49 protein-coding genes, 4 tRNA genes and 1 pseudogene are annotated in these 55,780 nt (G+C 64.5%); 15 read left to right on the plus strand and 39 right to left on the minus strand.

Annotated features, from left to right (window positions below; translation table 11 throughout):
- Positions 1-183: 183 nt before the first annotated feature.
- The gene (locus AC1DT6_RS32965) at positions 184-1,569 is read right to left on the minus strand and encodes an 8-oxoguanine deaminase (protein ID WP_441635211.1); all 1,386 of its coding nucleotides are present in this window, start codon (positions 1,567-1,569) and stop codon (positions 184-186) included.
- A gap of 184 nt (positions 1,570-1,753) precedes the next feature.
- Positions 1,754-2,662 carry a LysR substrate-binding domain-containing protein gene (locus tag AC1DT6_RS32970; protein ID WP_477103724.1) on the minus strand — a complete coding sequence of 303 codons (909 nt, stop codon included), beginning with the start codon at positions 2,660-2,662 and terminating at the stop codon, positions 1,754-1,756.
- 371 nt (positions 2,663-3,033) lie between these two features.
- Between AC1DT6_RS32970 and AC1DT6_RS32975 the strand changes: the two are divergent.
- The 5 genes and pseudogenes from AC1DT6_RS32975 to AC1DT6_RS32995 all read left to right on the plus strand — a co-directional run bounded on the left by AC1DT6_RS32975 (position 3,034) and on the right by AC1DT6_RS32995 (position 6,289).
- Positions 3,034-3,904: pseudogene (locus AC1DT6_RS32975) on the plus strand (DUF2252 family protein).
- A gap of 61 nt (positions 3,905-3,965) precedes the next feature.
- A tRNA-Lys gene (locus AC1DT6_RS32980) sits at positions 3,966-4,041 on the plus strand.
- A gap of 382 nt (positions 4,042-4,423) precedes the next feature.
- Complete coding sequence (locus tag AC1DT6_RS32985) at positions 4,424-5,398, plus strand: tripartite tricarboxylate transporter substrate binding protein BugE (protein WP_045240072.1); 975 nt, start codon at positions 4,424-4,426, stop codon at positions 5,396-5,398.
- 285 nt (positions 5,399-5,683) lie between these two features.
- Entirely contained in the window at positions 5,684-6,067 is a 384-nt protein-coding gene (locus AC1DT6_RS32990; protein WP_441627270.1) for a hypothetical protein, read from the plus strand.
- 99 nt (positions 6,068-6,166) lie between these two features.
- Positions 6,167-6,289 (plus strand): hypothetical protein, encoded by a 123-nt coding sequence (locus AC1DT6_RS32995; RefSeq protein ID WP_441627272.1) that lies wholly within the window; start codon positions 6,167-6,169, stop codon positions 6,287-6,289.
- A gap of 52 nt (positions 6,290-6,341) precedes the next feature.
- Here the strand turns inward: AC1DT6_RS32995 and AC1DT6_RS33000 are convergent, their stop codons facing one another.
- On the minus strand, positions 6,342-7,856 hold the full coding sequence (locus AC1DT6_RS33000) for an acetyl-CoA hydrolase/transferase family protein (protein WP_441627274.1): 1,515 nt from the start codon (positions 7,854-7,856) through the stop codon (positions 6,342-6,344).
- Positions 7,857-8,235: 379 nt separating this feature from the next.
- On the opposite strand from AC1DT6_RS33000, the gene AC1DT6_RS33005 reads away from it, so the two are divergent.
- Together AC1DT6_RS33005 and AC1DT6_RS33010 are read left to right on the plus strand one after the other, a co-directional pair.
- Positions 8,236-13,116 (plus strand): NAD-glutamate dehydrogenase, encoded by a 4,881-nt coding sequence (locus AC1DT6_RS33005; protein WP_477115258.1) that lies wholly within the window; start codon positions 8,236-8,238, stop codon positions 13,114-13,116.
- 94 nt (positions 13,117-13,210) lie between these two features.
- A complete protein-coding gene (locus AC1DT6_RS33010) occupies positions 13,211-13,792 on the plus strand; it encodes a DUF2939 domain-containing protein (RefSeq protein WP_441627278.1) in 582 nt (193 codons plus the stop codon).
- Positions 13,793-13,794: 2 nt separating this feature from the next.
- Here AC1DT6_RS33010 and AC1DT6_RS33015 read toward each other — a convergent pair whose 3' ends face one another.
- From AC1DT6_RS33015 to AC1DT6_RS33100, 18 genes are all read right to left on the minus strand, one after another.
- Positions 13,795-14,049, minus strand: a complete 255-nt coding sequence (locus AC1DT6_RS33015) for a hypothetical protein (RefSeq protein WP_441627280.1) — start codon at positions 14,047-14,049, stop codon at positions 13,795-13,797.
- A 288-nt stretch (positions 14,050-14,337) separates the two neighbouring features.
- Positions 14,338-14,706, minus strand: coding sequence for a hypothetical protein (locus AC1DT6_RS33020; RefSeq protein WP_441627282.1), 369 nt, complete (start codon positions 14,704-14,706; stop codon positions 14,338-14,340).
- A 143-nt stretch (positions 14,707-14,849) separates the two neighbouring features.
- A complete protein-coding gene (locus AC1DT6_RS33025; RefSeq protein ID WP_276288260.1) occupies positions 14,850-15,101 on the minus strand; it encodes a hypothetical protein in 252 nt (83 codons plus the stop codon).
- Positions 15,102-15,452: 351 nt separating this feature from the next.
- Positions 15,453-15,743, minus strand: coding sequence for a hypothetical protein (locus AC1DT6_RS33030; protein WP_441627411.1), 291 nt, complete (start codon positions 15,741-15,743; stop codon positions 15,453-15,455).
- A 329-nt stretch (positions 15,744-16,072) separates the two neighbouring features.
- Positions 16,073-16,149, minus strand: a tRNA-Pro gene (locus AC1DT6_RS33035).
- A gap of 56 nt (positions 16,150-16,205) precedes the next feature.
- The gene (locus AC1DT6_RS33040; RefSeq protein ID WP_276288261.1) at positions 16,206-16,637 is read right to left on the minus strand and encodes a MerR family transcriptional regulator; all 432 of its coding nucleotides are present in this window, start codon (positions 16,635-16,637) and stop codon (positions 16,206-16,208) included.
- Between the two features lie 115 nt (positions 16,638-16,752).
- Positions 16,753-17,169, minus strand: coding sequence for an integration host factor subunit alpha (locus tag AC1DT6_RS33045; RefSeq protein WP_441627285.1), 417 nt, complete (start codon positions 17,167-17,169; stop codon positions 16,753-16,755).
- A 69-nt stretch (positions 17,170-17,238) separates the two neighbouring features.
- Positions 17,239-19,686: a phenylalanine--tRNA ligase subunit beta gene (gene pheT / locus AC1DT6_RS33050; protein ID WP_441627287.1), complete on the minus strand. Its 2,448-nt coding sequence runs from the start codon at positions 19,684-19,686 to the stop codon at positions 17,239-17,241.
- Positions 19,687-19,756: 70 nt separating this feature from the next.
- On the minus strand, positions 19,757-20,788 hold the full coding sequence (gene pheS, locus AC1DT6_RS33055) for a phenylalanine--tRNA ligase subunit alpha (RefSeq protein WP_045240059.1): 1,032 nt from the start codon (positions 20,786-20,788) through the stop codon (positions 19,757-19,759).
- 337 nt (positions 20,789-21,125) lie between these two features.
- Positions 21,126-21,482: a 50S ribosomal protein L20 gene (rplT, locus tag AC1DT6_RS33060; protein ID WP_006163216.1), complete on the minus strand. Its 357-nt coding sequence runs from the start codon at positions 21,480-21,482 to the stop codon at positions 21,126-21,128.
- 27 nt (positions 21,483-21,509) lie between these two features.
- Positions 21,510-21,707 carry a 50S ribosomal protein L35 gene (gene rpmI / locus AC1DT6_RS33065; RefSeq protein ID WP_006575466.1) on the minus strand — a complete coding sequence of 66 codons (198 nt, stop codon included), beginning with the start codon at positions 21,705-21,707 and terminating at the stop codon, positions 21,510-21,512.
- 168 nt (positions 21,708-21,875) lie between these two features.
- The gene (gene infC / locus AC1DT6_RS33070) at positions 21,876-22,397 is read right to left on the minus strand and encodes a translation initiation factor IF-3 (protein ID WP_081488948.1); all 522 of its coding nucleotides are present in this window, start codon (positions 22,395-22,397) and stop codon (positions 21,876-21,878) included.
- Positions 22,398-22,442: 45 nt separating this feature from the next.
- Positions 22,443-24,350 (minus strand): threonine--tRNA ligase, encoded by a 1,908-nt coding sequence (gene thrS, locus AC1DT6_RS33075; protein ID WP_441627290.1) that lies wholly within the window; start codon positions 24,348-24,350, stop codon positions 22,443-22,445.
- Positions 24,351-24,718: 368 nt separating this feature from the next.
- Positions 24,719-24,795 (minus strand) — tRNA-Val (locus AC1DT6_RS33080).
- A gap of 46 nt (positions 24,796-24,841) precedes the next feature.
- Positions 24,842-24,918, minus strand: a tRNA-Val gene (locus AC1DT6_RS33085).
- A 21-nt stretch (positions 24,919-24,939) separates the two neighbouring features.
- On the minus strand, positions 24,940-27,162 hold the full coding sequence (locus tag AC1DT6_RS33090) for a RelA/SpoT family protein (RefSeq protein ID WP_441627292.1): 2,223 nt from the start codon (positions 27,160-27,162) through the stop codon (positions 24,940-24,942).
- Between the two features lie 15 nt (positions 27,163-27,177).
- Positions 27,178-27,540 (minus strand): RidA family protein, encoded by a 363-nt coding sequence (locus AC1DT6_RS33095; protein WP_441627294.1) that lies wholly within the window; start codon positions 27,538-27,540, stop codon positions 27,178-27,180.
- 57 nt (positions 27,541-27,597) lie between these two features.
- A complete protein-coding gene (locus AC1DT6_RS33100) occupies positions 27,598-28,482 on the minus strand; it encodes an alpha/beta fold hydrolase (RefSeq protein ID WP_441627296.1) in 885 nt (294 codons plus the stop codon).
- Between the two features lie 200 nt (positions 28,483-28,682).
- On the opposite strand from AC1DT6_RS33100, the gene AC1DT6_RS33105 reads away from it, so the two are divergent.
- Both AC1DT6_RS33105 and AC1DT6_RS33110 read left to right on the plus strand, forming a co-directional pair.
- Entirely contained in the window at positions 28,683-29,459 is a 777-nt protein-coding gene (locus AC1DT6_RS33105; RefSeq protein ID WP_441627298.1) for a 3-hydroxybutyrate dehydrogenase, read from the plus strand.
- 17 nt (positions 29,460-29,476) lie between these two features.
- A complete protein-coding gene (locus AC1DT6_RS33110; RefSeq protein WP_441627300.1) occupies positions 29,477-29,950 on the plus strand; it encodes a DUF411 domain-containing protein in 474 nt (157 codons plus the stop codon).
- Between the two features lie 103 nt (positions 29,951-30,053).
- Here AC1DT6_RS33110 and AC1DT6_RS33115 read toward each other — a convergent pair whose 3' ends face one another.
- A complete protein-coding gene (locus AC1DT6_RS33115; RefSeq protein WP_428178738.1) occupies positions 30,054-30,692 on the minus strand; it encodes a CoA transferase subunit B in 639 nt (212 codons plus the stop codon).
- Positions 30,693-30,703: 11 nt separating this feature from the next.
- Positions 30,704-31,405 carry a CoA transferase subunit A gene (locus AC1DT6_RS33120; RefSeq protein WP_045240052.1) on the minus strand — a complete coding sequence of 234 codons (702 nt, stop codon included), beginning with the start codon at positions 31,403-31,405 and terminating at the stop codon, positions 30,704-30,706.
- 173 nt (positions 31,406-31,578) lie between these two features.
- Here AC1DT6_RS33120 and AC1DT6_RS33125 point away from each other — a divergent pair, with 173 nt between their 5' ends.
- Positions 31,579-32,124, plus strand: coding sequence for a PAS domain-containing protein (locus tag AC1DT6_RS33125; protein ID WP_441627303.1), 546 nt, complete (start codon positions 31,579-31,581; stop codon positions 32,122-32,124).
- A 13-nt stretch (positions 32,125-32,137) separates the two neighbouring features.
- Here the strand turns inward: AC1DT6_RS33125 and AC1DT6_RS33130 are convergent, their stop codons facing one another.
- From AC1DT6_RS33130 to AC1DT6_RS33160, 7 genes are all read right to left on the minus strand, one after another.
- The gene (locus AC1DT6_RS33130; protein ID WP_441627305.1) at positions 32,138-32,536 is read right to left on the minus strand and encodes an acyl-CoA thioesterase; all 399 of its coding nucleotides are present in this window, start codon (positions 32,534-32,536) and stop codon (positions 32,138-32,140) included.
- 72 nt (positions 32,537-32,608) lie between these two features.
- The gene (locus AC1DT6_RS33135; protein WP_441627307.1) at positions 32,609-33,232 is read right to left on the minus strand and encodes a hypothetical protein; all 624 of its coding nucleotides are present in this window, start codon (positions 33,230-33,232) and stop codon (positions 32,609-32,611) included.
- Between the two features lie 245 nt (positions 33,233-33,477).
- On the minus strand, positions 33,478-34,173 hold the full coding sequence (locus AC1DT6_RS33140; protein WP_441627309.1) for a DUF2968 domain-containing protein: 696 nt from the start codon (positions 34,171-34,173) through the stop codon (positions 33,478-33,480).
- Between the two features lie 251 nt (positions 34,174-34,424).
- On the minus strand, positions 34,425-35,453 hold the full coding sequence (locus AC1DT6_RS33145; RefSeq protein ID WP_477115259.1) for a DctP family TRAP transporter solute-binding subunit: 1,029 nt from the start codon (positions 35,451-35,453) through the stop codon (positions 34,425-34,427).
- 120 nt (positions 35,454-35,573) lie between these two features.
- The gene (locus tag AC1DT6_RS33150) at positions 35,574-36,878 is read right to left on the minus strand and encodes a TRAP transporter large permease (RefSeq protein WP_441627313.1); all 1,305 of its coding nucleotides are present in this window, start codon (positions 36,876-36,878) and stop codon (positions 35,574-35,576) included.
- The gene (locus tag AC1DT6_RS33155; protein ID WP_441627315.1) at positions 36,875-37,483 is read right to left on the minus strand and encodes a TRAP transporter small permease; all 609 of its coding nucleotides are present in this window, start codon (positions 37,481-37,483) and stop codon (positions 36,875-36,877) included. The genes AC1DT6_RS33150 and AC1DT6_RS33155 overlap by 4 nt, the downstream gene beginning before the upstream one ends.
- 356 nt (positions 37,484-37,839) lie before the next feature.
- Positions 37,840-38,625, minus strand: a complete 786-nt coding sequence (locus tag AC1DT6_RS33160) for an SDR family oxidoreductase (RefSeq protein ID WP_045240045.1) — start codon at positions 38,623-38,625, stop codon at positions 37,840-37,842.
- Between the two features lie 346 nt (positions 38,626-38,971).
- On the opposite strand from AC1DT6_RS33160, the gene AC1DT6_RS33165 reads away from it, so the two are divergent.
- Positions 38,972-40,657, plus strand: coding sequence for an electron transfer flavoprotein-ubiquinone oxidoreductase (locus tag AC1DT6_RS33165; RefSeq protein ID WP_441627317.1), 1,686 nt, complete (start codon positions 38,972-38,974; stop codon positions 40,655-40,657).
- 58 nt (positions 40,658-40,715) lie between these two features.
- Here AC1DT6_RS33165 and AC1DT6_RS33170 read toward each other — a convergent pair whose 3' ends face one another.
- Positions 40,716-41,198 (minus strand): hypothetical protein, encoded by a 483-nt coding sequence (locus tag AC1DT6_RS33170; RefSeq protein ID WP_441627319.1) that lies wholly within the window; start codon positions 41,196-41,198, stop codon positions 40,716-40,718.
- Between the two features lie 199 nt (positions 41,199-41,397).
- The gene (locus tag AC1DT6_RS33175; protein ID WP_477115260.1) at positions 41,398-42,309 is read right to left on the minus strand and encodes a flagellar brake protein; all 912 of its coding nucleotides are present in this window, start codon (positions 42,307-42,309) and stop codon (positions 41,398-41,400) included.
- Positions 42,310-42,651: 342 nt separating this feature from the next.
- Here AC1DT6_RS33175 and AC1DT6_RS33180 point away from each other — a divergent pair, with 342 nt between their 5' ends.
- Both AC1DT6_RS33180 and AC1DT6_RS33185 read left to right on the plus strand, forming a co-directional pair.
- On the plus strand, positions 42,652-43,350 hold the full coding sequence (locus tag AC1DT6_RS33180) for a FadR/GntR family transcriptional regulator (RefSeq protein ID WP_441627323.1): 699 nt from the start codon (positions 42,652-42,654) through the stop codon (positions 43,348-43,350).
- A 101-nt stretch (positions 43,351-43,451) separates the two neighbouring features.
- On the plus strand, positions 43,452-44,558 hold the full coding sequence (locus AC1DT6_RS33185; protein WP_441627325.1) for an NAD(P)/FAD-dependent oxidoreductase: 1,107 nt from the start codon (positions 43,452-43,454) through the stop codon (positions 44,556-44,558).
- Positions 44,559-44,586: 28 nt separating this feature from the next.
- On the opposite strand, the gene AC1DT6_RS33190 is transcribed toward AC1DT6_RS33185, so the two are convergent.
- The 5 genes from AC1DT6_RS33190 to AC1DT6_RS33210 all read right to left on the minus strand — a co-directional run bounded on the left by AC1DT6_RS33190 (position 44,587) and on the right by AC1DT6_RS33210 (position 50,403).
- Positions 44,587-45,795, minus strand: coding sequence for an MFS transporter (locus AC1DT6_RS33190; protein ID WP_477115261.1), 1,209 nt, complete (start codon positions 45,793-45,795; stop codon positions 44,587-44,589).
- Position 45,796: 1 nt separating this feature from the next.
- Positions 45,797-46,915, minus strand: a complete 1,119-nt coding sequence (gene aroC / locus AC1DT6_RS33195; RefSeq protein ID WP_441627329.1) for a chorismate synthase — start codon at positions 46,913-46,915, stop codon at positions 45,797-45,799.
- A 129-nt stretch (positions 46,916-47,044) separates the two neighbouring features.
- A complete protein-coding gene (locus tag AC1DT6_RS33200) occupies positions 47,045-47,764 on the minus strand; it encodes a glutathione S-transferase C-terminal domain-containing protein (RefSeq protein ID WP_441627331.1) in 720 nt (239 codons plus the stop codon).
- A 66-nt stretch (positions 47,765-47,830) separates the two neighbouring features.
- Positions 47,831-49,729 carry an MFS transporter gene (locus AC1DT6_RS33205; RefSeq protein ID WP_441627333.1) on the minus strand — a complete coding sequence of 633 codons (1,899 nt, stop codon included), beginning with the start codon at positions 49,727-49,729 and terminating at the stop codon, positions 47,831-47,833.
- Between the two features lie 227 nt (positions 49,730-49,956).
- Entirely contained in the window at positions 49,957-50,403 is a 447-nt protein-coding gene (locus tag AC1DT6_RS33210) for a CBS domain-containing protein (RefSeq protein WP_045240037.1), read from the minus strand.
- Between the two features lie 202 nt (positions 50,404-50,605).
- Between AC1DT6_RS33210 and AC1DT6_RS33215 the strand changes: the two genes are divergently transcribed.
- Entirely contained in the window at positions 50,606-51,916 is a 1,311-nt protein-coding gene (locus tag AC1DT6_RS33215; RefSeq protein ID WP_276290389.1) for an O-acetylhomoserine aminocarboxypropyltransferase, read from the plus strand.
- Positions 51,916-52,740: an alpha/beta fold hydrolase gene (locus AC1DT6_RS33220; protein WP_441627336.1), complete on the plus strand. Its 825-nt coding sequence runs from the start codon at positions 51,916-51,918 to the stop codon at positions 52,738-52,740. Before AC1DT6_RS33215 ends, AC1DT6_RS33220 begins: the two co-directional genes overlap by 1 nt.
- A 448-nt stretch (positions 52,741-53,188) precedes the next feature.
- On the opposite strand, the gene AC1DT6_RS33225 is transcribed toward AC1DT6_RS33220, so the two are convergent.
- Both AC1DT6_RS33225 and AC1DT6_RS33230 read right to left on the minus strand, forming a co-directional pair.
- The gene (locus AC1DT6_RS33225) at positions 53,189-54,796 is read right to left on the minus strand and encodes a peptidase domain-containing ABC transporter (protein ID WP_441627338.1); all 1,608 of its coding nucleotides are present in this window, start codon (positions 54,794-54,796) and stop codon (positions 53,189-53,191) included.
- 6 nt (positions 54,797-54,802) lie between these two features.
- The gene (locus AC1DT6_RS33230; RefSeq protein ID WP_441627340.1) at positions 54,803-55,303 is read right to left on the minus strand and encodes a cysteine peptidase family C39 domain-containing protein; all 501 of its coding nucleotides are present in this window, start codon (positions 55,301-55,303) and stop codon (positions 54,803-54,805) included.
- Positions 55,304-55,780: the final 477 nt, after the last annotated feature.

Consider the following 55,780-nt stretch of genomic DNA (forward strand, 5'->3'; position numbering starts at 1 on the left):
CGCCCCCCCCCCCCAAAAAATCTCATCAAAAAGACATACGAAAAAAAGCCCGCGACAATTGTGGCGGGCTGAGAAGGGTCAGGGGCGTTCGGAGAACGTCCCGTCGCCTAGTTTGAATACATTGGAGACATGACGCAGCCCCACTCGAGTGGGGTCATGCGCGCGCCGCATCCGGGACTCGCATCAACCTGCGCTCGCGCGCTCGAACAATTCGCGCGCGAGCCCGCGGTGCCGCGCCAGCACGCGCGGCAATTCCACCGTGCGCAGCTCGCCGTCGCGCACCACCACCTTGCCGTTGATCACACTGGTGGCGACATTGCCCGGCGTGCAGAACACCAGCGCCGCCACCGGATCGTGGCCCGCGCCGGCATAAGCCACCTGCCCCATGTCGAAGGCCACGAAGTCAGCCGACATGCCCGGCGCCAGGGCACCGATATCGTCGCGGCCCAGTACGCGCGCGCCGCCCAGGGTGGCAATCTCCAGTGCCTCGCGCGCGCTCATGGCGGCGGGCCCGTATCCTACCCGCTGCAACAGCATCGCCTGGCGCACCTCGCCCAGCATATGAGCACCATCGTTCGAAGCGCTGCCGTCCACCCCCAGGCCGACCGGCACGCCGGCATCGCGCATCGCGCGCACCGGCGCAATGCCTGAAGCCAGCCGCATATTGGAGCAAGGGCAATGGGCCACGCCCGTGCCGGTGCGGGCGAACAGCGCGATGCCTTCGTCGTCCAGCTTGACGCAGTGCGCGTGCCACACATCGGGTCCGACCCAGCCGAGTTCCTCGGCGTACTGCGCGGGCGTCAGGCCGAACTTCTCGCGCGAGTAGGCGATGTCGTTATCGTTCTCGGCAAGGTGGGTGTGCAGCGACACGCCATAGTTGCGCGCCAGCAGCGCCGACTCCCGCATCAGGTCGCGCGACACGGAAAACGGCGAGCATGGCGCCACCACCACGCGCAGCATGGCATGGCGCGAAGCGTCGTGGTATTGCTCGATCAGCCGCTGGCTGTCGCTCAGGATCGCCTGCTCCTCCTCCACCACCGAGTCGGGTGGCAGGCCGCCCTTGCTGCGGCCCACGCTCATCGATCCGCGCGCGGCATGGAAACGCATGCCCATTTGCGCCGCCGCCGCAATCGAATCGTCCAGGCGCGAGCCGTTGGGGTAAAGATAAAGATGGTCACTGGTGGTGGTGCAGCCGGATAGCATCAATTCCGCCATCGCGGTCCGGGTCGACACATCGATCATCTCCGGCGTCAGGTGCGACCACAACATATAGAGATTGCTCAGCCAGGAGAACAGCTCCGCGTCCTGCGCGGCCGGCACGGCGCGGGTCAGGCTCTGGTACATGTGGTGGTGCGTATTGACCAGACCCGGAATCACCACCTGGCCACTCATGTCGAGCACCTCAGCGCGGCCTTCGTCGATCAGCCGGCGGTATTCCTGCGGCAACTCGGCGCTGGCGCCCACCCATTCGATCGACGGGCCTTGGGCCACCAGCGCGCCGCCCGGAATCTCGCGGCGCTGCGCATCCATGGTGACCAGAATGTCTGCATTGATAAGGATGAGGGTCATGACGGGATCTTCGGATCAGGGGTGGATAGCGATGCTGCGCCGGGGCTGGCCAGCCGGCGTCGTATTGACCGGCCCAGACAGTCTAAGACGGCGGCGGCCAGCCGCAAAGCATCGAATTCCACCGACGGTGTACGCAAAAACAGCACAGCCACCGTGTTGTGCCAGGGCCAGGTCCAGCGGGCCGCTAGCGCAGGCTCCCAAACAGTTCCGCCAGGCCTGCGCCGATCCGCTCCGCCATCAGACTCGCCGCCGGGCTCAGCGGGTTGCGCGCGCGCACCACCAGCCGCAACGTCTGGCACGGCAGCTTGCCGTCGCGCAAGGGCACCCATGCGAGCGCGCCGCGCGCGCGCTCCTCCAGCACATCGAGGGGGTTCAGGAAAGCGACGCCGGACCCAAGCATGACCAGGCGCCGCATCAATGCCGTCGAAGTGGTCTCGGTCACCGGCGACACCTCCATGGCCGCGCGCGCGAAGGCCTCGTCCAGGATGGCACGGATCGACAGCGACGGCGCGGGGAGGATCACTGGGTAAGCCAGGCATTCACCTAGCAGCGCCGAAGGCTGCGCAGCCAACGCGTGCGAGGGCGAGACCACCGCGCCGATATGCCAGTCACTGCTGGCCAGGATGCGAAAGGCCGCGATGTCGGGCAGTTCGTAGGCGAGGCCGAGGTCGGCATCGCCGCGCTCGACGGTGCTGACGATGTCCACCACGGGCAGATCCAGCAGGCGCACCAGGATGCCCGGATATTGCTGGCGGAAGCCGTGCACCAGCGAAGGCATCAGCGACCCGGCCAGCCCCGCGGTCGTGGCGATTGTCACTTCGCCCTGGCGCACACCTTTGACGGCCGCGATACGGCTGCGCAAGAGCTCGTGCTCGCGCAGCGTCTGCCGCACGTGCGCCAGCACCATCTCGCCCAGCGGAGTCAGCCGGAGGCGTTTGTTGATGCGCTCGAACAGCGGTGCGCCCAGTTCAGTCTCCAGGTCCAGTATCTGCCGGTTGATCGCGCTCGGCGCCACGTGCAGATGCAGCGCGGCCTGGCGGATCGAACTGCGGTTCACCACCTCATCGAGGTAGCGCAGGACTCTGGCATGCATGACGGGCTCCGGATTCTGGCTCGACGCGGCAGCGGCGGCCGCGGACATGGAAGACGAGCGCATTGTAGCCGCTGGCCATGCGCGCCGGCCGCCCGCGGGCGAGTGACAATGGCAGCGAGCCGGCATGGCATGGAGTACGCTGACATCAGTTCGCCGGACGGCCGACGCTGCCAGCCCGGCCCTTTCCTCTTGCCAGCGCGCGACGCCCCCGACACCATGACATCCAAGACAAGCAACAAGAAGCCCGTTGCGAAGTCCGACAGGAAGACGCACCCGAAAGCCTCAGGCGGGGCCGCCGGCAAAGCCACCGGCAAGCGCAGCGGCAAACCTGGCCTGCCCGGCCCGGCCCGGCAAAGCGCGAGGATGAACTGATGCGGTGCCGGAACCTGAAGATGGCGCGCTCCGCCCACGCCTACGTGCGCGGCAATACGCGCAAGTTCTACGAGTGGCTGGCGGCCAGGCAGCCGCACGCGCTGCCCGAGGACCCGGAGATCTGGATCTGCGGCGACTGCCATGTGGGCAATCTCGGGCCGATCACGGATATCCCGTGAACGCCTGCGGGATACCACGCCTTCCATCCCGCTCGGCAAACGGTTCTGGCGGCTGGCCCCCACCGAGCGGCGCGAGATCGCCCACCTTGCCACGCTGCTGACCTCTCGCGACGAAGGCGCGCGCGTGGAGGTGATAGATGCCGCTTACTGGGTCAAGGGTTGCAGCTCCCTGGGCCGCCTGCGCTTCGCCGTGCTGCTGTCCGTTGACAGCAATGACAGCCCCGGCCCAGAAATCTGCCTGATCGACATCAAGGAGGCGGCGAAGGCAGCCGCACCGAGCTACCCCAAGGCCAGCATGCCGCACGACAACGGCGCGCGCGTGGCCGAAGGCGCCCGCCATCTCTCGCCGGCGCTGGGCGATCGCATTCTTTCCGCGCAATTGCTCGACAAGGCGGTCTTCATCCGTGAACTGCTGCCGCAGGACCTGAAGCTGGAGATCGATACGCTGCCCCAGGAGGAGGCCAGCCGCGTCGCGATGTACCTCGGCGAGGTGGTCGGCAACGCCCACGCGCGCCAGATGGATCTCGCCACCCAACGCGGCTGGCTAGCCGAACTGGCCCGCAACCGGTCAAAGCAACTCGATGCCCCGTCCTGGCTCTGGTCGAGCGTGCTGGGCCTGATAGCCAGCCACGAGGTCGGCTATCTCGAACACTGCCGCAAGTTCGCACTGGGCCAGACAGGGGGTCTTTGAAAAAACAGCAAAATAGGTATTGCGCAGTCACAATCGCCTAGCTATAATCTTGGACTTCGTTGGGGCGTTAGCTCAGTTGGTAGAGCAGCGGACTCTTAATCCGTAGGTCGAGTGTTCGAGTCACTCACGCCCCACCAGCGAATTCCAAAAAGCCGGAAGCAGCAATGCTTCCGGCTTTTTTCATTTCCATTTGGCTCATCGGCGCCCAAGCCGCGCAATGCAAGTTTCCGCGGCTGCCGATACGTTCGCCCTACCCGCTCCGCGCTGCGATCCATACGCGGGTTGATACCAATTCCGCCGGCCAAGCTTTCACGGTTGAATTGCGCCTGGAGCACATTGCGGAACATGGTTCCGCATCACGGAACCAGCCAAAAAACTCCAGCGTTCCGCGGCAGCCCTTGCCGCGGCAACGTTGCGGCGCGTCGGCGGGATAAACAAGGGCAACGTCGACGCAGATCGCCGCATCCCGCGCCTGGCCGAGCAGTCCGCTCACATACTTAGAACCCTCGGGAGCCTCTCTTGAAAGCAGTACTGAATGTTGGCAGCGCAGCCTGCCTGGCCCTCCTTGGCCTGTGCCACAGCGCCATGGCGCAAACCTATCCGAACAAGCCGATCCGCCTGATCGTGCCGTTCGCCGCTGGCGGCACCACGGATATCGTTGCCCGCGCGGTCTCCGACGGCATTGGCCGCGAACTTGGCCAGGTGGTGGTGGTGGAAAACCGCGGCGGCGGCGGCGGTGCGATCGGCGCCGATGCCCTCGCCAAGTCCGCGCCCGATGGCTACACGCTGGGTATCGCCACGGTGAGCACCATGGCGACCAACCCGGCTACCAACGCCCGCAACCCCTACGACCCGATCAAGGATTTCGCGCCCATTACCAACCTGGTCAATGTGCCGAACGTGCTGACGATCAACCCCAAGGTACCGGCCAAGAACCTGCAAGAGTTCATCGCGCTGGTCAAGGCCAACCCCGGCAAGTACAGCTACGCGTCGGCCGGCAAGGGCAGCATCTCCCATCTCGACGGCGAACTGTTCAAGTTCCTGACCAAGACGGATATGGTCCACATCCCCTATCGGGGATCGGGTCCGGCCCTGAACGACACGCTGGCGGGCCAGGTCAGCGGCCAGTTCGACAACCTGCCGTCGTCCATGCCGCATATCCAGGCTGGCAAGTTGCGCGCCCTCGCCGTGGCGGCGCCGAAGCGCGTGGAGGGCTTGCCTGACGTGCCGACGTTCGCCGAGGCCGGCATGAAGGACATGAACAACATGGCCTGGTATGGCCTGGTGGCGCCTGCCGGCACGCCTGCCGCGATCATCACCAAGGTCCATGACGCTGCCGTGAAGACGTTGCAGGATCCGAACGTGAAACGCCGCCTGGCCGAGAGCGGCGCCTATCCCGACGGCAACACGCCGCAGCAATACGCCGCGCAGATCAAGCGCGAACTGGACCTGCGCAAGAAGATCGCGCACGACCAGAACATTACGCTGGAATAAGGACCGGAGGGCCCGGCCGCCTGCGGCCGGGCCTTGCCGGGGCCAGTGCCTGCGGCTGTACTGTCACCCAGCCCCCCGTTCTCCCCTCCACGACTTTCCCCAGGAAGATGCCGCCGGACTTGATCTGGCTCAGAAGCCGCGCGGGCGCAAAGTGGTTCAATACAGTGGGAAGAAAGATTAACTTCGCAGGGTCATCCCAAGTCGGTAAAGTCTTCCGGTCAAACGACCATTTATGCGGCCATGCCCCCTGCCCGTGGCCACTACTCATTACTCACGAGGATGAATATGCGCAACAAGACCGTAGCCGCCCTGACGATCGCCGCCCTGACAGCCCTTGGCGGCGCGCAGCTGGCGCACGCCCAGAAGAACTACACGGAAGGCGGCGACCTTTACGGCGGCGCCCATGCGAACAAGACGGACCCCAATAAAAGCGCCGCAAAGTCCGGCAAGTTCGATCCGTACACCGATGGCGCGAAGAAATCGACCAAGTCGAACCTGAACGCTTCCGGCACCAAGAAGAAGGCCGATCCCTATACGGAAGGCGCCAAGGCCGGCAAGTTCGACCCGTACACCGACGGAGCAAAGGCCGGCAAACCCGACCCGTACACCGACGGCGCCAAGGCCGGCTCGTTCGATCCCTATACCGACGGCGCCAAGACCAAGCAGTAAGCCGCGGGCACAGGCAGCAGGCCGTCCCGCCGGACGGTGCGCCAGCGCACTGTCCGGCCTGCGGGAGGCAGGCAGGATCAGGCCAGCATCGCTTGCCGCATGCACTGGTTTCCCCGCTGCGTGGCGTGGCAGGCCTTCTCCTTTTCGGAGACCATCATGCTAGACGTGCTGATCCTCATGGCTTCCTCCCTGGTGCTGGCAGTGCTTATCTTCAAGGGATAGGGAGAACCAGGGATACCCGGGGAGGACGAGGCGCCGGAAAATCGCGCGCCGCTTACGCAGCCGCCAGCGCTGCCTGGGGACCGCCCATGGTGCCCTCCTCGCGGTAGCGCGCGTGCCAGGCCAGCGCTTCCTCGATAAGGTGCGGCGTATGTCCGCCGCGGCGCGCGGCGCGCGTCACGTAATCACGCAGCAGATCCCGATACAGCGGATCGGCGCAATTGGCAATGACCTGCTGCGCGCGCTCGCGCGGCGCCAGACCGCGCAGATCGGCCAGGCCATGCTCGGTCACGATGACATCGACATCATGCTCGGTGTGGTCCACATGCGAAACCATCGGCACGATGCTGGAAATGGCGCCGGCCTTGGCCACCGACTTCGTGACGAATACGGAAATGTGCGCATTGCGGGCAAAGTCGCCAGAGCCGCCGATGCCGTTCATCATGTGCGTACCGCCCACATGGGTGGAATTCACATTGCCATAGAGATCGCACTCGAGCGCCGTGTTGATGGTGATCAGGCCGAGCCGGCGCAATATCTCCGGGTGGTTGCTGATCTCCTGCGGGCGCAGGATCACGCGTGACTTGTAGCGCTCCAGGTCTGCCAGGAAGCGCGCGTAGACGGCGCTGGTCAAGGTGACGGATGAAGCCGAGGCAAAGGTCAGCCGCCCGGCATCGAGCAGTTCGATCGTGCTGTCCTGCAAGACTTCCGAATACATCGTGAGATCGCGGAACGGCGAATCAATCAGGCCATGCAGCACGGCGTTGGCGATCGTCCCGATGCCGGCCTGCAGGGGTTGCAGTGACGGCGCCAGCCGGCCTGCCCGGACCTCATGCAGGAGGAAATCGTTCAGGTGCCCCGCGATCTGCCGCGTTTCCCGGTCGGGCGGCTGCGCGGTGGATGGACTGTCATCCTTCTGCGTGATCACGATGGCCGCAATCTTCGCGGGATCGACCGGAATATAGGGCAAGCCGATGCGCTGATCCACCGAAACCAACGGGATCGGCTCGCGGTGGGGGCGCTGCGCAGGCAGGTAGATATCGTGCAGGCCCTCGAGGCCGCCCGGCATATTGAGGTTGATCTCGACAATCACCTTGCTGGCCAGCATCGCAAAGCTCGCGGAATTGCCCACCGAGGTGGTTGGCACAATGCCGCCTTCCTCGGTGATCGCCACGGCTTCCACCACCGCCACGTCCACCGGCGCGATCTGCCGCCCGCGCAGTTGCTCCACGGTCTCCGACAAATGCTGGTCGATGAACATCACCTCGCCCGCATTGATCTTGCGCCGCAAGGTCGTGTCGACCTGGAACGGCAAGCGCCGCGCCAGCACATTGGCTTCGGCCAGGAGCTTGTCGGTGTCGTTGCCCAGCGAAGCGCCGGTCATCAGCGTAATGCGCAGCGGTTCGGTCGCCGCGCGCTGCGCCAGCGCCTCAGGCACCGCCTTGCAGTCGCCGGCGCGGGTGAACCCGCTCATGCCCACGGTCATGCCGTCCCGGATCATCGCCGCCGCGGCCTGGGCCGGCATCACCTTGTCGAGCAGACTGGCCAGCCGGATACGTTCCTTGTACATCTTTATGTCTCCATGATGCCTGTCCCGGCGGCTGGGGCTGTACCGCGCGCAGTGGCAGGACCCGGTGCCCCGCTCGGCTCGCGCGTCCTACCGGCCGGTAAGGCGCAGGTAAGCAGTGTAGCCACGGGAAAAGCATTCCTGCGAAGATATAAAATCATAAAAACCAGTCGTAAATTTCATAGCCACCCTTTCGCATGCCAGCGCCTCGCCATGCGGCAGCTCCCCACAGGCGTGCAGCGCACTTTGTGCGCGGCGCCCCCCTTTATGCTCTACAGTAGTTAGCACGGTCATGCTGCCACCGCGAGGACACCGCGCATCGGTGCCACGCCGGGTTATCCCAGCATGAAACTGCCGAAACAAGCCGTCTGGGGGAGACACCATGCTGGCGGAAAGCGAAGCGCGACTGGCCCAGTTGCTGGCCGACCTCATCCAGTTTGCACAGGGCCGCCTGCCCGGCGACACGTTCGTCAAGGTCGAGCCTTTCCTGCGCCACTACTACGACCTGGCCGATGCCGAAGACCTGCTCAAGCGGGAGGTAGCGGATCTCTACGGCGCGGTCATGGCGCACTGGCAGACCGCCCAGCGCTTCGTCCCTGGCAACGCGCGGCTGCGTGTCTACAACCCCAATCTTGAACAGCACGGCTGGCACTCCGATCACTCGGTGGTGGAGATCGTCAACGATGACATGCCGTTCCTGGTCGACTCCGTCACCATGGAGGTCAACCGGCTTGGCCTGGCCTTGCACTCGGCGATTCACCCGGTCTTCCAGGTCTGGCGCAACGCGGACGGCACCATTGCGAAAGTGGGGCTAGGCAGTGAGGGCGACGCGGCCACGAACGAACCCGCCGGCGGCCCGCGCCTCGAATCCTTTATCCATTTCGAAGTGGATCGCTGCGGCGATGCTGCCACGCAAGAAGCCTTGCGCAGCGGCATTGCGCGCGTGCTGGGCGATGTGCGCGCCGCAGTGGAAGACTGGCCGCAGATGACGGCCATCACGCGCACCACCATCGAGAAGCTGGCACAGGGTCCGGAGGGCGGCCAGCCCGATACGCAGGAAGCCTGCGCCTTCCTGGAATGGATGCTGGACGATCATTTCTGCTTCCTGGGCCAGCGCGACTACGAACTCGTGAACCAGGACGGCCGCTTCTACCTGCGTGGCGTGGCTGGCTCCGGTGCCGGCATCCTGCGCGAAAGCCTGCGCACGCCCGACGCGGACACGCTCACCGAGTTGCCCGCGGCGGCCACCACCGTCATCGAGGGCAGTTCGCCGATTTTCCTGACCAAGGCCAACTCGCGGGCCACCGTGCACCGGCCCGGCTACCTGGACTACATCGGCGTCAAGCTCATCGGCGCCGACGGCAAACTGTTCGGCGAGCGCCGCTTCGTGGGGCTCTACACTTCCACCGCCTACATGATGTCCAGCGCGGACATCCCTCTGGTACGCCGCAAGTTCGAGAATATCCTGACCCGCGCCGGGTTCCTGACCAAGGGCCATCTCTACAAGTCGCTGGTCACCATCCTCGAGCAATACCCGCGCGACGAACTGTTCCAGGCCGATGAAGATGAGTTGTTCGGCATTTCTCTGGGCATCCTGCGCCTGCAGGAGCACCAGCGCATTCGCCTGTTCGTGCGGCGCGACCGCTTCGACCGCTTCGTCTCCTGCCTGGTGTTCGTGCCGCGCGACAAGTACAACACCGACTTGCGCCAGCGCATCCAGAAGCTGATGATGACCGCCTTCCACGGCAATAGCTGCGAGTTCACGCCGCAACTCTCCGAGTCGCCGCTGGCGCGCATCCAGCTGATCGTGCGCGGCGATCCCGGCACCATGCCCGATGTCAACGCCGCTGAGCTGGAAGAGCGCATCGTGCAGGCCGCCCGCCGCTGGCAGGACGACCTTGCCGCCGCCCTGCTGGACAGCACCGGCGAAGAGCAAGGCAACCGCCTGCTGCGCCGCTACGGCGACGCCTTCCCCGCCGGCTATCGCGAGGACTACCCGGCTCGCACCGCGGTGCGGGATATCGAACTGATGGAAGCGGCGCAGGCCAGCGGCGGCATCGCCATGAACCTGTACCGGCCGATCGAAGCCGCGCCGGGTGCGTTCCGCTTCAAGGTCTACCGGGCACGCGAGCCGATCGCGCTGTCGCTCAGCCTGCCGATGCTCGAGCATCTCGGCGTGCGCGTGGACGAGGAGCGCCCCTACCTGGTCGAGCCCAACGGCGCGGCGCCGGTATGGGTCCACGATTTCGGGCTGGAAATGGCCGATGGCGTGGCTACCGGCATCGACCTCGGCGCCGATATCGCACGCATCAAGGCGCTGTTCGAGGATGCCTTCGCGCGCGCCTGGAACGGCGAGATCGAGAACGACGACTTCAACCGGCTGGTGCTGCGCGCCGAACTGGCCGCGCGCGACGTGACCATCCTGCGCGCCTATGCCCGCTATCTGCGCCAGGTCGGATCGACCTTCAGCGATGCTTATATCGAACGGGCCCTGACCGGCAACCCGGCCATCGCCTCGCGGCTGGTGGAACTGTTCGTGGCACGCTTCGATCCCGTCGCGGAAAGCGCCCGCGCGGCGCGCTGCGAGCGCCTGCTGCAAGCCATCGGCACCGCCCTGGACCAGGTGCCCAACCTGGACGAGGACCGCATCCTGCGCCTGTTCCTGGGCGTGATCAATGCCACGGTACGCACCAACTATTTCCGCCAAGGCCCCGATGGCGGGCCACGCCCTTACCTCTCGTTCAAGTTCAATCCCGCGCTGGTTTCGGGCCTGCCCGAGCCGCGGCCAATGTTCGAGATCTGGGTCTATTCCCCGCGCGTGGAAGGCGTGCACCTGCGCGGCGGCCCGGTAGCGCGCGGCGGCCTGCGCTGGTCCGACCGGCGCGAGGACTTCCGCACCGAAGTGCTGGGGCTGATGAAGGCCCAGATGGTGAAGAACACGGTGATCGTGCCGGTGGGCAGCAAGGGGGGCTTCGTGGTCAAGCGGCCGCCGGCGGCAACCGACCGCGACGCCTTCCTGCAGGAAGGCATTGCCTGCTACCAGACCTTCCTGCGCGGCCTGCTGGACGTGACCGACAACCGTGTCGCCGGCACCCTGGTGCCGCCCCCGGAAGTGGTGCGCGAGGACGGCGACGACCCCTATCTGGTGGTCGCCGCGGACAAGGGCACGGCGAGCTTTTCGGATTACGCCAACGCGATCTCAGCCGAGTACGGCTTCTGGCTCGGCGACGCCTTCGCGTCAGGCGGCTCGGTAGGCTACGACCACAAGAAAATGGCCATCACGGCGCGTGGCGCGTGGGAATCGGTCAAGCGCCATTTCCGCGAGATGGGCATCGATATCCAGTCTACCGATTTCACCGTCGCCGGCGTTGGCGACATGTCCGGCGATGTCTTCGGCAACGGCATGCTGCTGTCGCCCCACATCCGCCTGGTGGCCGCGTTCGACCATCGCCACATCTTTCTCGACCCCAGCCCCGACCCGGCTTCCAGCCTGCGCGAACRCCAGCGCATCTTCGAGCTGCCGCGTTCCAGCTGGGCCGACTACGACATGAGCCTGGTCTCGGCCGGCGGCGGCGTGTTTCCACGCACCGCCAAGACCATCGCCATCACACCCGAGGTGCAAGCCTGCCTTGGCATCACAGCCACTACGGTGTCGCCCGCCGAACTGGTCCACGCCATCCTGCTGGCTCCGGTCGACCTGCTCTATAACGGCGGCATCGGCACGTACGTCAAATCCAGCCACGAGAGCCACCTGCAAGTGGGCGACCGCAGCAACGACGCGGTCCGCGTCAACGGCGCCGAGCTGCGCTGCAAGGTAGTCGGCGAAGGCGGCAACCTTGGCTTCACGCAACTTGGCCGCATCGAATTCGCGCTCAATGGCGGACGCATCAATACCGATGCCATCGACAATTCCGCCGGCGTGGATTGCTCGGATCACGAGGTCAATATCAAGATCCTGCTCGGGCTGGCGGTGGCGGATGGCGAGATGACCGAAAAGCAGCGCAACAAGCTGCTGGCGGAAATGACGGACGAGGTCGGCCTGCTGGTGTTGGAAGACAACTACTACCAGACCCAGGCGCTGTCCGTGGCGGGCCGCAACGCCGCCTCGCTGATCGATGCGGAAGGCAGGCTGATCCGCTGGCTGGAGCGCGCAGGCCGCCTCAAGCGCGCGCTGGAATTCCTGCCAACGGAGGACGAACTGGTGGAACGCAAGGCCGCCGGACTGGGACTGACCTCGCCCGAGCGGGCGGTGCTGCTGGCCTACAGCAAGATGTGGCTGTATGACGAATTGCTTGCCTCGAACTTGCCCGAGGACCCGCTGGTGGCCGGCCTGTTGCCCGCCTACTTCCCGCAGCCGCTGCGCGAGCGGCATGCCGACACCATGCTGCGCCACCCGCTGCGCCGCGAGATCCTTTCCACGCACCTGACCAATACACTGGTCAACCGTGTCGGTGCCACCTTTGTCCATCGCATGCTGGAAGAGACCGATGCGCGTCCCGCCGACATCGTGCGCGCCTGTCTGATCGCGCGCGACGTGTTCCGCCTGGAGCCACTCTGGGCGGACATCGACGCGCTGGACAACCGTGTCGACGACGCGGTACAGGCGCAAATGTTCGTCGCTGTGGGGCGGCTGCTGGAGCACGCCAGCCTCTGGTTCCTGCGGCATCCTCAGGCAGGCGGACCGGCAGACAGCCACAGCGCACGCTACGCGGAGGCCGCGGCATGGCTCACGCCGCAATTGCCCGCGCTCCTGGCCGGCCCCGAGGCCACGGCGCTGGCCGAGCGGCGGCAGGCGCTGAGCCAGTCCGGCGTGGGCGATGGCCTGGCCCTGTGCGTGGCTGCGGGAGAAATCTCCGCTGCCGCGCTGGATATTGCCGAGGTAGCCGGCGCCACGCAGCGTAGCCTGGCGCTGGTGGCAGGTGTGTATTTCGCGCTCGACACGGAGTTCAGCTTCGGCTGGCTGCGCGAACGCGCGCTGGCACTGCCTGCCGAGAGCCACTGGGACCTGCTGGCACGCACCACGACACTGGAAGATCTCGGCCGCCTCAAGCGCGCGCTGACGGTAAGCGTGCTGGCGCAACCGCAGGAACTGGACACCCCGGCCCAGCTCATCGAGGCATGGCGAGGTGGCCGGCAGGCGCAGATCGAGCGCTTCTCGCGCATGCTGGCAGACCAGCGTGCAACGGGCGCTGCCGGCTTGTCGATGCTGTCGGTAGCCGTGCGGGAAATCGGCTTGCTGGAGCGCAGCCAGCCGGGCGGGTAGACGCAGACGCTGCCGATTGGAGACAATGGCGGAATGTCAGCCAGCAACGGTACAGCCTCGCTGTACCGTTGCATGCGCTCCAACCGGGAACCCGATGAACAAACCTGCCAAAGCCGCCATCGCGGCGGTGATCGCCGTCGCTGCCAGCAGCTACGCCAGCCCGTACTGGGCGCTCTACCAGATGCGCTCCGCCATCGAAGCGCGGGATGCCGACAAGTTCTCCCGCTATGTCGACTATCCCGCCCTGCGCGAAAGCCTGAAGGCACAGCTGAACTTGTCCCTGCAGCAGAAGCTTGGCGGGACCGGATTGCAGAACATGCCCTTTGCCGGTATCGGGCAAGCGATCGGCCTGGCGGTCATCAACACCATGATCGACACCATGGTGTCGCCCGCCGGCGTCATGGCGCTGATGGCCGGCGAGAAGCCCGGCACGCAGGCGCAGCCGAAGCCCGCACCTCCCGCCCCGCCGGGCATTAATAGCGAGCCGGCCGGACAGGCAAAGCAGGAGGCCGCAAGGGATGCGCTCAAGTACGGCCTGTCTTATCGTGGCTGGGGCAGCGTCGAAGCCTCCGCCACCAAGGACAACGGCGAACGCGTTGTCATCGGCCTGAAGCGAGAAGGCCTATGGACCTGGAAATGGAGCAGCATCGTGCTGCCTGAACTCTCCAGGCCCTAGCTTCACCGCCCCCATTTCGCCTCAAGCAACACCGCCGCCTTAATGGCGTCGACGGTCTCTTCTTCGGTCTTGAAGTCCCCCAGCAGCCGCTTTGACTTGCCGCCGAGCACCGCGGCCCGGAGTGCGTTGCCGGAGGCCTCGGAGGTGCCGGGGCTCCAGCAATAGCGCGCGGTCCATGTGCCGTCCTGCAAACGCTCGGCCACCCAGATGACGCGAAAATCCTCGAACACAACCCCGAAAGGTTCGTCTTCGTCCATAACATACCTCCACAACACGCGATCGCTCCCCTCGAACGCCACGGCCGTGCGCGCGCGGGCCGTGTCGGCATCATCGCCCGGTCGGGATCGGCATCGGACCGGGCGACACGTCGCCATCAGTGCGGCGATCTGGTTGTTCAGGACTGAAGGCCGCGTTGCGCCACAGATGGACCTGCATGCCATTGACCATGGCTGTCCGCTGTGACGGTCGATTGCTGCGTCAACGCCCCGTTTTCGCGAGATGCTAGCACGCAGCACGCCCGCCCTGCCAGCCGGTCCGCGTGCCCGTTAGTCGGAGGGAATCTCGTGATTGCCGTGCGCCAGGAGCCCGCCCCGGATATCGCCCAGCACGCGCGGCCTGCGGGGCTGCAGCTCCAGGCCCAGGCGAATCAGCAACTCAAAGGCATCGGCCAGCAGATGCTGCTGGCGCGGCAGCAGGCTGGCGTAGGGCATATCGTAGATGGACTGGTGCGAGCCACGCGCGCCCTTGAAGCCGCGATCGCGCGCCATATCCGACAACAGCGCGGCGAAGCCGTCCAGATCTTCTGCTGCCAGGGCAGTATTGAGCACGGCGGCCAATACGTGGGGGGGCGAAGACCCCCAGCCCATGACATCGGCATTGGCCGCGCCGTCTTCGCAAGCATCGAATGATTTCATATCGGGATTAACGACCGCCAGACCGCGCCATGTAGGCCCACCCTCAAAACTTCTGCCGAATACGAACAATGCTCCGGCTGGCGCATCCGGCGCAAGACAAACCAGCAACCGATCGTGCCAGCGGGCACAGGCACGACGATCAATCAACCCGCGGCATAAGCTACGTGGTCCACGGTCGCGTCGATCAGCCGGCATGCGCGCGCCTGAGCCCGATCGGCCACTTCCAGCAGTTCGCCCTGCTCATGCCCCTCCCAGGATTGCAAGGGCGAAGGATTGCGCACCGCCCCCTTGGCCTCCTGGACGATCGAGGCGTTCACCAGGCACCCCCGCTCCTGCTGCTGCACCGAGATCAAAATCACGTAGCCTCGGTAGTTCTGCGTTCTGGATTCATTCATGAGTAGCGTCTCCCTTTGCGGCCATCGTAGCATGCCGCAGCGCAGCGCCCGGCCAGGGAGAGCGGCGGCGCGAACCCGCCGCCGGGTCTAAGTCCGGTCCTGGGGGCGATCCTGCGGGCGGCGCCCCATGCGCCAGACGTTGGGCGGCTCGCCGTGGGCAGCATTCTGGAACATCCAGGCGCCGCAGACCGTGCAGCGCCATGGCCGGTCCACCCAACGTGAATTGATGTCCAAGCCAAGCGCGCCCGCACCGGATGCAGCCAGATTCTCATGCGGCTGCACCGTGGCCGGTGCGCCAACGAGAAGGTGGCAGGGATCGCAAGCCTGCATGTCGTTACTCCAACGAAGCCCTTACTCCGGCGAAGAGGGAATGCCGAAGGGATCAGCGCTTTGCTGGCCCGGCACCTCGTTCAGGTCGAATTCGTCGCGTGCCTTGTCCACCACGGCCCGGATACTCCGTTCGTAGCCTGCGGCGTTGCCGAAGACCTTCATATCCCAGTTACGCCCTCTCGCATCGCGTGCATGCGCTTGCGGCACAGGCACCCGGATCTTTGCGCCGTCCTCAATGATGTCATCGATGCGCTGGATGCGCCGGCTTACCTCGTCCTGCAAGGCGCGGGCGGCGCGCTCGCGTTTGGCCATCATGCACTCCTGTCATTCGCAAAAGTCAGCACAAGCGGCATCCGGTGAGGTCTGCTGCCCGGCGCCGTGGGCCGCGAACTCCTGCCCGGCAAGACATGTATGCCGCGCCGTCGATGGGTTGATTGTAGAAGCGGCCAGCACTTCCCGACAAACCTGTTTGCGCTGCAAGACGGGCTCACTTGGCGCATGCCCGATTCTGGGTATGCGTACCCAGAGCCAAGTTATGGCAGGCGGATATAAGAGTTCGCCAACATCATTGGCGACCGCGCTGATACAGAAACAGAAATGAGAAAAGCCCACGTAATCGATTGATTACGTGGGCTCTAATTTGGTCGGGGCGAGAGGATTTGAACCTCCGACCACCTGCACCCCATGCAGGTACGCTACCAGGCTGCGCTACGCCCCGAAAGAAAAAGATTATATCAGACGCTTTTCAATATTGGCTAGTCCTTGCTGCACTTTTTATTCGTGCTTCGCGATCTGCTGAAGCTGCGCGAGCAAGTGCTGGATTTCCACGAGTTCGTTGCGCAGATTGTTCAGGTCGAGCGAGAAAACCGGTGCTTCATCCGCAGCCGCTGCAGCAAGCGCTTGCTCGTCCTCCGCGGACGCATGGCTGTGCTGGCGCCCTTCGTCGAGGCGATTGCGGGCGCCATTGATCGTAAAGCCCTGCTCATAAAGCAGGTCGCGGATGCGTCGGATCAGCAGGACTTCATGATGCTGGTAGTAGCGCCGGTTACCACGCCGCTTGACGGGCTTGAGCTGCGTGAACTCCTGCTCCCAGTAGCGCAGCACATGCGGCTTGACGGCGCAAAGCTCGCTGACTTCGCCAATGGTGAAGTAGCGTTTGGCGGGAATCGGCGGCAACAAGATGCGTTCGCTGGATCTTTCCGACATACGGTCAATGGGCGGGCTTCAGGCCGTACCGGGAGAGGTTGTGGTGTCCGCGCGGGATAGCGCGCGGACAAACGAGACAAGCAGGATAACGAGTGCTCGCGCTACTGGCAAACGATCAGCCGGCCACCGCCACCAGGCCGGCCCGCTCTTCCACCAGACCCTTGAGCTTCTGGCTGGCATGGAAGGTCACCACGCGTCGTGCCGTGATGGGAATGATCTCGCCGGTCTTGGGATTGCGGCCGGGACGCTGAGGCTTGTCGCGCAACTGGAAATTACCGAAGCCGGAGAGCTTGACGCTGTCGCCATGTTCCAGCGCTTCGCGGATCACGTCGAAGAAGGCTTCGACCATATCCTTGGATTCGCGCTTGTTGAGACCGACCTGGTCGAACAGCATTTCGGCGAGCTCGGCCTTGGTCAGGGTCGGCACCTCGGCAACGCGGGCGTCGGACGTCTCGTCATCATGGGAGGCTGCCTGCCGGTCGCCTGCCCCGCCCATTGCTGCGGCCATGAGATACGCTTGTCGATCGTTCATTGTCATTCAGTGTGGCGATCCGCCCGGATGCGGAAGTCCGGGCGCTCCATTGTCATGTCAGCTGGTGGATCAGCCGCGCATCCGCGCCTGGAATGCAGCGCTGGCGGCTTCGACCATGCAACGTACCGCGCTATCGACGGTTTCGTCCTGGAGGGTCGCCCCAGTATCTTGCAAGGTCACGCGGAACGCAAGGCTTTTCTCGTCTGCGCCAATGGCTGCCGAAGCCGCCTTCGGACGGAACTCGTCGAACAGCACCAGGCTCTGGCAATAGCGGGCGGAGCCTTGTTTTTCCAGGGCTTCGCGCATGGCGTCCAGCAGGTCCTGCACGCGCACCGACTGCTTCACCACCAGTGCCAGGTCGCGTACGGCGGCCGGGAACTTGGAGATTTCGGTGTAGCCGGGCAGGCCTACTTCACGCAGTGCCTGCAGGTCCAGCTCGAACACAACCGGCGCTTGCGTCAGTTCGTACTCCTGCAGCCAGCGCGGATGCAGTTCGCCGATCACGCCGGCCACCTTGCCGTCGATCACGACTTGCGCGGCGCGGCCTGGGTGCAGCGCGGGATGCGATACCGGCTCGAAGCGCGCGACGCGCGGGAACAGCAAGGCTTCGACATCGCCCTTGACGTCGAAGAAGTCCACCGGGCGGGTGGCGATGCCCCACTGCTCCTCGAAGGCCGGGCCGTAGGCAATGCCGCCGGCAACCATCGGCTGGCGATAGCCGGCCACCGTCAGGCCGCCATCGGCAACCGAGGCGTCGCGATGGAACACGCGGCCCACTTCGAACATCCGCACGCGCGATGCCTTGCGGTTGAGGTTGTAGCGCACCTTGTCGAGCAGGCCGCCGATCAGCGTGGAACGCATCACCGCCAGCTGRCTGGCGATCGGGTTCAGCAGGCGGATCGGGTTGTCGTTGCTGGCAAAGTCGCGCTCCCACTTCTCTTCGACGAAGGCGAAGTTGATCACCTCCTGGTAGTCGCGCGCGGCAATTGCGTGGCGCACGACATGGGTCGAGCGGCGTGCTTCGTCGGTCGGGCGCATCTCGCTTTCGGCGATCGGCGGACGTGCCGGGATACGTTCGAAGCCGTAGATGCGGGCCACTTCCTCGATCAGGTCTTCCTCGATCTCGATGTCGAAGCGATAGCTCGGCGGAGTGACCACGAACACTTCGCCGTCCGCACCCTGCTCGCGGGTGAACGGCAGCTGCAGACGCAGAAACACGTCGGCGATGACCGCGGGCGACAGCTCGATGCCGAGCACGCGCTCGGCGCGCGCCACACGTAGGCGCACCGGCTTGCGCTGCGGCAGGTTGACAACCTGGTCGTCGACCGGGCCGGCCTGGCCGCCGCAGATCTCGAGGATCAGCGCGCTGATGCGCTCGATATGCTCGACCGTGGTGGCGTAGTCCACGCCACGCTCGAAGCGATGCCCGGCATCGGTCGAGAAGTTGAAGCGGCGCGAGCGGCCCTGGATCGCTTCCGGCCACCAAAAGGCGGCTTCCAGGTAGATGTTGGTGGTGTCCAGCGTGACGGCGGTGCTGTCGCCGCCCATGATGCCCGCCAGGCTCTCGATCTCCTTGTCGTCAGCGATCACGCCAACCTGCTCGTCGAGCTCGACAGTATTGCCGTTGAGCAGCTTGAGCTGTTCGCCCTTGCGGCCCCAGCGCACATCCAGGCCGCCGTGGATCTTGTCCAGGTCGAACACATGGGAGGGACGGCCAAGTTCAAGCATCACGTAGTTCGAGATGTCGACCAGCGCGGAGATGCTGCGTTGCCCAGCCCGCTCCAGGCGCTGCACCATCCACGCCGGCGTGGCCGCGTGCGCGTTCACGCCGCGGATGACGCGGCCAGAGAAGCGCCCGCACAGGTCGGGCGCCGACACCTTGACCGGAAGCTTGTCGCTCAGCGTCACCGCTACCGGCTTCATGTCGGGCAGCCGGAGCTCGGCACCGGTCAGCGCGGCAACTTCACGTGCCACGCCGTGGATCGACAGGCAGTCTGCCTTGTTGGGCGTCAGCTTGATCACGAAGACCTGGTCATCAAGATCCAGATACTCGCGGATGTCCTGGCCGATCTTCGCATCTTCGGGCAGCAGCATCAGGCCGCCGTGTTCTTCCGACAGCTTGAGTTCGCGCGCCGAGCACAGCATGCCGAAGCTATCGACGCCACGCAGTTTGCCGACCTTGATTTCAAACGGCTTGCCACCCGTCTCCGACGGCGGCAGCACTGCGCCAACCAGCGCGCACGGCACCAGGATGCCGGGCGCGACGTTGGGCGCGCCGCAGACGATCTGCAGGTTCTCGCCGGTGCCGGCATCGACCTGGCAAACGTTGAGACGGTCCGCGTTGGGATGGCGCTCGGTGGAAAGCACGCGCGCCACCACCACCTTGTTGAAAGGCGGCGCGACCGGGCCGACCTCTTCCACTTCCAGCCCGGCCATGGTCAGGCTGTGCGAGAGCGCATCGGTGGAAATCTTGTCGGGATTGACGAAACTGCGAAGCCAGGATTCCGAGAATTGCATGGCGCTTCTGATCCGGTAAGTATTCTGTTCTGTGGTGTCGGTGACGATGTGCTCGGGCGCGGCGGGCGCCTCAGGCGAACTGGCGCAGGAAACGCGCGTCGCCTTCGAAGAACAGGCGCAGGTCGTTGATGCCGTAGCGGAGCATGGTCAGGCGTTCGAGGCCCGAACCGAAGGCGAAGCCGATGTAGCGCTCCGGGTCCAGGCCCATATTGCGCAGCACATTGGGATGCACCTGGCCCGAGCCCGAAATCTCCAGCCACTTGCCGTTGCCGAAGGCCATGTCGATTTCCGCCGACGGCTCCGTGAACGGGAAGTACGAGGGGCGGAAACGCACCTGGATGTCGTCGCGCTCGAAGAACTTGCGCAGGAAGTCGGTGTACACGCCCTTGAGGTCGGCAAAGCTCACGTCCTCGCCGATCCACAGGCCTTCGACCTGGTTGAACATCGGCGAGTGCGTGGCATCGCTGTCGACGCGGTAAGTACGGCCCGGGCAGATCACCTTGATCGGCGGCATCTCGCGGCCCTTGTACTTCTCCACGTGCATGCGCGCGTAGCGCACCTGCATCGGGCTGGTGTGGGTACGCAGCAGCAGCAACTTGCCTTCGCTGTCGCGGCCGTCCACATAGAACGTATCCTGCATTGAACGGGCCGGATGGTTGTCCGGGTTGTTCAACGCGGTGAAGTTCATCCAGTCGGTTTCGATCTCGGGACCATCGGCCACGTCGAAGCCAACCGAGCCGAAGATCTGCTCCACCCGCTCCCATGTGCGCATCACCGGATGCAGGCTGCCGCGGGCAACCGCCCTGCCGGGCAGCGTCACATCGATGGCTTCTGCAGCCAGCCGCGCGTTCATCAGCGCATCGGCCAGTGCCTGGCGGCGTGCCTGCAGCGCGGCCTCGACCTGCTGCTTGGCCTGGTTGATGCGCGCGCCTTCGCTCTTGCGGGTTTCCGGGTCAAGCTTGCCGAGGCTCTTGAGCAGTTCGGTGAGCGCGCCGGTCTTGCCGAGAAAGCGGGCTTTTTCGTTTTCCAGCGTGGCGTTATCGTTGGCTGCGGCGAAGGCGGCCTGGGCGTCGGCGACGATTTGATCCGGATCCAGAGACATGGCGGCGGTCGGCGATAAATTTGGCGTCCGGGTCACGCAGGGCCCGGGCGTGGGTTGGCACTAGGTGCGATGTGGGTGCAGAGTCCGTGCGGCACCGGGGGCGGCGCGGGCTTCGTTTCGGATGTCGTCTTGCGGCGTGCGGTGGCACGATGCAAAACGGCATTCGAAATAAAAACGGGGCTCGGTGAGGAGCCCCGTTTCTGCAGGTCCGGCTGAATCGCCGCTGCAGCGACGGGCGCTGCTCGGGCAAATTCGGCGGAAATGCTGTCGACCTTGCGGTCGGTGCTTGCGCCCGGGGCGCCGCGCCAGGAACTAGCGCGGCATCCCGGAGCCGGCATCAGGCAACGGTGGCTTTCACCTGGTTGACGATGGCGGCAAAGGCAGGCTTGTCATGAATAGCCATGTCCGACAGCACCTTGCGGTCCAGCTCAATCGAGGCCCTCTTCAGACCATTCATGAACACGCTGTAGGTCATGCCATGCTCACGCGAAGCAGCATTGATACGCGCAATCCAGAGAGCGCGGAACACGCGCTTCTTGTTGCGGCGATCGCGGTATGCGTACTGACCAGCGCGCATGACCGCCTGCTTGGCGATACGGTAGACGTTATTGCGGCGGCCGCGGAAACCCTTGGCAGCGACGATGACTTTCTTATGGCGGGCCCGTGCAGTGACCCCACGTTTTACTCGAGGCATGAAATGCTCCTTTCGTTTTCGTTAGGGTTATGCGTAAGGCATCATTGCGCGAACGGACTTCAGGTTCGTCTCATGGACGTCCTGGGTGCCGCGCAGTTGACGCTTGTTCTTGGTGGTCTTCTTGGTCAAGATGTGACGCTTGAAGGCCTGGCCACGCTTGAACGAACCATTCGGACGCGCAGTAAAGCGCTTGGAAGCGCTTTTCTTGGTCTTCATCTTCGGCATGAAAAACTCCAGCTTCTATGACATGCATGCAGGTGGCCAGCTGGCGCCAGCACTTGCAAAACCCGCATCCACTTATTGTTGCGCGATGCCGCGGAGGCACCTGCGCCGCTTTCGCACGACACCGCGCCCGGAGGAATCCCCTCCGGGCCGCGGCGGCGCGCAAAAATCTTACTTCTTCTTCTTGGGAGACAGCACCATCACCATCTGGCGGCCTTCCATCTTCGGCATCTGCTCGACCTGGCCGACTTCTTCCAGATCCGCCTTCAGGCGTTCGAGCACACGTGCGCCGATTTCCTGGTGCGCCATCTCACGGCCGCGGAAGCGCAGCGTGATCTTGGTCTTGTCGCCGTCTTCAAGGAAACGCTTCAAGTTGCGCAGCTTGACGTTGTAGTCGCCATCATCCGTACCCGGCCGGAACTTGACTTCCTTGACCTGGATGATCTTCTGCTTCAGCTTGGCGTCGTGCGCGCGCTTGGCTTCCTCGTACTTGAACTTGCCGTAATCCATGATACGGGCAACCGGCGGCACCGCTGTCGGAGCGATTTCCACCAGGTCCAAGTCCTTATCCTCAGCCAGGCGAAGCGCGTCCATGAACTTGACGATGCCGAGCTGCTCATTATCAACCCCGACCAGGCGCAATTCGGGTGCGCTGATTTCGCGATTGATGCGATGACCTTTGTCTGTAGCGATGTTGCGTTACCTCAAGAAGACAAAAAACAAGCCGTGCTCATCCCATCAGGCTTTGCTGGAAACGTCCTGTTGCAGACGCTCCACAAACGCGGAGACGGGCATGACACCCAGATCCACGTTGCCACGGGCACGCACGGCCACTTGACTGGCATCCCGCTCCTTGTCGCCCACTACCAGCAGGTAGGGAATCTTCTGAAGGGAATGCTCGCGGATTTTATACGTAATTTTCTCGTTACGCAAATCCGCCTTTGCCCTAAATCCTTGTTTTTGCAGAAGTTGCACGACGTTTTCAGCATATTCCGCCTGGGAATCGGCAATATTCAGCACCACGACCTGCTCCGGTGCCAGCCAGGCGGGCAGCGCGCCGGCATGATTCTCCAGCAGGATGCCCAGGAAGCGCTCGAAAGAGCCCAGGATAGCCCGATGCAGCATCACCGGACGCTTGCGCGAGTTATCCTCCGAAACGTACTCGGCGTCCAGGCGCTCCGGCAGCACCAGGTCCAGTTGCAGCGTGCCGCATTGCCAGGAACGGCCGATTGCGTCCTTGATATGGTATTCCACCTTGGGACCGTAGAAGGCGCCCTCGCCCGGCAGTTCTTCCCACTCCACGCCGCAGGCGCGCAGCGCCAGCCGCAGGCCTTCCTCGGCATGGTCCCAGACCTCGTCCGAACCGGCGCGCTGATCAGGACGCAGCGAAAGCTTGACCGCGATGTCCTTGAAGCCGAAATCGTCGTACACGGAGAATGCCAGTTCGTTGAACGCCTTCGCCTCCGCCACGATCTGCTCTTCCGTGCAGAAAATGTGCGCATCATCCTGCACAAAACCGCGTACGCGCATCAGGCCATGCAGTGCGCCCGAGGGCTCATTGCGATGGCAGGCACCGAACTCGGCGAGACGCAGCGGCAGGTCGCGATAGGAGCGCAGGCCATGGTTGAAGATCTGCACATGGCCGGGGCAGTTCATCGGCTTGATCGCGTAGTCGCGCTTTTCCGACTCCGTGACAAACATGTTCTCCTTGTAGTTCTGCCAGTGACCTGACTTTTCCCACAGCGAACGATCCATCACTTGCGGCGTACGTACCTCTTCATAGCCAGCCTGCGTCAGGCGGCCACGCATGTACTGCTCCACCGCCTGCCAAACCTGCCAGCCCTTGGGATGCCAGAACACCATGCCAGGCGCTTCCTCCTGCAGGTGGAACAGGTCAAGCAGCTTGCCCAGCTTGCGGTGGTCGCGCTTCTCGGCCTCCTCCAGCATGTGCAGGTAGGCTTCCTGATCTTCCTTCTTGGCCCAGGCCGTGCCGTAGATGCGCTGGAGCATCTCGTTCTTGGCGTCGCCGCGCCAGTAGGCGCCGGCCACCTTCATCAGCTTGAAGACCTTGAGCTTGCCCGTGGACGGCACGTGCGGACCACGGCAGAGGTCGACGAACTTGCCTTCGCGGTACAGGCCGATCTCCTGATCCTGCGGAATCGAGGCAATGATCTCGGCCTTGTACTTCTCGCCCATCGACTCGAACAGCTGCACGGCTTCGTCGCGGCTCCAGACCTCGCGCGTCACCTTCTCGTCCTTCTTGGCAAGCTCGGCCATCTTCTTTTCGATGGCAACCAGATCCTCGGGCGTGAAGGGGCGCTTGTAGGCGAAGTCGTAATAGAAGCCGTTCTCGATCACCGGGCCGATCGTCACCTGCGCCTCGGGATACAACTCCTTGACGGCGTAGGCCAGCAAGTGCGCCGTCGAGTGACGGATCACGTCGACGCCGTCGGCATCCTTGTCCGTGACAATGGCCAGGCTAGCATCGCGATCGATCAGATGGCTCGTATCGACCATCTGGCCGTCCACCTTCCCGGCCAGAGCGGCCTTGGCCAGGCCCGAGCCAATGCTCTGCGCCACTTCGGCAACCGTCACCGGGCCGGGAAATTCGCGGCGGGAACCATCCGGCAGCGTGATTGCGATCATCTTGCACCTCATCAGGAATCCACCCGCCGGGGCAATGCCTCCGGCAAGCGAATGAAAAGCATCTTATAGCGCCGGGCACATGCGACAGGCATGGACCATGCAGCGGGGATTTCACTCGGTTGCACTTACCGGCGACCGAGCAGGATATCAGGGAGCCAAGAAGCGACAGACGAAAAAAAACGCAGCCAAGGCTGCGTTGTTTTTCGATTTAACCCCAATCCACCGGGTCCGAAGGCGCACCTCGACTACTGTCGCTAATTAGCGGTAGTAGTTCGCTGTGTCTTGAACATGGCGCCTTTTCCGTTCCAGGTTGTCGGGGTTGAACCGGACTGCTTCGGTACTGCTTGCTACTTCTTACTGCTATGCGTTGGTAGGCTCGATTGGACTCGAACCAACGACCCCCACCATGTCAAGGTGGTGCTCTAACCAGCTGAGCTACGAGCCTATGGCACTACTTGAACTTCACTGCACTACTCTTACTACTTATGCGTTGGTAGGCTCGATTGGACTCGAACCAACGACCCCCACCATGTCAAGGTGGTGCTCTAACCAGCTGAGCTACGAGCCTGCGGAGAACGAAAGTATAGCATCACTTTCTTTTCGCCTGCAAGACCCCCACCACATCTTCTATCAATCCGAGTGCGCGCTGCAGTTGCGTGGCCTCCGAAACCTCGGCGGTGAACTGCATCCGGGCAACGCCTTTGCTCGATAGCGTCTTCACGCCGGTGACGTTGATCTTCTCGCGCGACAGCACTTCCGAGATGTCGCGCAGCAGCCCTTGCCGGTCGATCGCCTCCACGTGAATGTCCACCGGATACACCGCATCGCTCTTCTTGCCCCACTCGGTCTGGATCACGCGCTCAGGCGCGCGCGCCGAAAGCTGGCCGAAGGTGTGGCAGGTGCGGCGATGGATGGAAACACCGCGCCCGCGCGTGACGAAGCCCACGATCTCGTCCGGCGGCGCCGGCTTGCAGCACTTGGACATCTGCGTCATCAGCGAATCCACGCCCACCACCAGCACGCCGCTCTTGGCGCCGCGCGCCACGCTGGTGGCGCGGCTCTTCTTGGTGACTGCCTCTTCTTCGCTCTGCACCACCGCGGCCTCGCCTTCGGGGTGCCGCAGCGCCTGCTCCACGTGGCGCAGGCTGAATTCATCCTTGGCGACCGCGGCGAACAGGTCGTCCGGCATCTTGAAGCCGAGCCGCGTAGCGAGGTCATCCAGGTTGACGGCGGTCTTGCCCTCGCGCTGCAGGGTCTTGTCGATCAGCGCGCGGCCTTGCGACATGGTCTCCTGCGAATCGAGCGCATTGAACCAGGCGCGTACCTTGGCCCGCGCGCGCGGGCTGGCCAGGTAGCCCAGCTCCGCATTGAGCCAGTCTCGCGACGGCCCGCCCTGCTTGACAGCGATGATATCCACCGTCTGGCCGTTCTTGAGCGGCGTGTTCAGCGGCACCATGGTGCCGTCCACGCGCGCGCCGCGGCAGCGATGGCCAAGATCGGTGTGCAGGTAATACGCAAAATCCACTGGCGTGGCGCCTTGCGGCAAGGCCACCACGCGCGCCTGCGGCGTCAGTACATAGATGTGGTCGTCGATGGCCGCATGCTTGAGCTGCTCCCATGGCGACTCGTCGTGCGCCACGGAATGATCGGCATCGTCCTTCCAGGCCAGCAACTGGCGCAACCAGGCAATCTTCTCGTCGTAGCGCTCACTGGCCGAGAACTGCCCGCTGTAACCCTTGGCGCCGGCCTCCTTGTAGCGCCAGTGCGCGGCCACGCCGTACTCGGCGAAGTGATGCATCTCCTGGGTGCGGATCTGCACCTCGAAGGCGCGCCCGTCGTCGCCGATCACCACCGTGTGCAGCGACTTGTAGCCGTTCGACTTCGGCCGGGAAATATAGTCATCGAACTCGCGCGGGATCGGCTGCCAGATATGGTGCACGATGCCCAGCACGGTGTAGCAATCCTTGATGTCGTCGACGATCACGCGGAAGGCGCGCACATCATAGAGATCGGCAAAGTCGAGTTCCTTGCCGCGCATCTTCTTCCAGATGCTGTAGATATGCTTGGGGCGGCCGGTCACTTCCGCGCGGATGTCCGCCGCAGCCAGCTCGGACTGGAGCCGCGCGATGGCGCTCGCGATATAGCCTTCGCGCTCGATCCGTTTTTCATCAAGCAGGCGCGCGATGCGCTTGTAGGTGTCAGGCTGCTCGAAGCGGAAGGCCAGGTCTTCCAGCTCCCACTTCATCTGCCAGATCCCGAGCCGGTTGGCCAGCGGCGCGTAGATGTCCAGCGTTTCGCGCGCGACACCGGGCAACGGCTGCGCCTTAGCCTGCGCCAGCCAGCGCAGCGTCTGCAGGCGCGAGGCCAGCCGCACCAGCACCACGCGGATGTCCTGCGCGAAGGCCAGCAGCATCTTGCGCAGCGCTTCCACCTGCTCCTGCCGCGCGGCGATTTCGTCCTTGGTGGTTTCGGGCGCGCCGCTGTGGCCCACCGCGATCGCACCGATACGCAACAACTGCCTCACGCCCTTGACGAGCCTCGCGACCTCCTCGCCAAACAGCGGCTCGATTTCCACCTCGCTGCCGGGCACGAACGCCGCCAGCGCAAACAGGCAGGCCGCGGCGCGCGCGGCATCGTCGACGCGCAGCCCGTCGAGAATGCGCAGCATGCCCTCGGCATGCGAGAACACGGTTTCGCCGGTGGGCAGCATCGCCTCGCTGCCACGCTCGCGCACGAAATCCAGGGCGCGCTCCACCAGCCCGGAATCGGGCGTGCCGGCAATCTGCCCGGTCAGGTCAGTCGACGTCACCATCTCGCTGCCCCAACCTCACTTGAGCGCGGCGGTAACCACCACTTCGATCAGGTATTGCGGATTGGCCAGGCGCGCCTCCACCGTGGCGCGCGGGGGCGTATTGCCCTGCACCACCCATTCATCCCAGACCTCGTTCATGATGCCGATCTGGTCGATGTCGGTGAGAAATATCTGGCACGACAGGATCCGGCTCTTGTCGCTGCCGGCTTCGTTCAGGAGACGCTCGATGTGGCCCAGCACCTCACGGGTCTGGCCGCGCAGATCCGCGCCGGGATCGACCTCCGGCACCTGGCCGGCGAGGTAGACCACGCCGTTGTAGATCGCGTATTCGGACAGGCGCTTGCCCACATGGGCGCGCTTCAGTTCACTGGTACTCATGGCAATACTCTAGTTGTCGGTAAGACTTCAAACATCGGATCCGGGCCGCGGCCGCCTTCAGGCCGCGCCCAGGAAAAATTGCTTGGCAATGGCCACTTGCGCGGGGTCGATGAACGTCGGGGCGTGCCCGACGTCCGGCACCTCCACCGCGCTCACGTCGCGTCCGCGCGAGACCATTTCCGCCACCGTCTCGCGCGTCAGCAAATCGGACTGCGCGCCGCGCACCACCAGCGTCGGCGCCTGGATGGCCTCGAACATGTGCCACAGCGCCGCTTCGCCGGCAGTCACCTGCTCGGGCGTGGTCTCGCGAAACGGCAGCGCCATCGCCGGATCGTAATGCAAACCCCATTCCAGGCCTTCCACGCCCTGCACCGGCTTGAGAATGGCGCCGTTAAGCTCGCGCCACTGCTCGGGTGTGTGACGGCCAAAGGACGCGCTGATGGTCTGCAGGTAGGCCAGGCCTTCCTCGAAGGTCTTGAAGCGCACCGGCAGGCCCAGGTAGGCGCCGATCCGCTCCACCGCCGAGGCGGCGATGCGCGGGCCCACGTCGTTGAGCAGCAGCTTGCGCACCGGCGTCTTGGGCAACCCCGCCAGCCCCATGCCGATCAGGCCGCCCATCGAGGTACCGAACCAGTCGACCTGCTCCACATTGAGCCGGGCGATCAGGGTGACCATATCCGAGACGTACTGCGGCACCACATAGCGGCGCGGGTCCGCCAGCCAGTCCGAACGGCCACGCCCGACCACGTCTGGGCACACCACGCGGTACTCGCCGCACAGCGCGGCGGCGACGGTGTCGAAGTCGCGGCCGGTGCGGGTCAGGCCATGCACGCACATCAGCACCCTGGGATTGGTGGGGTCGCCCCACTCGTGATAGGCCATGCGGTGAAGACCCGCCGGGCTGATGCACTGAACGAAGCCGAGGCGCGGGCTGACTGACATCTGAACTCCCTGGCAAGACGGTAGCAAGAACGGCACCGCCAACAGGCGGCGCCCAGGTTAAGCAAAGCTGGATTGTACGCTGCAGCAGTTACAATGCCACAGCATCCGGGTTCGCGCCGCCATGCCTTTGCCGCTGGCGGACGACAGCCTGTTCACGCAGTCCAATTCCAACATCAAAATCTCCCGACGGAGGGCAAAACATGCTCAAAGGCAAGACGGCGCTAGTCACGGGTTCCACCAGCGGTATTGGTCTCGGCATCGCGCAGGCACTCGCCGCGCAGGGCGCCAACATCATCGTCAATGGCTTCGGCGACGCCGACGGCGCCAAGCGCGAGATCGCGCAGTCCGGCGCGGGCATCCGCGTTGGCTACCACGGCGCGGACATGAGCAAGTCCGCGGAGATCGAGGACATGATGCGCTATGCCGAAACGGAATTCGGCGGCGCCGATATCCTCGTCAATAACGCCGGCATCCAGCATGTGGCCAATATCGAGGACTTTCCGCCCGAGCGCTGGGACGCGATCATCGCCATCAACCTGACCTCCGCCTTCCACACCACCCGCCTGGCGCTGCCGGGCATGAAGCGCAAGGACTGGGGCCGCGTCATCAATATCGCCTCCGCCCACGGACTGGTGGCGTCGGCGCAGAAGTCCGCCTATGTCGCAGCCAAGCACGGCATCGTCGGGCTGACCAAGGTGACGGCCCTGGAAACCGCGCAGACCGGCGTCACCGCCAATGCGATCTGCCCGGGCTGGGTACTGACGCCGCTGGTGCAGAAACAGGTGGAAGCGCGCGCCCAGAAGGACGGCATCCCGGTCGAGCAAGCCAAGCATGAACTGGTGATCGAGAAGCAGCCTTCCGGCCAGTTCGTTACGCCCGAGGAGCTTGGCGCGCTGGCCGTGTTCCTCGCCAGCGACGCGGCCCGGCAGGTGCGCGGCGTGGCCTGGAACATGGATGGCGGCTGGGTGGCGCAATGAGCGCACCAGCACAAACCATGCAACGGCGCCGCTTTCTCCGCACCCTGGCCATCGGCGCCACGGTCTCGCTAGGGCTGCGTGCCGGCGCCAGCACCGCTGCCGCCCCGCTCGCCATCGAGGTGTACAAGAGCCCACAATGCGGCTGCTGCGAGGGCTGGGTCGAGCACCTGCGCGCGAACGGCTTCGCCGTCACCGTGCGCGACGTGGAAGACACCGGCGTTTATCGCGCCCGCTTTGGCATTCCCGAGCGCTTCGGCTCCTGCCATACCGGCCGTATCGCCGGCTACGCGGTCGAAGGGCATGTGCCGGCGGCCGACATCAAGCGGCTGGTGGCCGGCAAACCCAAGGCCGCGGGCCTGGCGGTGCCGGCCATGCCGGTGGGTTCGCCGGGCATGGAACAGGGTTCGCGCAAGGATCCTTTCGATGTCCTGCTGGTCCGCGCGGACGGTGGCGCCTCGGTCTTCGCCAGCTACAACAAGCGCCGCGCCTGACGAAGCCACCGCAGCGCCAGCAAAAAGCCCCGCGAACGCAAGCTCGCGGGGCTTTTTCATTGCCACTCCGCGCCCGCCACGAAGGCCGGCGCGGCAAAGCGCATCAGAGCAGCGGGGCGCCCGTCTTGCTCTGGATCTCTTCGCGGCTCACGCCCGGCGCCGTTTCCACCAGCTTGAGGCCGGCTTCGGTCACGTCGATCACGCCGAGGTCCGTGATGATGCGGTTGACCACGCCCACGCCGGTCAGCGGCAATGCGCACGTCGCCAGGATCTTGATGTCCTCGGTGCCGTCCTTCTTCTTGGCCGTGTGCTCCATCAACACCACAACGCGGCCCACGCCTGCCACCAGGTCCATCGCGCCGCCCATGCCCTTGACCATCTTGCCCGGGATCATCCAGTTGGCCAGGTCGCCCTTCTCGCTTACCTGCATGGCGCCCAGGATGGCCAGGTTGATATGGCCCCCGCGAATCATCGCAAAGGAATCCGCCGAGGAGAAGATCGACGAGCCCGGCAGCGTGGTCACGGTCTGCTTGCCGGCATTGATCATGTCGGCGTCGACCTCGGCCTCGGTCGGGAACGGGCCGATGCCCAGCAGGCCGTTCTCGGATTGCAGCCAGACTTCCATTCCCGCGGGAACGTGGTTGGCCACCAGCGTCGGCAGGCCGATGCCCAGGTTCACGTAGAAGCCGTCCTGCAGTTCGCTAGCGGCGCGCGCCGCCATTTCGTCACGTGTCCATGCCATGATGTTTCTCCTTAGCTGGCGGCACGCACGGTGCGCTGCTCGATGCGTTTCTCGGGATTGGCGTTCAGCACGATGCGCTGCACAAAAATGCCTGGCGTGTGGATCTCGTCCGGATCCAGCGTGCCGGTATCGACCAGGTGCTCGACTTCGACCACGGTGAACTTGCCGGCCATCGCGCACATCGGGTTGAAGTTACGCGCGGTGCGGCGGAACACCAGGTTGCCGGCGCGGTCCGCCTTGTACGCCTTGACGAGCGCCACGTCGGCGGTCAGCGCGCGTTCCATCACGTACTGCTGGCCATCGAATTCGCGGATTTCCTTGCCGTCGGCCACGATGGTGCCCACGCCGGTCTTGGTGAAGAACGCGGGGATGCCCGAGCCGCCGGCGCGCAGCTTCTCGGCCAGCGTGCCTTGCGGGGTGAACTCCAGCTCAAGTTCACCGGCCAGGTACTGSCGYTCGAACTCCTTGTTCTCGCCCACRTAGGAGGAGATCATCTTCTTGATCTGGCGCGTGGCGAGCAGCAGGCCGAGGCCAAAACCGTCCACGCCGGCGTTGTTCGAGATACAGGTGAGTTGCTTGGCGCCGCTGTCGCGCAGGGCGGCAATCAGCGCCTCCGGGATGCCGCACAGACCGAAACCGCCAACCGCGATCGTCTGGCCGTCGCGAACCACGCCCGCGAGCGCCTCCGCGGCGCTGGCATAGACCTTGTTCATGTTTGCTCCTTCCTCGGTGATTTCCTGTCTTTGCGCCCGCCTCCGGGTGATGCCGGCGAGTCACGCAGGGAAATTGTAACGGTACAATCGGACGGAAATCGCCAGATTGCCGACTGCCCGACAGCATACGCAAGCGCCGCAGCCCGCGCCAATACGTACAATTACATAAGCAAATGCCCGCTATCGACTACCAGACCGCTTTCCAGCTCGCGCCAGTGGGCCTTGTGCTGTCGCGCGAGCGCATGATCGAGGACTGCAATGACGAGCTTTGCCGCATCTTCGGCACCACCAGGCAGGCCCTGATCGGCGAGTCGTTCCAGGTACTCTATCCCACCGCGGATGAATTCGAGCGCACCGGCGCGCGGATCGTGCCCATCATGAACGCCAAGGGCACTTACTCCGACGAGCGCATCATGAAGCGCGCCGGCGGCGAGCTGTTCTGGTGCCATGTCACCGGACGCTCGCTGGATCGCCAGCAGCCGCTGGGCGCCGGCATCTGGACCTTCGAAGATCTCTCGCAGAAGCGTCCGGTCACCGCCGAGCTGACGGCCCGCGAGCGCGATATCGCCGCGCAGCTGGTCGACGGCAAGACCAGCAAGCAGATCGGCAAGCTGCTGTCGATCAGCCCGCGCACGGTGGACATCTACCGGGCCAGGCTGATGAAGAAATACGGCGCCCATACCTCGGTGGACCTGGTGCAACGCCTGGTCAACCACTAGGGGCGCGGAACGCCTACGCCATCAGCGCACGGATCGCCGGCGGCACGGGTACCGATTTCTCGGCCTCATAGTCACACCACACCACCTTGGCGCCGCCCTCCGCATACACCACATCGGGCTGATCGGTGCGGCGGATCTCCATGTGGGTCTCGAAGCTGGTGCGTCCCAGATCGCCGGCAAACAGGCGGCACTCGATATCGCCCGGATAGCGTAACTGCCTGATGAAGGTCATGTGCGCGTTGATGATGATCGGGCCGCAACCGTTGGCATCCTTGCCGCCAAGGCCGAGCGACTCGAACCAGGCAATGCGCGCCTGCTCCAGGTAGCGGAAGTAGACCGTGTTGTTGACATGGCCCATGGCGTCCATGTCGCCCCACCGGATGGGCATGAGGAGAGTGAATACGGGTTTCATGGCCCCGAGCCTATCACGGGGGCGCTTCGCTTCCATCGGCGGAAACGACGGTTCGCGCCTGGCGCGCCCGCCTTAGTCGTCGATCAGCCGGGCATGGCCTTGCAGTTCGAAGCGCATGTCAGGCGGCACGAATGCGACTGCGCTCGGGCGCAGGTCGATATCCGGGGCGCCTGAGACCGGCAAATCGGCCGCCTCGCTGCGCGGCTGCGTCTGGCTGTCGTTGCCGCTGGCCGAGGGCACGAACCGGACCGGAGCGGCATACGGCTGCCTCCGTGTGACCGCATTCGCAGCCGGCGTCACCGGGCTGGCTGCCGTGGCCGTAGCCCCCCTTTCGCCCGCCTTCGGCCGGCCCCTTTGGGCGATTACGACGGGATGAGGCACGGCGACCGGTTCGGGCTCGTAGCCGGCGGGTTCCGCAGGCAAGGCAGCAACGGGATCCGGCGGCGCGGGCAAGTTCTGCACGTCTGCCGCCGCAGTTTCCGGTCGCTGGACGGTCACGGCTTGCAATCCGGCGGTAGCGGGCGCGGGTAATGGCGCCGGAGCCACCAGTAGCACTGTCACAAGCCACGCCACCACGACAGCCAGGCCGCCGCCAAACGCACCGGCCGCCAGCCCGCGCAGGCGCACGCGACGCAACGACTGCGCATGCGCAGGACCGGTGGCAGCAAGATGCTGCTTGATAGCTGCGGTACGCATTGCCGCCAACGCATCGCGCACATCCAACTCCGTGCCCCATGGGGGCGGCACATCAAGATTGGCGTACGATGGAAAAATGGAATGGGACACTGGGGCTCACCTCTGCAGCGCAAACGCGACGCGGCCTCGCCAGCCTATGCGGGCGAAACGGGTCCGGGCGAAATCATAGCGCTACGGAAAGATAGGGAAATTCAGACAGTTCTGCTTCAGCATTCGGAAATTTCTGCCAAGCAGGCGCAAACGGCTTATTGGCGGCGCGCCGGACGGTCACTCCCCGGCGCCCCGGGGATGACCAGCCCGGAATCCGTCAGCGACGACTCCATGCGGCGAATCTGCTGCTGCAGCTGCTCCAGGCGGATGCGCGAGGCACGGCTCTCGATTTCCGCGCTCTGCACCTCGACGCGCGACACCTTCTGCTCCTCGGCGATGCGCTGGCGCTGCGCCTGCATCACGCGCACGTCTTCGTTGAGCGCGTTTGCCCGCGCCTCGCTCTCTTGCAAGGCCCGGTCAAATGCGCGTTTCTGCGATGCCAGCACCTGTCGGCGGATATCGTCGTCCGCCCAGGCCGTGCTCTGCTGGGTCAACTGGCGGTAAGCCTGCTCCGCCGCAGCGAACGACTCAAAGCGGAAAACCCGCCAGAGGTTCTTCTGATAGAACAGCGCCACGTAGCAGACCACCTGGTCGTCCGCAAGCATCAGCGTGGTGCCGTAATCGCCGTTGTAGCTGGTACGCAGTTCGCGCACGGCCTTGTCCCGCAGCCGTTGCTGTAGTTCCGCCACAAGCCCCAGCGAAGAGGCCGATGCCGGCAGGCTGTCCTGCGCCACCTGGACGGCAGGCGATGCTGCCTGCGCCATCGCAGCCTGCGCACCAGCCACGGACAGCAGCAGGGCTAGGCCCGTCAGGCGGGCAGGCAAGGAGGTACGGCGAGGCTTGTTCGGCATGACATTCCGGTCGGGACACAGGACGGGACCTTCTTGGGATCCCGGGCCGCCGCCGCGCGCGCGGCAGGCGCGCGGCGATGGAATTCCCATGCGCCGCGAAAGGCGCATTCTATCAAACGACCGGGATATTCCCAAATTTGTGACAATTGCGATCATTTTGGCGACGCAATCCGTCCGCCAAAGGAGAGCAGGGTCCGCGAACGGCCCCTGCTCTCCGTGCCCTCGCAGGCACCGCGATCCCTCCTCACGGCTTACCGCTTGGCGATCGAGGCTTCAGCCTTGCTGACCAGGTCGGTGCCGATCTGCTTCTTCCACTTGTCGTAGACCTTGGCCGTGGCCTTGCGAAAGGCATCGTGCTCGGCCGGCGTCAGTTGCGACACCTTCACACCGTGGGCTTCCATATCCTTCCAGCCCGGCACGCCCGGCTCAACCAGGCCCTTGCGCGCCAGCGCGATTTCCTGCTTGCCGGCATCGATGGCGGCCTGCTTGACGATCTCGCGGTCGGCCGGCGTCCAGCTTTCCCAGATCTGCTTGTTGACCACGAAGATCAGCGGGTCGGCCACGTAGCCCCAGGTGGTGACGAACTTCTGACCCACCGTGTAGAGCTTGGCAGCGGCGAACACGGATTGCGGGTTCTCCTGGCCATCCACGGCGCCCGAGGCCATGGCCGGCTGCGCGTCGGCCCAGCTCATCTGGGTCGGATTGGCGCCGAGTGCGTTGAAGGTCTCGATATACAGCGGCGAGCCCACCACACGCAGCTTCATGCCCTTCAGGTCTTCCGGCTTGCGGACTTCGCGCTTGGAGTTGGAGACTTCGCGGAAGCCGTTCTCGCCCCAGGCCAGCGGCACCACGCCGGACTTGTCCAGCGTCGCGAAGATCGATTTGCCGACCTCACCCTGGGTGAGCGCGTCCAGCGCCTTGTAGTCCGGCATCAGGAACGGCAGCGAGAACAGGTTCAGTTCCTTGACCTGCGGCGACCAGTTGATGGTCGAGCCGACCRCCATGTCGATCACGCCCTGGCGGATCGCCGAGAACTCGCGGGTCTGGTCGCCCGCCACCAGCGAGGTGCCGGGGTAGAGCTTGATATTGATGCGGCCGCTGGTGCGCTGGCGCACCAGGTCAGCCCAGATCTCGCCGCCCTTGCCCCACGGGAAGGCCGGGCCGAGCACCAGCGACATCTTGTACTCGGCTTTGTAGGCCTGCGCCATGGCGCCAGCGGGCGCGAGGGCGGCAGCGGCGATGGTGGCTGCCAGCGACAGCATCAAGGCACGACGTTTCATGGATTCTCTCCTCTCAGGATGTGTTGTGTGTTTCTTATGCACTGCGTTGAGCGTGGCTCATTGCGCGATCCCGCAGGCGAGCCGCGAAGCCCGTCCATGGGATCAACTTCCGATTCAGCTTCAATAACCGAGATAGTCCGGGAGCCACGTCGCCAGTGGCGGATAGGCCAGCACCATCAGCATGGCGACGAACATGGCCAGCAGCATCCAGATCACCCAGGGTACGGTCTCTTCCATCCGCACGCGCGCGATCCGGCACGAGACCATCAGGTTCACCGCCAGCGGCGGCGTAAATTGGCCAAGCGCGACCTTGAGCGTCAACACCACGCCGAACCACACCGGATTCCAGTGGAAGGCGTTGGCGATCGGCAGCAGCAGCGGCACGAAGATCAGGAAGATCGAAATGCCGTCGAGGAACATCCCCACCGTCATCAACAAGGCCACGATCAGCGCCAGCACGCCGTACTCGCCCAGCCCCGAATGCGCGATGGCATTGGCCAGCGGATCGATCACGCCCAGCGTGGACAGCGCATAGGCAAAGATGCCGGCCAGCGCCACCACTAGCAGGATGACTGCGGAAGTCTCCGCCGCTTCCTGAAAGATCACGAACAGGTCGCGCAGGCCGATGCTGCGATAGATCACCATGCCGACGAACAAGCCGTACACGACTGCCACCACGGCAGCCTCGGTCGGCGTGAACCAGCCCGCGCGCATGCCGCCCAGGATCAGGAACGGCGCGACCAGCCCCCAGGCCGCTTCGCGCAGGCTCTTCCAGAACGGCGGACGCGGCAGCCCGGCCTCGATGGCGCCCATATTGTGCTTGCGTGCCAGCCAGACGGCCGGCACGATCAGCGCCACACCGGCCAGGATGCCGGGGATCATGCCGGCGGCGAACAGCGCCGGCACCGACGCGCCGGGCACCAGCACGCTATAGATGATGAAGGCAACCGAGGGCGGGATCAGGATGTCGGTGGCGGCGGCGGCGCCAACCACGGCCGCGCTGTACGCGCCGGGATAACCGGCCCGCGACATGGCCGCGATCATCACGCCGCCCACCGCGGCCGCGTTGGCCGGGCCGGAGCCGGAGATCCCGCCCAGGAACATGGCCACCAGGATGGCCACCAGCGGCAGCATGCCGGGGCCGCGCCCGACGATGGCAATGGCGAAGGTCACGAGACGCTGCGCCACGCCGGAACGATCGAAGATCGAACCGACCAGCACGAACATCGGGATGGCCAGCAGCGGGTATTTGCCGAGGCCGGCGTAGAAGTTCTGCGGCACGGCCAGCAGGCCGAACATCTGCGTATCCAGGTTGGACAGGCCGATCGCCACCAGGCCACCGAGGCCCAGCGACACGCCGATCGGCACGCCAAGCATCATCAGGCCAAGAAAAACCACAAACAGAATGATCGCAACGAGGGTCATGGCGCGGACTCCGAAGCAGGTACGCCATCCGCGCTCCCGGCATGCATGGCCTTGAGCGCGCGCAGGTTGCGTACCGCCACGCCGAACGCCCGCAGCGCGATGGCGGCCGACAGCACCGGCAGCCAGACCGAGTACCACCAGCTTGGCACGCCGATGCCCGGCGAGGTCTCGCCAAACGTGTATTCGTCCCAGGCGATGCGCCCGCCCAGTACCGCCAGCGCGATGAACATCACCGCGACGGCCAGCGCCGACAATACTGCCAGGCGCCGCTGCCGAGCCGCGCTGCCGCGCTCGAAGAAAAACTCGATGCGGATATTGCGGTCGCGCGCCACCGCGGCGCTGCCTGCCACCAGGGCCAGCACGATCATCAGGAAGACCGAGAATTCCTCGGTCCAGGCAAAGGACTCATCGGTGAAGTAACGGACCACCACATTGGCGAAGGTGATGCACACCAACAGCACCATGACGACCACGCCGACCCAGTCTTCGAGCCGCGGCGAAACCCTGAAGCTGCTGTCCCCTTGCTGGCTGGCGCCAGTCTCGTCCGGCATGGCCGTGACGTCTTGCGGGTCGGCATCGCGCCGTCCCTCCCTATCTGCTTGCATCTCCCCGGCCTCCGGTCCGGTCCGCGCGGCGCTCCTGGCCGCAGGCGGATATTCTTTGAATTATGTAAAGACTTAATCTCAAGACATGGCGGATTATGCCAAGACTGTGGAGCGTGCGGGAACTTTTGCTTGGTCCCGCAACCCGGCATCGGCTGGACATGGCGCCCATGTGCCCGGCCGGGGCTCGCGCGGCCTGTCGGTAACGGGCAATCCGGCAAGCCGCCGATGCGCGTCGCGCCCAAGGGGACCGGATAAGCCCAGGGACAGCGAACCGCATGCCTGCCCGCACTTATGGTGCGTGGCAGAACCAGTTTGCCGGGGCGAGCGGGCGTGTAGCCCGCCGCCGTTGACCTCGGTTACACCATGCCGTCGTCGGCCGTGATGATCGCGCCGTTGATGAATGCGGACTGGTCGGACGCCAGCAGCAGCAGCAGGCCGTCCAGGTCCTCGGGCTTGCCCACGCGCTTGCGCGGCAGCATCTGGATCAGTTTCTGGCCCGCATCGGTGTCCCAGTGGTGGTGATTGATGTCGGTATCGATATAGCCGGGGCAGATCGCATTGACGTTGATGCCGTGGCGCGCCCATTCCAGCGCCATCGCCTTGGTCATATGCACCACCGAGGCCTTGCTCATGCAGTACACGCCGATCTGCGACAGCACCTTGAGCCCGGCCACCGATGCAATGTTGACGATGCGCGACTGCGGCAGCGGATTGCCGTTTTTCTCGGCTCCCTTGGAGCGCGCGATCATACGCTTGGCCACTTCCTGGGCCACGAAAAAGGCACCCCGGGTATTGGTATCGAAGACAAAATCGAAATCGTCAGGGGTTACGTCGGTGAGGCGCTGCGTGGTGGAAACCCCCGAGTTATTGACCAGGATATCGATCGCACCCGCCTCGGTCTCGGCATGCGCCACCGCGGAGCGGATGCTGTCGTGGTCGGTCACGTCCAGCTGCACCACATGGGCGCTGCCCCCCTCGGCTTCGATCGCGGCACGCAGTTCCTTGAGCCGCTCGGTCCGCCGCGACGCCAGTATAACCTTGGCGCCAGCCGAGGCCAGGACGTGGGCAAACCGCGTGCCCAGACCGCTCGAAGCGCCTGTTACCAGCGCGACCTTGCCTTCCAGATTGATCGACAAACCCATATTGACCTCGATGTTCGGGAGCCCCCCGCGCCGCCTGCCATGGCCACGGCTACGGGGTGCTCCTCACGAAACTGCCTGGCTCAAATGGAAGGCAGCATATCAAAAAAAAGAACGGTCGTTCCAAAAAAAATCTTGCCTGACCGTGGCGAGTCCCGGACAATGCCGGAGATTCTAAGAACTCGGGCTATAAAGGGAAAGAGGAAAAACACGCAGGCCGGCACGATCGGCGCCTTCTGCGCCCCGCCCTTGCCCCCCGGTTTCCCCCGATCATCGCATCCCCGGTACCACCGAACACGGCATTTCCCACAATTGCGCGCAAGTTGCCAAGAATAGAGGGTTAGAGACAATGAATCAGCAACAGCTCCTGGAGCAGTACGGCCCCCGCGAGGCCATGGAATACGACGTTGTCATCGTCGGCGGCGGCCCCGCCGGCCTGGCAACCGCCATCCGCCTGAAGCAGCTCGCGCAGGAGAAAGGCAACGAAGTCAACGTATGCGTGCTGGAAAAAGGCTCCGAACCCGGCGCCCACATCCTGTCCGGCGCCATCATGGACCCGCGTGCACTGAATGAGTTGTTCCCGAACTGGAAGGAACTTGGCGCGCCGCTGAACCAGCCGGTCGCTGAAGACAAATTCCTGTTCCTCAACGAAACCGGTTCCAAGGCAACCCCGTCCGCCCTGCTGCCGGAATGCTTCCACAACCACGGCAACTACATCATCAGCCTGTCCAACTTCACGCGCTGGCTGAGCCAGCAGGCCGAAGCGCTGGGCGTGGAAATCTTCCCCGGCTTCCCGGCCGCCGAAGTGCTCTACAACGACGATGGCTCGGTCAAGGGCGTGGCCACCGGCAATATGGGCATCAACAAGGAAGGCGAGCCCACCGAGAACTTCCAGCTCGGCATGGAACTGCATGCCAAGTACACCATCTTCGCCGAGGGCTCGCGCGGACACCTGGGCAAGCAGGTGATTTCGCAGTTCAGGCTCGATGCGGGCAAGGATCCGCAGAGCTACGGCATCGGCCTCAAAGAATTGTGGGAGATCGATCCCGCCAAGCACCAGCCCGGCCTGGTGGTGCACACGGCCGGCTGGCCGCTGGACCCGGCCACCTACGGTGGCTCCTTCCTGTACCACATGGAAGACAACAAGGTCGCGGTGGGCTTCGTGGTCGGCCTGGACTACACCAACCCGTGGCTGTCGCCCTTCGAGGAATTCCAGCGCTTCAAGACCCACCCTGAGATCCGCAAGTATTTTGAAGGCGGCAAGCGCATCAGCTACGGCGCCCGCGCCATCACGGCCGGCGGCCTGCTGTCGCTGCCCAAGACCGTATTCCCGGGCGGCGCCCTGGTAGGCTGCGACGCGGGCTACCTGAACGCCTCGCGCATCAAGGGCAGCCATGCCGCCATCAAGACCGGCATGATGGCCGCCGAGGCCGCGTACGACGCCTTGCAGGCCGGCCGCCAGCATGACGAACTGACGGCATACCCGACCGCCTTCGAAAACAGCTGGCTGCACAAGGAACTGCTGCAGGCGAAGAACTTCAAGCAGTGGTTCAAGAAGGGGCGCACCACCGCCACCCTGATGACCGGTATCGAGCAATGGCTGCTGCCCAAGCTCGGCATCCGCAACCCGCCCTGGACCATCCACCGCGAGAAGCCGGACCACGTCTACCTCAAGCCGGCCGCCGAGTGCCAGCAGATCGTCTATCCCAAGCCGGACGGCAAGCTGACCTTCGACCGCCTCAGTTCGGTGTTCATCAGCAACACCAATCACGAGGAAAACCAGCCGGCCCACCTGACGCTGAAAGACGCCAGCGTGCCCGTCAACGTCAACTGGGACAAGTTTGCCGGCCCCGAAAGCCGTTACTGCCCGGCTGGCGTCTACGAGTTCGTGCAGAACGACGATGGCAAGGAACGCCTGCAGATCAATGCGCAGAACTGCGTGCACTGCAAGACCTGCGACATCAAGGATCCCACGCAGAATATCGTATGGGTGACACCGGAAGGCGGTGGCGGCCCGAACTACGTAGGCATGTAAGCTCGACCCAAGGGCAATAGGAAACGGCACCCGATTCGGTGCCGTTTTTTTTGCCTGTTCAGGCTTGCGGGCTCGATGTCGCGGGCAATGCCAGCGAATCGTGATAATGCGGCTTGCTGTCTGGCACGTCCTGACACCAACCGATCACGTCGGCCACGCCGGCGATCAAGGTAATCAGCGCCGGGCCGGCGAGCGGCACCTGCCCGATGCCGTCGATCAACGCCAGCACCACGCCCGATACGCCACCATCGGGACCTGGCTTGCCGATAGCGGTGACCGAGGCGACTTCCAGGGGAGACATCGCCAGCAGGCCCACTCCGGCCCCGTCCGGATCAGGACGGAACTCGCTGCCGCGGGCGAGGCTGTTATCCGGTCTTTCGCTAGACCGGACGTCTAACCCAAGCAAACGTTCTTCCGCCGAGAATGCACGGGACTGGCCAAGTCCATTCATGGCATTGGCCGTGGCGGGCACGGCAACCGCAAGCAGGCAAGCCAAAATGGACGCGCAAAGGCTGGCGCCGAAGCGAGGGCTCCGCTTCATGATGTCTCCTCGTCATCGTGATGGGTCTGATCGGGACAAGCGGCCGCAATAACCGCTTTTCATTGCAGGGGACAGTAGAGACGGCCCGAGCGCGCGGGGCAAGGCTGGCGCTAGAAGATTAGCTCCAAACGCCRGAATGAGCGCGACCGTCACGGCAGCGTCCTTCCCCCCGCTGCCGATAGCAAGCAGGCACAGGACATCAGGTAGAAACCTGCATGCTGGCACTTGCCAGCAACTGTTCGTAGATAAAGCACTGAAGCAGCGTCAACTCCCGCTCACCGAGCACATCGAAAGCAACGCCGAATGAGGGGAACTCTGTATCGCTCTCGGCGGGCAACGGGTTGCGCACCAGGCCGTCGACCATGATCTCGCTGTCCAGCGCCGCAGTGCGCAGATGAAAGCACAAGCGTACCGATGTACCTGGCGCCGGCACCGGCCCGGCAATCTGGATCTGCGCGCCGCCGGTACTCAGGTCGGTCAGCAGCACCAGCCTGGCCGGCAGGCGGGGGCTCGGTCCTGCCTGCGGGGCAGCCCCGTCGGCCTGCAGCGTGTCGTTCGCCGTGCTCCCGGGATCGACCAGGTAGGCGGCCAGGCGGGTCGGCACGCGGGTGGCTGTGCGCACTGGAAGCTGCTGCGACTCGGCCGGCGCAGACAACACCAGATAGCGGAAGGGACTGCGACAGATCGCAGTCACGGTCGATTCGAAGCTGAGGATCGCATGGCCGGAAAAGCCGCGCAATAGCACTGTGGCGCCGGCCTGGACCTGCAATTCCTTGCCGCCGAGCTGTGGCCACGTCACAAACAGGCCCTGCTCGACAAAGCCGATCAACCGGCTGGCGGCGGCGCGGCCTGTCTGGCCCGGCGCCTTGACCTGCAACAGCGTGCCAACCTGTAGGCCAAGCGGCCCGRCAGTGGCGGGCCGGCCGCCATCTTCCAGTTCGCCCGGCTCGCTATCGGGCCGGCACACCGTGCCGTGCCGGAAGACCAGGGCGACATCGCGATCCTCGGGGATCACGCTACCGCTGCCGAGCACGAGGTTTCCCGCCTCGTCCAACAAGGACCAGGGCAAGGGCTGCCCGACCGGGAGATCGTTAGGGGTAAGTGCAATCATGGCAGGCAGCAGTGACGCCCAGGCTACAGGCGTGGCAGATCCAACGGTGGCCACGGGAACGTGTCCCGCAGCCACCACCCGGCGAGGCGCTCAGCGCATATCGCGTCGCCTGGCCTCGCCGAAACGCCCCAGGGGGCGGACGGCAACGCGCGTACCCATGTCCAGGCCGACGTTCACCGCGATGTCCAAGGTGAATAGCGCTTCTCACCTGGCTTTTTATCGGCCAGTTCCGTAAAACCTTAAGGTCGATTCCTGACATCGCGATCCGGCGATCCTTGACGCCATCCCGCTTTCCTCGCAAACTCTCCCCACAATCTGTCTGACAGCCTTACAGATTTACTGATGACCATTCTGACCCGCCCCGCCTCGCTTGCCGCCCGCATCGCCGACGCCCTGCGCGCCGACATTGCGGCTGGCCGCTTCGCCGCCGGCGCCCGCCTCCCGGCCGAAGCGGCCTTGGGCGAGACCTTTGGCGTGAGCCGCCCGATCGTCCGCGAGGCCATCGCGCAACTGAAGGCGGAAGGCCTGCTGATCACGCGCAAGGGCTCGGGTGCGTACGTATCGGAAACGCCAGGCGGCCAGGTGTGGCGCTTGGCCACGGCGCCGCAGGGCGGCCCGACCCCGGCCCAGCTATTCGAACTGCGCATGGTGGTGGAATGCGCCTGCGCCGAAATGGCCGCCCGGCGCCGCACGGGGGAAGACTTGCAAGCCATTCAGGCCGCACTGGCCGCCATGGGCCGACATGCGGACGATTTCGCCAGCGCCGCGGCGGCCGATGTGGCGTTCCACCATGCGATTGCGCAGGCCGCGCACAACCCGTGCTTTACCGGCCTGACCGATTTCGTCGGCCAGCACATGCTGGCGGCGCGTCAAACGGCCTGGGAAAACGCCGCGCGCTTTCGCGGCGGCTCGCAAGGCGCGGACGGCGAACACGCCGCGCTGGTCGAAGCCATTGCCGCCGGCAACCCCGGCGCCGCACGCCAGGCGGCACGCCGGCATCTCAGCGCGGCAGCGAGGCGCATGGGGCTGGCCTTGAACTGAAGCTTGCGCGGCAAGCGCACGCCGCCAAGCGGCACGACACTATCCGGGAACCGCGGCTCGCATGACATGGCAGGCGTCAGCCGCAGCAGCAGAGGAACACAATGGAACAAGTAGATTGCGTGGTAATCGGCGCCGGCGTGGTCGGCTTGGCAGTGGCGCGGCAGTTGGCCTTGCAGGGCCGCGAGGTCATCATCCTGGAAGCGGAAAATGCCTTCGGCACCATTACCAGCGCGCGCAACAGCGAAGTGATCCATGCCGGTATCTACTATCCGGCCGGATCGCTCAAGGCAGAGATGTGCGTCCGCGGCAAATCCATGCTGTACGAGTACTGCGCCTCGCACCATATCAACCACCAGCGCTGCGGCAAGCTGATCGTCGCCACCACCGAGGCCCAGGTGGCCACGCTGGAAGGCATCCGGGCCAAGGCCGCGGCCAATGGCGTGCACGACCTGCAGCTGCTCAGCCAGGCCGAGGCACAGGCGCTGGAGCCGAACCTGCAATTCCGTGCCGCCCTGCTTTCGCCCTCGACCGGCATTGTCGACAGCCACGGCCTGATGCTGGCCCTGCTGGGTGATGCGGAGAATGCCGGCGCCATGCTGGCGGTGCAATCGCCGGTGGCGCGCGGCGCCGTCACGGCGAATGGCATCCGGCTTGACGTAGGCGGCCAGGGCGAAGCGGCCGGCACCACGCTGCTGGCCCGTACCGTGATCAACTCGGCCGGGCTCACGGCACCGGCGCTGGCGCGCAGCATCGCGGGCATGCCCGCCGCGCACATCCCGCCGCAGTATTACGCCAAGGGCTGCTATTTCACGCTGGCCGGGCGCGCGCCCTTCTCCCGGCTGATCTACCCGGTGCCGGAGGCCGCCGGACTGGGCGTGCACCTGACCATCGACCTGGGCGGCCAGGCGCGCTTCGGCCCCAACGTGCGATGGATCGACGAGATCGAGTACGGCGTGGATCCCGCGGATGCCGACAGCTTCTACGGCGAAGTCCGGAATTACTGGCCGGGACTGGCCGACGGCGCACTGCAGCCGGGCTATGCGGGCATCCGCCCCAAGATCAGCGGACCCGGCGAGCCGGCGGCGGATTTCCGCATCGATGGTCCGGCTACGCATGGCGTACCCGGGCTGGTCAACCTGTTCGGCATCGAGTCGCCAGGGCTGACCTCGTCGCTGGCGCTGGCCGAGCGCGTCGCAAGCCTGCTCTGAGGCGAGCGCGTGCGCAATCCGGCCTGCGTCACCGCGCGGCAGCGTCGGAGGCAGCTTCCGTGCGGAACGTCATGAACGCGCACAGCGCACCGCCGGCCGCCGCCAGCGCGGCCAGCCCGAAGGTGTGGGCCGGACCCAGCGCCTTCCAGGTCCAGCCCATCGCCAACCCGCCGCAGGTGCCGCCAAGACCATAGGAAAGGCCGGTGTAAAGCGCCTGTCCGCGGCCCTGCAGCGGGCCGGCGAACCAGCGTTGCAGGCGCTTGAGGCTGGCGCTGTGATGCGCGCCGAAGGTGGCCGCGTGCAGTACCTGCACCAGCGCCATCAGCCACGACAGCTCCGCCAGGTAGCCGGTCAGGCCGAAGCGCACCGCGGCCAGCACGAAGGTACCGGTCAGGATGGTCCGCAGCGGGACGCTGCCGAACATCCGGCCCTGGTAGAAAAAGAAGACAATCTCGGCGACCACGCCGATGGTCCACATCACGCCGATGGCGAACTTGCTGTAGCCAAGCTGCTCCAGGTACAGCGAATAGAACACATACAGCGCGGCGTGGGCGAACATCATCAGGAAGGCCGAGCCGAAGAACCAGACCACGTCGGGACGGCGCAGCAAGGGCAGCGCCGGCGGCGGCTTGACGCGCGGCCCATCGTCCGGCGCATCGCGCATGCCGAACACCACCACCAGGAACAGCGCCAGCATGGTGCTCGCCAGCCACGGGAACGCCTCCATGCCGAAACGCTCGAACAGCGCCCCGCCCAGCAGCACGGCCGCAATGAAGCCGGCCGAGCCGAACATGCGGATGCGCCCGTAGCGGTGATCGAAGGCGCCATGGCGGCGCAGCGTGGAAATCGTGAGCGCGTCGCCCAGCGGCGACATGGCGCTGGTGATCAGGTTCAGCCCGATCATCATCGCCATCATCCCGCCGTAGCTGGTCACGCCAGGCACCATCAGGAAAGCGAGCAAGGCCGTGACGGCGGCCAGGCGCAGCAGGCGCACCCGCGTATGCATCACGTCCGACAGCCAGCCCCAGAAATACGGGCCGACGATGCGGCTGACCTGGAAGCAGGCCATCAGTACGCCGATCTGTACCGGGRAAAAACCGCGCCCGGCGAAAAACAGGCTTACATAGGGCGAGATAACGCCGACATAGCCGTAGTAGCCGAGGTAAAAGAGGCCAAAACGCGTCTCGGCGACGCGCCCGCCGCCGAGGGCGTGGGCGTGTGGTTCCGCCTGCGCCAACTCAGCGCGACTGGCCGGACTGCGGTGACTGGGCGGGGATGCGCGGAGTATCGACCTTGACATCGCCGCACTGGGCGCGATGGCGCAGCGCGTGATCGATCAGCACCAGCGCCAGCATGGCTTCGGCGATCGGGGTGGCGCGGATGCCCACGCAGGGATCGTGGCGGCCGAAGGTCTCCACCGTGGCGGGCTGGCCGGCCTTGTCGATGGATTCGCGCGGCGTGCGGATACTGGAGGTCGGCTTGATCGCCAGCGAGACTGTCACGTCCTGCCCGGTCGAAATGCCGCCCAGCACGCCGCCGGCGTTGTTGCCGCGGAATCCTTCCGCGCTGAGTGAATCGCCATGCACGCTGCCGCGCTGGCTGACGCTTTCAAATCCCGCGCCGATCTCCACGCCCTTGACGGCATTGATGCCCATCATCGCGTGCGCGATGTCGGCATCGAGCTTGTCGAACAGCGGCTCGCCCAGGCCCACCGGCACGTTGCTGGCCACTACCTCGATCCGCGCGCCGACGGAATCGCCGTCGCGCCGCAGCGTGTCCATATAGGTTTCCAGTTCCGGCACGATCTCCGCGTTGGGGGCGAAGAAGGGATTCCGCGGTACTTCCGCCCAGTCCACGAACGGCACGCGAATCTCGCCCAGTTGCGACATATAGCCCCGGATTTCGGTGCCGTATTGCTCGCGCAGCCATTTCTTGGCGACCGCCGCCGCCGCCACCACCGGCGCCGTCAGGCGCGCCGACGAACGGCCGCCGCCACGATAGTCGCGGATGCCGTACTTCTGCCAGTAGGTGTAATCGGCGTGGCCGGGCCGGAAGGTCTCGACGATATTGCCGTAGTCCTTGCTGCGCTGGTCGGTATTGCGGATCAGCAGGCAGATTGGCGTGCCGGTGGTCTTGCCCTCGAACACGCCGGACAGGATCTCGACCTGGTCGGCTTCCTGGCGCTGCGTGACATGGCGCGAGGTGCCGGGCTTGCGGCGGTCCAGGTCGATCTGGATATCGGCTTCGGTGAGTTCCATGCCCGGCGGGCAGCCGTCCACCACCGCGCCGATGGCCGGCCCGTGCGATTCGCCGAAAGTGGTGACAGTGAAGAGCAGGCCGAGAGTGTTGCCGGACATGATGGAGACCGCGGAGGGCGTGAGAATTGGGGAACGGGCTACATTGTAAGGCTTTTGCGGCCCGTCCGGCCCCGCCAGGCCGCACCGGGATGCGTCGCCCGGTCTTCAGGTGGTGCCCTCAGGCCCGCATCAGGCCGTCCGTACAGGAGCCAGGTCCGGGTAGTACCGCTCCCGCATGCGTGCCACGTAGGCCACCAGGTTGGGATGGGACTCGGCGGCCGTGCGGATCGGTGTCTCGAACAAGGGGCACAGCGCACCCGCCATGAACGCAAAGACGGTGGCATCGGCGCCGCATGGCTTGTCGCCCATCAGGAAGGGTTGCTCGCCCAGCACGTCGGCCACCGCCGCCACGTCCCGGCTGGCGATGGCGGCCAGGTCGGCCGGGCTGTGGCGGCCAAGCCCCTGCGTCCACAGGATGCGACGGATCTTGGAGCGCACAAAACGGATCGCCAGCCCGCGCAGCGGCCAGGGCACGGACCGGAAGAAAGTTGCCGGACCCCGCGCGAAATTGGCGTCATGGTTCCAGCGCGCGTCGGCCACTGCCCAGTAGAAGTTGTCTTCCAGCATCTTTTCCACCGCCCAGGCGGTGCCACGCTGGGCGGGCGTCAGCCCTTCATTGAAGTCGATGTGGTAGGTCTTCTCCAGGTGCCACCGGATCAGCGTGGAATCGGCCACCACGCGGCCCGCGTCGTCGAGATAGGGCAGCTTGCCCTTGGGCGCGCGCCGCAGGCCGCCACGCTCGGCACGGTACGGCAGGCCCGCGAGCCTGAGCAGCAGGTCGGCCTTGGTGACAAAGGGGCTGGCATCGGGCAGGCCGAATGCCGGCCCAAAGGTGTAGAGCGTGATCATGGTTGCCGACTCCTTTGGCTCGGCGACATCGGGGATACCCGCCGCTGCGGGCACTACGCTAGCGCCCTAGCGCCACTCGCCACGCAAGCCCTGCACCACCTGCTGCAGGCTCTCCGGCGTAGCCAGCTCCGGCGCGATCGGCTCACCCACCACCAGCTCGAGCCGGTTGAGAATGCCGCGCCGGAACGGGCGGGACATGGCCGAGCCACCCTTGCGGGAGAAGAAGCTGCCCCACAGCCCGCGCAGCGCCATCGGCACGACCGGCACCGGCGTACGCCGGATGATCTGCTGAACGCCCTGCTTGAAGGGGTTGATGTCGCCGGTGGCGGTGATCTTGCCTTCAGGGAAGATACAGACTAGGTCGCCCTCCGAAAGCGCGCGCGCGACTTCGTCGTAGGCACGCTCCAGCATCTGCGGGTCTTCGTACGCGGGCGCGATCGGGATCGCCTTGGCCTGGCGGAAGAACCACGACATCAGCGGCACCTTGAAGATGTTGTGGTCCATCAGGAAACGCACCGGCCGCGGGCTCGCGGCCATCAGCACTACCGCATCGGCAAAGCTCACGTGATTGCACACCAGCACCGCGGGGCCTTCGGCCGGGATGCGGTCGGAATTCACGCGCTGCAGGCGGTACACCGTGTGCACCAGGATCCAGGCGATGAAGCGCAGCAGGAATTCCGGCACCAGGCTGTAGATGTAGATGGCCACCAGCGCGTTCAGCAGCCCGACCACCAGGAACAATTGCGGAATGCTGAAGCCGGCCTGGGTCAGCACCACCGCCAGCAGCGAGGAGCCGATCATGAAAAAGCTGTTGAGGATGTTGTTGGCGGCAATGATGCGGGCCCGGTGGGTGGGCGCGCAGCGGCTCTGGATCAGCGCGTACAGCGGCACACTGTAGAAGCCGCCGAACATCGCCAGCAGGAACAGGTCGGCCAGCACGCGCCAATGGCGCGGGTCGGCGGCAAAGCCGGCGAGCCCGGACAGTTCGGCGTGCTGCTCGCCGTTGCTGGCCAGGAAGAGATCGACCGCGAACACTGTCATGCCGATGGAGCCGAACGGCACCAGGCCGATCTCGACGTGGCGCCCGGACAGCCGCTCGCACAGCAGCGAGCCGGTGCCGATGCCGAGCGAGAACACCGCCAGCAGCAGCGTCACCACATTCTGGTCGCCGCCCAGCACGTCCTTGGCAAAGCCGAAAAAGGAGGTCAGGAACGTGGCGCCAAGGAACCAGAGCCACGAAATGCCCAGCAGGCTCAGGAATACTGTACGGTTGCCATGGGCCAGCTTGAGGTTGCGCCAGGTCTCCGTGAACGGATTCCAGTTGATGCGCAGGTCCGGCTGCGGCGCCGGCGAATGCGGCACCCGCGCCGACACCAGCCGCCCGGCCAGCGCCAGCACCACGCACGCGGCCCCGACGTAGAACGGCCCGACGATCTTTTCGCCGTGCGTAAGGCCGGCCAGCTCGCCGCCCAGCAGGGTGCCAAGCAGGATGGCGACGAAAGTGCCCATTTCCACCAGCCCGTTGCCGCCTACCAGCTCGGTCTCGTCCAGGTGCTGCGGGAGGTAGGCGAACTTGACCGGGCCGAACACCGTCGAGTGCAGCCCCATCAGGAAAGTGCCAAGGTAGAGCAATGGCGCGCTGTGCATGGCAAAGCCGGCCATACCCAGCAGCATGATGCCGATTTCCAGGGTCTTCACCAGCCGGATCAGCCGCGACTTCTCGATCTTGTCGGCAATCTGGCCGCTGGTGGCGGAGAACAGCACGAATGGCGCGATGAAGATGGCGGAGATCAGGAACGCCGCGCTCTTGGCGTCAACGCCCTCGAACAGCGCGGTGTGGTAAGTAACCAGCGAAGTGAAGGCGACCTTGAAGAGGTTGTCGTTCATCGCGCCCAGGAACTGGGTCCAGAAGAACGGGCCGAAGCGGCGTGCACTGAGCAGGCGAAATTGGTTTTGTTGGCTCATGTAGGCAGGAAAGAGGTGACCCCGGCGAACCGGGCGGCCCGGTGGGCGCCCGGCGACGTCGCTGACAATGCTCGCACGGCGGCGGGCATGCCATTGCAAGGGATGCTTGCGGTACCGTGCAATACGCATCTCGACCGCGCCCCGCCCTGCCGGGGCCCACCAAGCCTCAACCGCCGTACGGCATCGCCCCCCCGGAAGCACTCCGATCCTCGCGCCGGCGCGGAGGCTCAATCGGTCTTTTCTTCCGGCCAGTCGCGGATATAAGCCTTGAGCATGCGGTTTTCGAAGCTTTGCTCCTCCACCACGGCCTTGGCGACGTCATAGAAGGAAATCACACCCATCAGGGTGCGGTTGTCCAGCACCGGCAGGTAGCGCGTGTGGCGCTCCAGCATCATGCGGCGGACTTCGTTGACGTCGGTCTCCATGGTGCAGGTGAGCGGCGCATCGTCCATGACCTTGCGCAGGCTGGTGGTGCCGACGCTGCCGCCATTGGCGGAAAGGGTCTTGATGATCTCGCGGAAGGTCAGCATGCCCACCAGGTCGCCGTACTCCATCACCACCAGCGAGCCGATATCGTGCTCGGCCATGATATTGACCGCCAGCAGCAGTGACGTCTCCGGCTTCACCGTATAGAGCGTGTTGCCCTTGATTTGCAGGATGTCGCTGACTTTCATGATGGTCTCCGCTTGCTGAAACTACTGTTTTGCTGTGTATTGCCTGCCGCGCCCGGCACGGCCTGATGCGCCGATCCTAGCCGAAACCGGCCGCCCAAGTAAAGCACGGGGTGCCGCCAGCGCCGCCAGGGCTATTTGCCGTGCTCGCCGGCGGCAGCGGATGCTACGATGCGCACCGGAGACAACTCTAGCCTTTAACGCCATGTCCGGTACCCGTTTCGACACCCTCGCGCTGCATGCAGGCGCCGCCCCCGACCCCGCCACGGGGGCACGGGCCACGCCCATCCACCTGACGACATCCTTCGTCTTCCGCGACAGCGAGCATGCCGCCTCGCTGTTCAATATGGAGCGCGCGGGCCATGTCTACTCCCGCATCTCCAACCCGACCGTAGCCGTCTTCGAAGAGCGCGTCGCCGCCCTCGAGAACGGCGCCGGCGCGATCGGCGTGGCCTCGGGCCAGGCTGCGCTGCACCTGGCGGTGGCCACCCTGATGGGCGCGGGCTCGCACGTAGTGGCGTCCAGCGCCCTGTACGGCGGCTCGCACAACCTGCTGCACTACACGCTGCGCCGCTTCGGCATCGAGACCACCTTCGTGCAGGCGCGCGATATCGACGCCTGGCGCGCSGCSATCCGSCCSGAGACGAAACTGCTGTTCGGCGAGACCCTGGGCAATCCCGGGCTGGACGTGCTGGACATCCCGACCCTGGCCCAGCTCGGCCAGGACAATGGCATCCCGCTGCTGGTCGACTCCACGTTCACCACGCCCTACCTGCTCAAGCCCTTCGACCACGGCGCCGGCCTGCTCTACCACTCGGCCACCAAGTTCCTGGGCGGCCACGGCACCACCATCGGCGGCGTGCTGGTGGAAGGCGGCACGTTCGACTTCGAGGCCTCCGGGCGCTTCCCGGAACTGTCCGAGCCCTATGCCGGTTTCCACAATATGGTGTTCACCGAGGAAAGCACGGTGGCGCCCTTCCTGCTGCGCGCGCGGCGCGAGGGCCTGCGCGACTTCGGCGCCTGCCTGAGCCCGATGGCCGCCTGGCAACTGCTGCAGGGCATCGAGACGCTGCCGCTGCGCATGGCCCGCCACGTGGAAAACGCGCGCCGCGTGGTGCAGTTCCTGGTGTCGCATCCGATGGTCGAGTCGGTGGCCTATCCGGAACTGGAATCCCACCCGGACTACGAACTCGCCAAGCGCCTGCTGCCGCGCGGCGCGGGCGCCGTGTTCAGCTTCAACCTCAAGGGCAACCGCGCCGCGGGCCAGCGCTTCATCGAGAGCCTGGCGCTGTTCTCCCACCTTGCCAATGTGGGCGACGCCCGCTCGCTGGTGATCCACCCCGCCTCCACCACCCACTTCCGCATGGACGCCGCGGCGCTGCAGGCGGCCGGCATCGGCGAAGGCACCATCCGCCTGTCGGTCGGCCTGGAAGACCCGGACGACCTGATCGACGACCTCAAGCGCGGCCTCAAGGCCGCGGAGAAAGCCATGAGCGGCAAGGGAGGCCAAGCCTGATGGAACTGACAATCGCAGGCCGCAAGGCCTATGCCTACACCGGCGGCAAACCCTTCGACCCCGCCCTGCCCTGCGCCGTATTCGTGCACGGCGCACAGAACGACCATAGCGTCTGGGCCCTGCAGACGCGCTGGTTCGCGCACCACGGCTTCAGCGTGCTGGCGGTCGACCTGCCCGGCCACAACCGCAGCGAAGGCGAGCCGCTCAAGACAGTCGAAGCCATGGCCGACTGGGTGATCGAACTGGTGCGCGCGGCCGGCGTGAGCGCCCCCGCCCTGGTGTTCGGGCACAGCATGGGTTCGCTGATCGCGCTGGAAACGGCCGCCCGCCACCCTGACGCGGTGCGCGGCATCGCCCTGCTCGCCACGGCCTACCCGATGAAGGTTGCCGACGCCCTGCTCGACGCCTCGCTCAACCGCGTGGACCAGGCCATCGCCATGGTCAATGCGTGGTCGCACTCCAGCCTCGCCAACAAGCCCTCCTCGCCGGGACCGGGCTCGTGGATGCAAGGCGGCAGCCAGCGCCTGATGGAACGCGTGGCACAACGCAACCCCGAAGGCCACGTCTTCCACAACGACTTCTCCGCCTGCAACGCCTACGCCAACGGCGACGCCGCGGTGGCCGCCGTGCGCTGCCCCACCCTGTTCATCAACGGCAGCAAGGACATGATGACCTCGCCCAAGGCCGCCCAGGCGCTCGCCGCCAGGATGGCATCGGCCAGCACGGTCACGGTGCCCTGCGGGCACGCGCTGATGGGGGAAAGGCCGGATGAGGTACTGGACGCGCTGGCGGCGTTTGCGCGCAAAGTGGTCGCCGCTGGTTGAAGGCGGCGGCATCGCGAGCGCCTGCCGCTCCGCCGGTTGCTCTCTCGCCTGCGGGAGAGCAACCGGCACGCCGCGCCGTGCCGACTTGCGCCTAGGAACCAGTCGCAGGGTAGTAGGCTCTCGGCGTTGGTGCGCAGCTTGGCCGTGTCCCCTCCGGTGTGCCTACGGGCTACCTCTGCGAGAGACTGGCTTCGGCAGACAACATTGGGCTTGATGGGTGAGCTTTGCTTCCCGCTGGGTAAGTTTGTTCCCTTGAAAGTCTGCTCGGCATATCGGCACCACGCTTTCTGACAGGAGGCGAAAATGGGGAGTTTACCGAGGTCGGACAAGCGAGGATGGGCATTGACGTAGGTAGCGAGCATCTACCAACTCGATCCGACCAATGCTCGGGCCATGGAAGCTAAAACCAGATCTCTCCGAGAGTGCTCTGATCCGCGATCATTGGTAGCTATCGGTCGTGTTCGCTGAAGTCAGTGATATCAATCACGCGATCGGCCATCGCAATGGTCTCCCGACGGTGTGCAATCGTGATGCGTGTTACAGTCAGGGTGCGGATAGCTTCATTGACTGCTCTCTCTGTTTCCACATCCAGATGGCTTGTAGCCTCGTCGAGCACCAGAATCCTGGCTTGCCGATATAGTGCACGAGCCAGAAGCACCCGCTGTTTCTGTCCGCCAGAAAGACTACTGCCCATATCGCCTGTTAGGGAGTGATATGCCATCGGCATGGCCAACACCTCGTCATGGATCTTTGCCGCTTTCGCCGCGGCATAAACGCGTTCGCGGTCAATGTGCTCGTCAAATCCGGAGATGTTATCCTGCAGGCTACCGGAAAAAAGTTGATCATCCTGCATTACAGCAGCAACCTTTTTTCGCCAATTCCTAAGGCCGAATTGATGTACTGGAATTCCATTTATTCGCAAAGATCCTTCCGTTGGTTCCAGTAGACCCAAAATGATCTTTGCAAGCGTTGTCTTTCCGCAGCCGGTGGCTCCAACAATTGCAACGTGTTCTCCCGGAACGAACTCGATGCTCAAATCCCGAAGCACCCAATTACTCCCGCTGCCATAGCGAAAGCCTATGTTTTCCAGCTTCAGAGAGAGAGGCGTGTGATCGTTGAACTCTCCAAGCTGCTCGGGCATGACGCCAGTCGTCTCTTCCTGCTCAGTTAGCACGATATCCGAAAGCCGCTCGACGTGAAGGCGAAGCATCCGAACCGACATGATGTTATCGATGAAACGCTGCATTCTGGAAGAAAATGCGTCCTTATAGGAAATGAATGCCATTAGCATACCAACTGTAAGTACACCGTTTATAACCATACCCGCCCCCCAACCCAATACCGCAATGCTCTCGATCCCGAAAACCAAGTTATACCCGGCGTTAAACGACAGGGCGAGTTCTTGATTTTTTGCGCGCCGATTGGCTGCCAAAGTGATAGCATTAAACCATTTAGAAATACGTACATCCTCAAGGCTCATCAGATTTATCACCTGAATCCCCCGGATGCTCTCGAGGAAATGAGTCTGTGCCTTTGCCTCATGGGTCATCACTTCATCGCTTGACCGATGATATGCTCCATGCGGAAGAATTCGTATTGCGGCGTATGCAATGACAGCGCCAATAGCTATGACACCTAGTTCTGGGCTGTAAACGAGAATAACAACGAGTGTCACTAGCGCGAACAGGCCGTCTAAAATGATCTCAACCAGCTTGCCTGTCACTGTCTGCTGGATGCTCTGCGTCGATTGGAAGCGCGAAATGATATCACCTGAATGACGCACCTCGAACCACTGGGTTGGCAGGTGGAGCAAATGCTTCATGACACGAGCAGCCCACTGTGTGCCGAATTGCACGGAAATCACGATACCCAACCAGCCGCGAGCCAGTTCTAGCCCCACCTTTATAAGGGTAGTGAGTACGGCCCCGATAACGAGCACCCATAACAACCCCATGTCCCCAGAAACAATGGAACCATCGACGATCCATTGGGTAAATAAGGGGGAAATAAGTAATGCAAGCTGAAGACTAGCCGCAAGCAGGAAAATCTGCCCCAAACTACGTCACAGCCCATTGAGACGTCCAACTAGTTGACGCCATCCAATCGCGGGATGGGGCAGTCTTGGCTCGAAGTCCGGAGCCGGAGACAGTTCTAATGCAATGCCGGTGAAATGTTTACTCACCACACTCATTGGTAGCTGCTGCTCGCCGCAAGCGGGATCGAAGATAGTCAGTTTCCCGCGCGAAAGACGCTTTAGGACAACAAAGTGACTCATGTCCCAGTGAAGCACACACGGCAAAGTGAGCTCCGTCAGCTCATGCATTTCTAGCCGCAACGGTCTGGCTATTAGCCCGATTGCGCTGCCGAGCCGTGCGAGGTCTGCCAAACTCATGCCTCGCATCGAGACGACAAACCTAGCGCGCAGCTCGTTCATCGAGAGAACTCGCCCATGGTGGGCAGCAACGTAGCCTAGGCACGCTAGCCCGCATTCAGTTGCGGTGGTTTGGAGATATGTAGACATGAGGAAAAAGTAGTCTGATCGGCCTCGGCGCAAAACCCGCATCTAGCGCTGTGAAGTCGCTTTCTATGTTCGCCTGGAATGCCATCGTCCCACGAACCCTGAGATGTCTATCCCCGATGCACTGAGTTTCTCGCCGGAGACGGACCTCATGAAGCGCGTCCAGTTTTCCTCGCTCCTCATTTCGCTCGCCAGAACAGAGAGCAATTCTCCTGTTACCGGCGAAGAAAGTGCATTACTCCGCACAGAYGAGCGCATTTCCTCTCTATCCATTAAGGAGTTTTCTGAAATCCATTTTATGTAGTCGATCAGTTTTATGGTGTGAACTCCAGCGGCAATATGAAACGTTGGCTCACCGAGGGGGGTCGCGGAGCAATCCACCCAAGTTAAGCATCAACAATTAGGCATCAACAGGCCTTATAAGCAGCATGTCGATGAGGTTTGTGGCGAGGCGGACGAGGCTTGGCGCGATCCGGCCGCACGCGATGGATACGTGTTGCGATCACGGCCAAGGTCTCATTC

The sequence above is a fragment of the Cupriavidus sp. 01L45 genome (assembly GCF_056399885.1).

Coding starts and splice junctions, on each gene's coding strand:
- AC1DT6_RS33010 (WP_441627278.1), top strand. CDS start 13,211: ATGAACAAACCTGCCAAAGCCGCCATCGCGGCGGTGATCGCCGTCGCT.
- AC1DT6_RS33140 (WP_441627309.1), bottom strand. CDS start 34,173: ATGCCGAACAAGCCTCGCCGTACCTCCTTGCCTGCCCGCCTGACGGGC.
- AC1DT6_RS32970 (WP_477103724.1), bottom strand. CDS start 2,662: ATGCATGCCAGAGTCCTGCGCTACCTCGATGAGGTGGTGAACCGCAGT.
- pheS (WP_045240059.1), bottom strand. CDS start 20,788: ATGTCTCTGGATCCGGATCAAATCGTCGCCGACGCCCAGGCCGCCTTC.
- AC1DT6_RS33160 (WP_045240045.1), bottom strand. CDS start 38,625: ATGGGTTTGTCGATCAATCTGGAAGGCAAGGTCGCGCTGGTAACAGGC.
- AC1DT6_RS33095 (WP_441627294.1), bottom strand. CDS start 27,540: ATGAGTACCAGTGAACTGAAGCGCGCCCATGTGGGCAAGCGCCTGTCC.
- AC1DT6_RS33150 (WP_441627313.1), bottom strand. CDS start 36,878: ATGACCCTCGTTGCGATCATTCTGTTTGTGGTTTTTCTTGGCCTGATG.
- AC1DT6_RS32995 (WP_441627272.1), top strand. CDS start 6,167: ATGCACTGGTTTCCCCGCTGCGTGGCGTGGCAGGCCTTCTCCTTTTCG.
- AC1DT6_RS33025 (WP_276288260.1), bottom strand. CDS start 15,101: ATGAATGAATCCAGAACGCAGAACTACCGAGGCTACGTGATTTTGATC.
- AC1DT6_RS33135 (WP_441627307.1), bottom strand. CDS start 33,232: ATGCGTACCGCAGCTATCAAGCAGCATCTTGCTGCCACCGGTCCTGCG.
- rplT (WP_006163216.1), bottom strand. CDS start 21,482: ATGCCTCGAGTAAAACGTGGGGTCACTGCACGGGCCCGCCATAAGAAA.
- AC1DT6_RS32965 (WP_441635211.1), bottom strand. CDS start 1,569: ATGACCCTCATCCTTATCAATGCAGACATTCTGGTCACCATGGATGCG.
- AC1DT6_RS33180 (WP_441627323.1), top strand. CDS start 42,652: ATGACCATTCTGACCCGCCCCGCCTCGCTTGCCGCCCGCATCGCCGAC.
- aroC (WP_441627329.1), bottom strand. CDS start 46,915: ATGTCCGGCAACACTCTCGGCCTGCTCTTCACTGTCACCACTTTCGGC.
- AC1DT6_RS33115 (WP_428178738.1), bottom strand. CDS start 30,692: ATGGCATGGACACGTGACGAAATGGCGGCGCGCGCCGCTAGCGAACTG.
- AC1DT6_RS33040 (WP_276288261.1), bottom strand. CDS start 16,637: ATGTCGGAAAGATCCAGCGAACGCATCTTGTTGCCGCCGATTCCCGCC.
- AC1DT6_RS33125 (WP_441627303.1), top strand. CDS start 31,579: ATGCCCGCTATCGACTACCAGACCGCTTTCCAGCTCGCGCCAGTGGGC.
- AC1DT6_RS33165 (WP_441627317.1), top strand. CDS start 38,972: ATGAATCAGCAACAGCTCCTGGAGCAGTACGGCCCCCGCGAGGCCATG.
- AC1DT6_RS33090 (WP_441627292.1), bottom strand. CDS start 27,162: ATGGTGACGTCGACTGACCTGACCGGGCAGATTGCCGGCACGCCCGAT.
- AC1DT6_RS33205 (WP_441627333.1), bottom strand. CDS start 49,729: ATGAGCCAACAAAACCAATTTCGCCTGCTCAGTGCACGCCGCTTCGGC.
- AC1DT6_RS33110 (WP_441627300.1), top strand. CDS start 29,477: ATGCAACGGCGCCGCTTTCTCCGCACCCTGGCCATCGGCGCCACGGTC.
- AC1DT6_RS33015 (WP_441627280.1), bottom strand. CDS start 14,049: ATGGACGAAGACGAACCTTTCGGGGTTGTGTTCGAGGATTTTCGCGTC.
- AC1DT6_RS33170 (WP_441627319.1), bottom strand. CDS start 41,198: ATGAAGCGGAGCCCTCGCTTCGGCGCCAGCCTTTGCGCGTCCATTTTG.
- rpmI (WP_006575466.1), bottom strand. CDS start 21,707: ATGCCGAAGATGAAGACCAAGAAAAGCGCTTCCAAGCGCTTTACTGCG.
- AC1DT6_RS33155 (WP_441627315.1), bottom strand. CDS start 37,483: ATGCAAGCAGATAGGGAGGGACGGCGCGATGCCGACCCGCAAGACGTC.
- AC1DT6_RS33220 (WP_441627336.1), top strand. CDS start 51,916: ATGGAACTGACAATCGCAGGCCGCAAGGCCTATGCCTACACCGGCGGC.
- AC1DT6_RS33030 (WP_441627411.1), bottom strand. CDS start 15,743: ATGGCCAAACGCGAGCGCGCCGCCCGCGCCTTGCAGGACGAGGTAAGC.
- AC1DT6_RS33100 (WP_441627296.1), bottom strand. CDS start 28,482: ATGTCAGTCAGCCCGCGCCTCGGCTTCGTTCAGTGCATCAGCCCGGCG.
- AC1DT6_RS33210 (WP_045240037.1), bottom strand. CDS start 50,403: ATGAAAGTCAGCGACATCCTGCAAATCAAGGGCAACACGCTCTATACG.
- AC1DT6_RS33105 (WP_441627298.1), top strand. CDS start 28,683: ATGCTCAAAGGCAAGACGGCGCTAGTCACGGGTTCCACCAGCGGTATT.
- AC1DT6_RS32990 (WP_441627270.1), top strand. CDS start 5,684: ATGCGCAACAAGACCGTAGCCGCCCTGACGATCGCCGCCCTGACAGCC.
- AC1DT6_RS33020 (WP_441627282.1), bottom strand. CDS start 14,706: ATGAAATCATTCGATGCTTGCGAAGACGGCGCGGCCAATGCCGATGTC.
- AC1DT6_RS33045 (WP_441627285.1), bottom strand. CDS start 17,169: ATGAACGATCGACAAGCGTATCTCATGGCCGCAGCAATGGGCGGGGCA.
- AC1DT6_RS33000 (WP_441627274.1), bottom strand. CDS start 7,856: ATGTACAAGGAACGTATCCGGCTGGCCAGTCTGCTCGACAAGGTGATG.
- AC1DT6_RS33130 (WP_441627305.1), bottom strand. CDS start 32,536: ATGAAACCCGTATTCACTCTCCTCATGCCCATCCGGTGGGGCGACATG.
- AC1DT6_RS33200 (WP_441627331.1), bottom strand. CDS start 47,764: ATGATCACGCTCTACACCTTTGGGCCGGCATTCGGCCTGCCCGATGCC.
- thrS (WP_441627290.1), bottom strand. CDS start 24,350: ATGATCGCAATCACGCTGCCGGATGGTTCCCGCCGCGAATTTCCCGGC.
- AC1DT6_RS33185 (WP_441627325.1), top strand. CDS start 43,452: ATGGAACAAGTAGATTGCGTGGTAATCGGCGCCGGCGTGGTCGGCTTG.
- AC1DT6_RS33230 (WP_441627340.1), bottom strand. CDS start 55,303: ATGCGGGTTTTGCGCCGAGGCCGATCAGACTACTTTTTCCTCATGTCT.